Raw genomic sequence first — 56,498 nt, 5'->3', positions numbered from 1 at the left:
GAACGACAGGCCGTGGCGGAAGATTTCGGGGATCCAGTACTGGTCCTCTTCGCGGAAGACAACCCCGTTAGCAGCCAGGAGATCGAGATCCTCGCCCGAGAGGCCAACGATTTCAGGACTGAAAGGGATCTTCTTTTTCTCCGCACTCAGGCCGTCCAGCCGACTGAGGAGTTCTCCGACCTGCGGACTCTCAGCCCCGATCGCTGCGATCTTCTCGCGACTGCATCTGACCAGCGCGTTTCGCATGGCGGATGGCGTCAGCAGCCGATCCCACCACCGACTGTCATCCTTGGAGATGTCCGCCGACTCCGCGATGAAGATGACGATGTCACGCGCCTGAATCTGCCCGTTGAAATCCGAAAGCGCCGCGAGAAACCATCCATCCGACCTCGCCTCCCGGGAGCGAGGCGACCCCATCTTCTCCCCCCAAACAGGCATGAGCCGCCTGCTCAGATCCTTGTCTGTCGCCCTGGCCACCTCTTCGGATGACAGACGAGGGAGACTTCCGGAGCGCTGCGCTATCCATAGGGCGAGTCGCAGCGCCTCGGCAGGATTCCACTTGAGCTCGTACTCGCTGTACCGGGCAAGAAATTGGTTGTAGTTCTGCCGCACCGCCGCCTGAACGAGGTCCCGGCGCACAAAGATGACCAGACCGAGTGGGCGGCCCCTCAGGCTGCGCAGCCAGTCGAGACAGTCGACCATGAGAACCCGAAGCGCCTGTCGCTGTGCCTCATTACGGGCGAAATCCTGCAGCAGGTCCTCGAGACCGTCAATGAGGAAAATCCGCGAGTCGGCATGGGCGAATTCGGCCAGTTTCCGCTCCACATCGGCCGGCTCGGCGTCGATACCGATGGCTCGAGCCATACAGGTGAGCCAGACTCGCCGCCATTCCGAGTCGGAGAGCTGCGAACGCAGCGCCCGATCGATCAGATCGCGCAGTTCCAGTTGGCTCGCCGGCTCCGCCTCCGGGGAGATGCAGGCGTCGCGCTGAATCGTGCTTATCCGTTGATAAGTGTCGTCCTTCAGGTTCTTGGATATGAAGACCGGAGCCAGCAGGGCCTGCAGTGCAACGCCCGGGACGCCGACGTCGGCCGCGTAATCATGCCAGGTTCGCCGGAAGCACATCTGGATTTGGGTGAACGTCTTGCCGGATCCTTTGGCACCCGCCACCACACACAAGGGCGGCTCGGTCCGGTGCGAGGTCAGCAGGTTCCGGAGTGACTCCGTTGGCAGGAACGCCGTGTCGTCAGCGGTCTCGGCATATGCAAGCCGCCGGGCGAAGTCTCCGAGCCGTCCCCGGAGTGCGGCCAGATGCTCATCCGGGCCAAAAGGCGACATAGGTGGACCCGACTGCGGTATGAGTGCCGGCTCTTCTGATCGGCTCAGTTCGTCCGCAAGCGGGGCCAAGGTATGGTCGAGTCGCTGACGATGTACCAGATCGACGACGGCCTCCCATGACGAGGGAAGCGCCAGGAGACGATCCTGGAAAACGCTGAGTATCGGTTCCAGCGTGACGTCCCCGTCGACTACCCGGTCCTCGCCCTCCTGACTGCCGGGCTCAAGCGTCTTAGAGATCACATCACGCAGTATCGCTGCGGCTTGCAGAGCCAGTTCGCCGTGACCCTGCGGATGGAACTGGGTGATGACCGCCGCGCTCGCAGGATCCTCTGGGCGTGAGGGCGCCCTCCTGCCAAGTTCCTGAATAGTGCGGACGGTCCCGATTAGTGCTTGATTGCTGACTGTGGTCACGAAGATTCTCTGCACACGGGGGTCGAGGAGCACAGGAGCCGACAGCTCACTGCCACCGGCTCGCAAGTCGATCAAAACAGCCCGCGCGTCAAGTTGATGAGCGAGTTGGCCCAGGGACTCTGTCAGGTAGTAGATCGACCGCTCAGGAGTGAGCAGGTCGGTGGGCTGGATGCGCGGTGGGGCGATGTCCTGCGGCGCACGCCTGGTCGGCATGACGATCACGTTGTCGATCGCCTGATTCGGCAGATAGGCCGACCCGAGCGTTACCGCATCGTCGGGCCGCCCGTCCTCCGACGAGTGCAGAAGCGATAGGAAGTCTTCGTAGGCGAAGTCCACCCGACGGCCATGAGCTGTGAACATCCAGGTGATCCCGGGCGCTTCCAGATCGGCGTCGACCAGGAGCACGCGCTCGCCACGCTGGGCGATGGCCTCGGCGAGGGCGACTCCGTGCAGCGTACGCCCCACTCCGCCCTTGAATGAGTGCAGAGCAGCGATCCGCACATTGCCCGGAAAAGGACCGCCGGGTGGAGGCAGCGGTTGGCCGAGGGAACGGACTATCCGACGCTCCCGCCATCGCGGCTCTCGTCGTGGGAGGTCGGGCTCCCGGTGCCGCACCATGATCGGGAGCAGCCTGTTGGACAACCGCCCGGGGACATCGTCGAGCCGGAGCGCGGCGACCTCCTCGTCGCGCACGATCGAGCCCACGCCGAACTTCTCCCCCAGCCAGGAGAGTGCCTCTTCAGGCGATGCACTTGGGTCGACAGTCAGTTCCACTCCGTCCCAGAACGCGTCGCACTCGTGAAGCCAGCCGGGCCACTGGTTGCGAACAGCGAGGTTCACGAGATGCGCGTCGACGTCAACCCAGGTGTAGAGGCGTTCAGGGACTGATGTCTCGTCCGGCACGATCATGCCCTCAATTCTTGCCGACACCAGTCCAGTAACTCACGCAGCAAGGTAAGCGCCTCTTGCTGCTGATCCTTCCGCAGAGGGTGGCCGTATCGCCACGCCTGGTGCAAATCACTGAACGCGACCTGTCCGCGTGCGTTCTGACTCGCGCAGGGTTGCATCCGTTTGCATAGGGAGGGAGGAAGTCTCAGTTCCTTGGCCAGCCGGTGCAGATCGTGGTTCCTCAGGTGCTCAGGGAGCTGCGCAGTGGACCGCAAACCTAGGCGGTCCAGGATGGCCGCTTTCATGCCGCACTCTGCACCGTAGAAGGTGAGAAGAGCCGCTGGTGGACCGTCCTGTATCGACAGCGCGGCGTCTCTCTGGACAGAGAAGCTCACGCGTAGCTGGTTTCTGCCGACGTCTACTGGCACATCGTGATCCTAGTGCTACAGACAGTGTCCGGTAGATCTTTCGGCCGCGTTCCCTAGCGATCGCCTTCTATCTGCAAAAGGACGGCACTTGCCGGAGACGTCGCGTGCGCTCAGTCGCCCCTGGCCGATGCCAGAGGTCAGCCGAGCGCGGGGACCAGGCGGGCGAGGTCGGCCAGGCCGTCGGCGACGAGGTCGGCCCGGGCGGCCTCCGGCCGCTCGGAGTGCAGGTAGCCCCAGGGCCCCCGGCGCAGCAGGGCCGTCCGCATCCCGGCGCGCGCGGCCGGCAGGACGTCGTTGTCGAGGCGGTCGCCGACGTACAGGATCTCCCCGGGCTCATGGCCGCATACGGCCGCGACCTTGGCGAAGAACGCCGGGTCGGGCTTCTCCACCCCCCATCCCGCCGAGGTGTGGATCCCGTCCACGGGCAGGTCCATCGCGACCAGCGCGTCGTACGCCTGGGGCGGCTGGTTGCCGGCGACGACCAGGTCGTAGCCGGCCTCCCGCAGGGCCGCGAGGCCGGGCCGCACGTCCGGGTAGAGGTCGTCGGCGTCGAAGTTCTCGCGCAGCCCGCCGGGGTCCTCGCGCCGCCACGCCTCGATCTCGGCGTCGAGGTCGATCCCCGGCCTGATCAGCTCGAACGCCTCCCGGTGGCTCCGGTCGAGCGCCGCCATGCCGCCGAGCACCCCCATGAAGGTCAGGCGCGGCACGCCCAGCCGGTCGGCCCACCGGGACCAGATCCGGGTCTCGTCGATGAGCGTCTCCCCCACGTCGAACACGAGCGCCCGGACCATGACCGCCTCTCCCCTTCGTCCTGTTACGGCAGCCACTCTATGGGGTGCCGTAACATCGCCGAACGTGAGCGAGACTCGGTATGCCCTGAACGGCATGGTGTGCACGGTCGATCATCTAGCCTCGGCGGCGGGCGTCGCCATGCTCGACAGAGGCGGCAACGCGGTGGACGCGGCCATCGCCGCCAACGCCGTACTGGCGGTCACCGCCCCGCACATGTGCGGGCTCGGCGGCGACCTGTTCGCCCTCGTTCACGACGGGACCGTGAGCGCGCTCAACGCCTCCGGGCGGGCGGGCTCGGGCGCCGATCCCGCCCGGCTGCGGGCCGAGGGCGCCGACCGGATGCCCCACCTGTACGACATCCGCTCGGTCCCGGTGCCGGGCTGCGCCGACGGGTGGCTCGCGCTGCACGAGCGGTACGCCCGCCTGCCGCTCGCCGGCCTGCTGGCCCCCGCGATCCGTCTCGCGGCGGAGGGCTTCCCCGCCTCGCCGCTGCTCGCCCCGGGCGGGGAGTTCATCGGCTCGCTGCCCGGCGCCGGGGACTTCGCGGCCGCCCGCCGCGCCGGCGACGTGATCCGCAGGCCCGGCGTCGCCAGGGCCCTCACGTCGCTCGCCGAGGGCGGCCGGGCCGCGTTCTACCAGGGCGAGTTCGGCAGGGGCCTGCTGGAACTCGGCGGCGGCGAGTACACCGAAGAGGACCTGGCCCGGCCGAACGCCGACTGGGTGGAGCCGCTGAGCGTCGAGGTGTTCGGGCACCAAATCTGGACCGTTCCGCCGAACTCCCAGGGCTACCTGCTCCTGCTGGCTTTGGAGATCCTCGCCGGGTTCGGCCCGCCCGCCGACCCGGCCGACCCGCGCTGGGCCCACCTGCTGGTGGAGGCGGCCAGGGCGGCCGGGCACGACCGGCTCGACGTCCTCCACGAGACCGCCGTCGCGCCGCTCGGCACGGCCGCCGCCCGCCGCGCGCTGGTCGACCCCGACCGGCGCTCCCCCTTGCCCGACGCCCCCGCCGGGGCGGGCGACACGACCTACCTGTGCGTGGTCGACGGAGACGGCATGGGCGTCTCGCTCATCCAGTCGAACGCGTCGGGCTTCGGCAGCCTGCTCTTCGAGCCCGGCACCGGGATCAACCTGCACAACCGCGGCATCGGCTTCTCGCTCACGCCCGGCCACCCCGCGGAGTACGGCCCGGGCCGCCGGCCGCCCCACACGCTGTGCCCGGCGCTGGTCACCCGGCCGGACGGGACGCTGCGCACGGTCCTCGGCACGATGGGCGGCGACGCGCAGCCGCAGATCCTGCTGCAGCTGGTCACCCGCCTGCTCGCGCACGGCCAGACGCCCGGCGAGGCGATCGGCGCGCCGCGCTGGGCGCTCGGCAGCGGCACCGGCTTCGACACCTGGCGGTCCGTGCCGGTGGTCGAGGTCGAGGAGGGCGCGCCGTGGGCGGACGGACTGCGCGAGCGCGGGCACCCCGTCGAGACGGTGGAGTGGGGCTCCAACTTCGGACACGCCCACCTGATCGACCTGCTCCCGTCGGGCGTGCTCGCCGGGGCGGCCGATCCTCGCGCGCTGATCGGCGCCGCCCTCGGTCGCTGAGCCGCCGGCTACGACGTCCGGGCCGCCTCCTCGACCTGCTGCATGGCCTTGCGGATGCGCTTCTCGGAGACCGGGGTAGGGGTGCCGAGCTGCTGGGCGAAGAAGCTGACCCGCAGCTCCTCGATCATCCACCGGATGTCCCGCACGGCCTCGGCGTCCCGCTCGGCGGGCTTCAGCCGGTCGAGCAGGTCGCGGTACTCGTCCTCGACGTCGTGCACGCGGTGCATCCACTCGCGGTCGCGGCGCGGGTCGTCCGGCAGCTTGTCGAGCCGGCGTTCGACCGCCCGCAGGTAGCGGTGCACGTCCGGCAGCCGGTCGTGGCCCGTCTCGGTGACGAACCCGTCGTGCACCAGCCCGTCGAGCTGGTCGGCGATGTCGGCCTTGAGATCGGCCACGCCGCCGCCCAGCGTGCCCAGCCGGCCCTGCGCGGCGTGCCACGCCGCCAGGACGCGCTCCACGCGCGAGACGACCTCCTCGGTCGTCTCGAACAGCGAGGCGCGCACGTGGTCGCGCAGCCGCTCGAATCCGGCCTCGTCCCAGACGGGTCCGCCCACCTCCGCCATCAGCTTGTCGGCGGCGCACGCCGTGCAGTCGTCGAACAGCGCGGCGGCCCCGCCGTGCGGGCTGCGGCTGAGGGCGAGCTTCTGCGCCGTGGTCAGGGTCCGCAGGATGGCCTTGGCCGGGTTGACCACGTTGAGCAGCAGCAGCCTCCTGGTGCCCGCCCACATGGCCCGGTCGCGCTCGCGCTCGGTCTCGAACATCCGGACCGCGACGCTCGTGCCCTCGTCCACCAGGGCCGGGTAGGCCCGCAGCCTGCCCTGCTCGAACACCTTCGGCAGCGTGCCGATCGTCCAGCCGTGCAGGCCGTCGCGTTCGAGGTCGTCGGCGGCCTTCGACAGCGTGGCGCGCAGCTTCGGCGCGAGCCGCCGCTTGAGCGCCTCCAGGTCCTTGTCCTCGTCCACCGTGCGCTTGCGGTCGTCGATGACCCGGTAGGTGATCCGCAGATGGGCGGGGAGCTGGTCGAGGGCCCACGCGTCGCGCGGCACCTCGACCCCGGTCAGCGCCCGCAGCTCGCGCTCCAGCGCCTCGATGAGCGGCTCGCCGCCGGGCCGTACGCGTTCCAGCACGGCCTTGGCGTAGTTGGGGGCGGGCACGAAGTTGCGGCGCAGGTTCTTCGGCAGCGACCGGATGAGCGCGGTGACCAGGTCCTCGCGCAGGCCGGGGATCTGCCAGTCGAAGCCGGTCGGGTCGACCTGGTTGAGCACGGCGAGCGGGATGTGGACGGTCACGCCGTCGGCCTCGCCCGTCTCCACCGCGCCGGGCTCGAAGCGGTAGGTCAGCCGCATCCGCTGGCCGTTCTGCCGCCAGGCGTCTGGATAGTCCCTGGCGCTGACCCCGGCGCTGTCGTTGACGAGCATCTCCGGCGAGAACGTCAGCAGGTCGGGCGTCTCCCGCGACGCCTTCTTCCACCAGCTGTCGAAGTGCCTGCCCGAGACCACGTCGGCCGGGATCCGCTGGTCGTAGAAGTCGAACAGCGTCTCGTCGTCCACGAGGATGTCACGGCGTCGGGCCTTCTCCTCGAGCCGCTCGACCTCCTCGAGCAGCTTGCGGTTCTCGTGGAAGAACTTGTGGTGGGTGCGCCAGTCGCCGTCGACCAGCGCGTGCCGGATGAACAGCTCCCGGCTCAGCTCGGGGTCGATGCGGCCGTAGTTGACCTTCCGCTCGGTCACGATCGGCACGCCGTACAGCGTCACCTTCTCCAGCGCGACGACGGCGGCCTGGTCCTTCTCCCAGTGCGGCTCGCTGTAGGTGCGCTTGACCAGGTGCTGTGCGAGGGGCTCGATCCAGCCGGGCTCGATCTTGGCGTTGACACGCGCCCACAGCCGGGAGGTCTCCACCAGCTCGGCCGACATCACCCACTGCGGCTGCGCCTTGGCCAGGGCCGAGCCGGGGAAGATCGCGAAGCGGGCGTTGCGGGCGCCGATGTACTCCGTGATCGGCCTGCGGCCGTCCTGCCTGCGCTTCTCGACGACGTCCTTGACCCCGATGTGCGACAGCAGGCCGGCCAGCAGCGACTGGTGGATCCGCTGGGGGTCGGCCGGCACGCTGCCCGGCACGATGCCCAGGGTCTTGGCCACCTGGCGGAGCTGGCTGTCGATGTCCTGCCACTCGCGCACCCGCAGGTAGTTGAGGTATTCGGCCTTGCACAGCCGCCGGAACGCGCTCGACGACAGCTCCTTCTGCCTGTCGCGCAGGTGGTTCCAGAGGTTGAGGTAGGTGAGGAAGTCCGACTCCTTGTCGGCGAAGCGGCGGTGCTTCTCGTCGGCCGCCTGCTGCTTGTCGGCCGGCCGCTCGCGCGGGTCCTGGATCGACAGCGCGGCCGCGATGATCATCACTTCGCGGGCGCAGCCGTTCTTGTCGGCTTCCAGCACCATCCGGGCGAGGCGGGGGTCCACCGGGAGCTGGGCCAGCTTGCGCCCGAGCGGCGTGAGCTGCGTGCCCTTTCCGGTCTCCCGGCCCGCCTCCTTGTCCGCGAGGGCGCCGAGCTCCAGCAGCAGGTTGACGCCGTCCCTGATCTGACGGCTGTCCGGCGGCTCCACGAACGGGAACGCCGCGACGTCGCCCAGGCCCAGCGAGGTCATCTGCAGGATGACGCTCGCCAGGTTCGTACGGAGGATCTCGGGGTCGGTGAACTCCGGCCGGGAGAGGAAGTCCTCCTCCGAGTAGAGCCGGATGCACACGCCGTCCGACGTACGGCCGCAGCGGCCCTTGCGCTGGTTGGCCGACGCCTGGGAGACCGGTTCGATCGGCAGCCGCTGGACCTTCAGCCGGTGGCTGTAGCGGGAGATCCGCGCCGTGCCCGGATCGACCACGTACTTGATGCCCGGCACGGTCAGCGAGGTCTCGGCGACGTTGGTGGCCAGCACGATCCGCCGCCCCCGGTGGGGCTGGAAGACCCGGTGCTGCTCGGCGGCCGACAGCCGCGCGTACAGCGGCAGGACCTCCTCGGGACGGCCCTTGAGCGCGTCGGCGGTGTCGCGGATCTCCCGCTCGCCGCTGAGGAAGACCAGGATGTCGCCCGGCCCCTCGGCGCACAGCTCGTCCACCGCGTCGACGATGGCCTGGGTCTGGTCGTCGTCCTCGTCGACCGGGCGGTAGCGCACCTCCACGGGATAGGTGCGTCCGGACACCTCGATCACGGGCGCCGGCTCCCCGCCCGGGCGGGCGAAGTGCCGGGCGAACCGCTCGGGGTCGATGGTCGCGGAGGTGATGACCACCTTGAGGTCGGGCCGTTTGGGCAGGAGCTGCTTGAGATAGCCGAGGATGAAGTCGATGTTGAGGCTGCGCTCGTGCGCCTCGTCGATGATCAGCGTGTCGTACTGCAGCAGCAGCGGGTCGGTCTGCATCTCGGCGAGCAGGATGCCGTCGGTCATCAGCTTGACCAAGGTCCCGTCGCTGGAGTGGTCGGTGAAGCGGACCTTGTAGCCGACCGCCTCCCCCAGCTCGATCGACAGCTCCTCGGCGATGCGCTCGGCGACCGTGCGGGCGGCGATGCGGCGCGGCTGGGTGTGGCCGATGAGCCCGTGGACCCCCCGGCCGAGCTCCAGGCAGATCTTGGGGATCTGGGTGGTCTTCCCCGAGCCGGTCTCACCGGCCACGATGACGACCTGGTGGTCCCTGATGGCGGTGAGCAGGTCGTCCTTGTGCCGGCTGACCGGCAGCTCGGGCGGGTAGCTGAGGGCGGGGACGGCCGCGCGGCGCGCGGCCACGCGGCGTTCCGCGGCCTCCACGTCCCCCGCGATCTCCTGGACGACGGACTGGCGGGCGGCGCGGTCGCGGACCCGGCGCATGCCGTCGAGACGGCGGCGCAGCCTGCGCTGGTCGCGCAGCATCAGGTCGGGGAGGCGGGCCTGGAGATCGGCGAGCGTGTTCATTCCATGCTCAAGGATAGGCAACGCCCCCCGCCGATCTGCCAGCCGTTTTTCTGCGGCCCTTTCCGGGCGGTGTCAGCGGCGGCGCGGCGGCTGGTACTTGTACCCCACGTTGCGCACGGTCACGATCCGGCCCGCGTGCCGGCCCAGCTTGCGGCGCAGCCGCAGGATGTGCACGTCGACCGTGCGGCCGCCCTCGTCGTCGTACCGGTCCCAGACGGCCGCCATGAGCTGGCGGCGGTTGTAGACCCGGCCGGGGGCCGAGCTGAGGTAGTCGAGCAGCTCGAACTCCCGGAAGGTCAGCTCGATCTCCTCGCCGCCGGCCCGGGCCACCCGCGCGGCCCGGTCCAGGACCAGTTCCTCCTCACCGGGGGCCGCGCGTCTCGGCAGTGCGGCGGCCGGCGGCTCCGGCACGTCCGCCGGGACCCCGGCGGGCACCAGGTAGCCCACGATCATCAGCACGGCGCCGGTCTCCGGCACCGGCAGCACGCCGAGCACGGATCCCTGCCCGAGGTCGGGGGGCTCATGGCCCTGCTCGCGCCTGCGCTCCACAAAGTCGATCACGTTCTGGTGGGACATGCCCCTCTCCTTGCCTCGTGGCGTACCGGACGGTGGTGACCGCGGTCGTCAACAGGCGGCGGCGCAGACGCGCAGCAGGTCGATGTGCCGGCGCTGGGTCAACCTCCCCGAGGAATCCATGGGATCATCATGGCAGCGATATTACCCGCTGTCCAGGTAGGAATAAGGGACTTCTATCGCCCGGGAGACCTCAGGGCCTGCGCGCGGCCCCGGCGGCGGCCATCGCCGCGCCGATGATCCCGGCCTCGTTCCGCAGCACGGCGGGCACCACCGGGGTGTCCCCGAGGTCGATGTACGGCAGGAACCTGTCGGCCTTCTTGCTCACGCCCCCGCCGATGACGATCAGGGTGGGCGACAGCAGGTCGCGCATGTGCCCGAGGTACTCCTCGACGCGCCGGGCCCACTTGTCCCAGCCCAGGTCCTCCTCCTCGCGCACCCGGTCGGAGGCGCGGTGCTCGGCCTCCTTGCCGCGGATCTCGATGTGGCCGAACTCGGTATTGGGCACCAGCGCCCCGTCCACGAAGAGCGCGCTGCCGATGCCGGTGCCGAAGGTCAGCATGAGCACGACCCCATGCCGGTCCCGGCCCGCGCCGAAGGTCATCTCGGCGACGCCGGCCGCGTCCGCGTCGTTGAGCACGACCGCCTGCTCGCCGAACAGCTCGGCGCCCTTCACGCCGATCCACGACTTGTCCACGTTTGCCGCCGTCCTGACGACCCCGTCGAGGACCACTCCGGGGAAGGTGACGCCCATCGGGCCGGTCCAGGAGAAGTGCTCCGCGATCTCGCGTACGGCCTGGGCGACGGCCCCCGGCGCGGCGGGCCGCGGCGTCGGGATGCGCAGGCGCTCCCGGGTGAGCACGCCGGCGGCCGTGTCCACCGTGGCGCCCTTGATCCCGGAACCGCCGATGTCGATGCCCAGAACTTCCATGACTTCCCTCCTGGTCCGGCTGGACGGCTACCCGGCCGCCCTCGCCTCATGCGCGGTCGCGAGTATGGCATGGCGTCGTGGGGTCGGCCGGGTTACGGGAGGACAGGCCGGGTACGCCCCGAATCGGGGCAAATCACCACAAGGGGGACACGCATGATCAGCACACTCCACAAAATGGGACTGCGCTCCAACGTGATGTACGGCGCCGCTTTGGGGTCGATCGGCATGTCGATCGCCTCGTGGATCATCTCGAACAAATACGAGGCGGCCGGCATCGAACGCGCCGACCGCTGGGCGCTGTTCGTCGGCGAGTGGGCGCCGACCTTCTTCGCGATCGGGATCGCCCTGCGCATGGAGGAGATGGCCGAGGAGAAGGGGCGGGAGACCCCCGAGTGGCAGGAGCAGAGCAGCGACATCCGCCGCCCCACCCGCGCCGGCGTGTAGCGGGACGGGCAAGGGCTTCCACGAGCGGCCCGGAGGGACCGGCCGGCCCCTCCGGGCCGCTCCGTGACCGCCCCCGGGCAGTGTCAGGCCGCGGCCTTCAGGTGTCCGTGCGCCCATTCCTCGAAGGTCGTGAGCGGGATGCCGAGGGCCCGCGCGTACTCGGGGCGGGCGGGCTGACCGACCGTGTCGATGAATTCGTGTGAAGTGACGCCGGCTTCCGGCATCCCCGCGGCGACCGCCTCCTCCATCGTCATGTCCGGTGCGGTCAGCTCGGCGCCCAGAGCCTTGGAGAGGACCCCCGCGATCTCCCTCAGCGTCCGGTAGTCACTGGCCAGTTCCAGCTCGACCCCGTGGAACCGCTCCGGCGCGGCGATGGCCGCGGCGGCCGCCGCGCCGATGTCGTCGACCGCGACGAGGGAGAGCCGGGTGCCGGGCTTCAGCACGGTCACGATGCCCCCTTCGACGCCGCGAGGGAGCAGGTACGCCATGGACGGGAGGAAGTTCTCCATGAAGAAACCCGGCTTGATGATCGTCCAGTGCGTGAAGCCCGCCTCACGCACCCGGTCCTGAATGCCGGCCTTGGCGGCGTAGTAGGGCTCCATCTGCGCCCAGCGGCCTTCGGCCCAGCCGGGGGCCTCGGTGTGTCGATCCGCGCCGGAGACGGACGTGTGCACGAACTGCGGCACGCCCGCGGCCAGCGCGCCTTCGATCAGGTTGACGGCCTGGGCCAGCTCGCGTTCGAAGTCGAGGGCGTCTCCCTTCAGCTGAGGCATCTGCACCGAGAAGACGGCCCGGGCCCCTCGCGCGGCCCCGATCAACGAGTCGCGGTCGTCGAGGTCGCCGGTGACCAGTTCGGCGCCGAGCGCTTCGACCGCCCTCGCCCGCTCGGTCGCCGGGTCACGGACCAGCGCCCGGACGGGAACACCGTTCGCGAGCAGGGCACGGGCGGTGGCCCCGCCCTGCCGTCCGGTGGCGCCGGCGACCAGTACGGGTGTGGAATCGGTGGGCATGAGGCCCCTCCTGTGGTGTGGGTCAACTAAACGGCGGACCCCGCCGTTTATGCTTCGGTAAGATACGGCGGGCCCCGCCACTTAGCAACCGATGAGGTGACACCATGCCCGTCCAGCGTGCGGACGCCCGGCGCAACTACGCGCGCCTGCTCGCCGTGGCGAAGGAGGCGATCGCCGCGGAGGGCCCCGACGCGTCCCTGGAGCAGATCGCCCGCACCGCGGGCGTCGGATCCGCCACCGTGCGCCGGCACTTTCCCAACCGCCACGCGCTGCTCGAGGCGGTCTTCCGCGAACGGGTCGAGGCTCTGTGCGCCCATGCCCGCGAGCTGACCGGCCGGGCCGACACCCGGGCCGCGCTGCTGGAATGGCTGAGCGCCGTCCTCGCGGACGCGGCGACCATACGAGGGCTGACCACCGCGCTGACCCGAGAACACGCGGCCGGCCCCGACACGGCGCACGAGCACTGCTGCTCGGCGCAGCTCACCGAGGCGGGCGACCCACTGGTGCGCCGCGCCGCGGGCGACGGCGCGCTTGCACCGGGCGTGACCATCGGCGACCTGCTCGCCCTGATCACCGGCATCGCCCTGGCCACGGAACACCACCCGGACCCCGCCGCCGACGCACAGCGGCTCCTCGTCCTGTCCATCGCGGGAGTCAGCCCCCACCAGGGGTGACGGGACTCGGCGCGCCGGTGCTCGGTTAGGCTCGGCGCGCGTGACCCCCGATCCCGCCACCGTCGCGCGCTGGCTGCGCACGCGGCCCGCCCGCGCGGCCGGCACCCGCGTCCTGGCCGTCGAGGGGCGCTCGGGTGCGGGCAAGTCGACGCTGGCCGCCGCCGTCGCCAGGGCGCTCACCGCGCCGGTCGTCCGCATGGACGACCTGTACGACGGCTGGGACGGCCTGCAGGCCGGGGTGGACGCCCTGCTGGAGTGGGTGCTGCGCCCTCTGGGCCGCGGGGACCGGGCACGCTGGCGGCGCTACGACTGGACGCGGGGCCGGTACGCGGAATGGCACGAGGTCCCCGAGGCGGACGCCGTCGTGGTCGAGGGCGTCGGCTGCGGCGCCCGCGAGGCGGGGCCGTACCTCAGCGGGCTGGTGTGGCTGGAGGCCGGTGAGGAGGTCCGCAGGACGCGGGCCCTCGCCCGCGACGGCGAGCTGTACGCGCCCCACTGGCGGCGCTGGGCCGGGCAGGAGGAGCGGTACTACGCCCGCCACGACGTGCGCTCCCGGGCCGACCTCGTCATCGTCACCGGCTGAGCCGCGTCACGCCGGCCGGACCCCGCAGGCCGGACTTTGCCGGCCGGACCCCGCGGGGCGGACCTCGCAGGGCGGCCGGGGCGCGTCAGGAGCGGATCCGCACGCCGACCTCGTCGAGGCGCGTCAGCAGGTCGGCGGGGTCGGCGTACACGCGGAAGGCGCCGGTGCGCTCCAGCTCGTCCCTGCCGTAGCCGCCGGACAGCAGCCCGACGCCCAGCGCGCCGGCGCGCCGCGCGGCCAGCAGGTCCCACACGCTGTCGCCGACGACCATGGTGAACCTCGGCTCGACGTCCAGCAGTGCGGCGCCCGCGAGGAACAGGTCCGGGTCGGGTTTGGCCCGGCGGACCTGGTCGCGGTCGACGAGCGGCACGTCGGGCGGCAGCCCGAGCATGTCCAGCGCGTGCCGGGCGGTGTCGGCCCGGCTGCTGGTCGCGATCGCCCAGCGGATGTCGTTGTCCGACAGCCGCTTCAGCAGCTCGGTCGCGCCCGGCAGCGGGCGCACCGAGTCGATCTGCTCCAGATACGCCTCGGCGTGCGCCTGCTGCAGGTCCTCGATCTGCTCGTCGCTCAGGGAGACGCCGGTCTCCCGCAGCAACGCGTTGACGAGCAGCCCGCCGCTCATGCCGATCCTGCGGTGGATGCGCCACACCGACAGGTCGATGCCGACCCCGCGAAGAGCGGTGCGCCAGGCGATGACGTGCTGGTAGACGCTATCGATCAAGGTGCCGTCGAGATCGAAGAGGAAGGCCGGGCCGGGCGGCTCCGGGTAGTCGAATCGTGCGTTCATCCTGGGCGTTCTCACCGGCCGGCGCCCGCCGAAACACGTCCGGCCGGGCTCATCCGGCCGGCCCCCGCCGAAGCCGTCCGGCCGCCGCTCAGCCCAGGCCGGCGCGGTACTCCTCGTCGGTCACCGGCCCGTGCCAATGGGTCTTGCCGCTCGCCGTGACGGCGATGTGCACCAGCGTGTCGTCGTCGACGGCGCCGTGCCAGTGCTTCTCGCCCGGCTGCACGTGGACCCAGTCGCCCGGCCCGATGGGCGTGCCCTTGGTCTCGCCCCAGCGCGTCACCACCCCGCGCCCCGACAGCACGTACAGCGCCTGCTCCCCGTCGTGGGTGTGCCAGCCGGAGCGGGCCTGCGGGTCGTAGGAGAACCGCTGGGCGCGCAGGCCGTCCGGCTCCAGCGCCGGCAGCGCCTCCGCCTCCCACACGCCGTCGGTGAACCTGTCCGGTCCCGGCCGGGTGGCCTTCATCTCTCCTTCGCGTACGAACCTCATCGCGCACTCCCTTCGCCGCGGGCCGGTCGCGTCATGCCGGCGCCGCCCGCACCCATCTACGATCGCCGCCGAGGAAGCCCTCCATCGTGAGCCCGGCCTCGCGCAGCAACTCCTCGAACCGGTCGTCCGTGCGGCGCCTGCTGACGAACGTGTGCGTCCATCGCCGGTCCCCCAGGACGTACTCCATCGTCGCGGAGAGCAGATCCGGCTCGGGCCGGCTCACGTCCGTCATCCGGACCACCCGTCCGTCGCCGCGCGTCTCCGAGGGCCCCACCGTGTCGTACCACTCGGGCGGCTGGCGCTGGAGGATCACGCGCCCGCCCGGGGCGACGTGGCGGCGGCAGGTCCGCAGGAACGCCCGGCACAGATCGTCGTCGGCGGTGTCGATCACGTACGACATCAGCAGGACCACGTCGAACGTCCGGGGCAGGGACAGGTCCTGGATGCGGGACAGGACCGTCTCCGCGCCCTGGATGTGCGCGAGCATCTCGGGCGACTCGTCCACGGCGACCACCTCGTGGCCGAGCGCGAGGAGGGCGTGGGTGATCCGGCCCGCCCCCGCGCCGAGTTCGAGGATCGCCGCGCCCTCCGGGATCGCGGCGTGGACGATCTCGGGTTCGCCTCCGGGCGCGAGCGTCGCGTAGTAGTCGACCGCGCACCCGTCCGGAGTGATCGGGCCGGGACCGGTGCCTCGATAGAGCTCTTCGGGTAGCACGATCACCATCCTGCATCACGGGCCGGACAGTGGCCCCGTCGTGGCGATTTGTCCGATTTATACCGGGTATTTCTTTCCTGACGAGTCCTGCCGGACGGAGGTGACAGGCATGAGCGTTCCGATGCGACGGGAGTCCAGAGGTCTGGTTCCCGACCTGTTCGACCTGCTGGAGGCGCCGATGGCCGCGCTCCGGCCGATGGCCGGGCAGCAGATGCGGCTCGAGGACTACGTGAAGGACGGCCGGTATGTGCTGCGCGCCGAACTACCCGGAATCGACCCGGACAAGGACGTGGAGATCAGTGTCTCGAACGGCGTGCTGACCATCCACGCCGAGCGCCGCCACGAGGAGCGGCAGGCGCACCGCACCGAGTTCCGGTACGGAGCCTTCACCCGGTCGATCGTGCTGCCGCCGAACGTGGACGAGAACGACGTGAAGGCCACCTATGACAAGGGGATCCTCGAGGTGAGCGTGCGGCTCGCCGAGGAGCGGGAGGAGCGCAGGCGAATCCCGATCGAGAAGCCGGGAGCCGGGCAGCAGCAGAGCTGATAGCGGAGCTGAAGCGGTCCACGCCGGGCCCGTCCGTGCCGCGCGGACGGGCCTGGGCGCGCTCGGCCCAGGTCACCGCTCGCTCGGCCCAGGTCACTCGCTCGGCGCAGGCTGCCTCGGCTCGGGCCCGGTCGCTCGGCTCAGGCCGCCGACGGGGACCGTACGACGGCGACCGGGCACTCGGCGTGGTTCAGCACTCCCCGACTGACCGAGCCGAGCATCGCCGAGCCCACCGCGCCTCTGCCGTGGGAGCCGACCACGAGCAGGCCGGCACCGCGCGACGCCTGGACGAGCGCGTCGACCGGATGCCCGTAGGCGAGTTCCTCGCGCACCGGCACCTCGGGATACCGCTTCCGCGGGTCCGCCAGCTTCTCCCGCGTGACGCGCCGGTGGGCCTCGCGCACCTCCTCCACGTCGTAGGTGATCTCGGGCGCGAGCGGATGGGCGGGCAGGTGCCAGGCGTGCACGGTCCGCAGCGCGTCGCCGTGTGCCCTGGCCTGCTCGAAGGCGTACGCCAGGGCGGGCTCGCATTCGGGCGAGTCGTCCACGCCCACCGCGATCTCCCCCCTCCCGCCGCTCCACCCGGGCCGTACGACGACGACCGGGCAGGGGGCGTGCCCGGCGACGTTGGTGCTGACCGACCCGAGGACGATGCCGGCGAAGCCGCCCAGTCCCCTGCTGCCGAGCACGATCTCGACGGCTTCCTTGGCCTTGTCCCGCAGGACGCGGGAGGGAACGCCCTCGATGATCTCCGTACTGATCTTCACGTCCGGCTGCCGCTCGCGGGCCACGGCCTCCGCGGCGGACAGCGCCCGCTCGGCGTGCGCGGTGAGCGGGTCGCCGCCCGAGGTGGGGAGCTTCGGGATGCCGTACGCCCAGTGGTCCACGACCGAGACGAAGCGCAGCGGGCAGCCGCGGCGGGCGGCGTCGTCCGCGGCCCACCGCACGGCGGCCGTCGCGGCGGGCGAACCGTCGGTGCCGACGATGATCGGGCCGGACATGGACGCTCCTTCCTCCCTCTCTTGGCCGTGCGACCTGGAGCCTCCTCCATGTGACCACCGGCGGCCGCGGCCCTCCAGGGTCGTAGGTCCTCAGCCCGGGGCCGGTGCCGGGGCCGTGCGACCGGGAGGGATGCTGGAGTCCTGGAGGTGGTCCGACATGGAATCGAAGCGCTGGACCGTCGAGATCTTCGTGAACGAGGACGACAACGACGACGTCACCACCGCGACCGCCGTGCTCTACACGCCCGCGGGACGACGCCATGAGAGCGTCGGCCGAGCTCGCCGCAACCCGGCCGACCGGCCCGTGCCCGAGATCGGCGACGAACTGGCGGCCGGACGGGCCCTCGCCGACCTGGGGGCGAAGCTCATCGGGGACGGCGCGGAGGACGTGGCCCAGCTCGCCGGCCCCGCCTACGAGTCGTACTGAGACCTCGGCCCGCTCTCCGGCGGCCTGTGCGTGCATGCCGAAGGCCGCGGCGCCGGGGACGGGCCCGGTGGCGGAGCCGGTGCCCGGGGGCTCCGGCCGAGCCCCCGGGAGTCCGCGCCCCACGCCCTCGTGCGGCGGGCGTCCTCAGCCCACGGGCGTTTTCGGTTCACGGGCTTGTCAGTCCGCCGGGTCGGCCGGGTCCTCGCCGAGGAGCCCCGCGGCCCGCATCTCCTCCCGCAGCCAGGCCATGGCCGCCTGCTCTCCTCCGGCCGGGCCGGTCCCGCCCGCCGGCGTGCCGTTGGCCGTACGGGGACCCGCCGGGACGTCGCCGGCCGCGCCGCCGGGTGTGCGGCCTCCGCCGGGCCCGGTGGCGTACGGCCGGGCGGTGCCCGCGCCCCCTCGCTTGCCCCGTGTCCCGCCGGGCGCCCCGCCCTGGCCGGTCGCCGTGGCGCGCCCGCGCGGGCCGCCTCTGACGAGACCGCCGGGCACCGGCCCGTTGGCCGTCGTGCCCGCGCCGTACGCCGCCTGCGTGGCCATGCCCGGCTGTGATCCCATGCCGGACTGCGATCCCGGGCCCGCCTGGCCGCCCTGGCCCGTCTGCCCGGACTCGCCGCCCGGCTCCCAGGCTCCCGGCACGAGCAGTCCCGCGCCGGTCATCTCTTCGGTGAGCTGCCCGAGCAGCGTGTCGGCCTCGACCGGCTCGGGCGTGAGCTGCGCGAGCGCGGGCGCGAGAGCGCGCAGCGCGTTCGGCATCCCCGCCCCGGTGCGGTGGAGGTCGCCGAAGTTCAGCGGGACGCAACTCGACCTGATGATGTGGAAGAGGTGATCGACCCGCCGGGCGTCCCGCCCGCTGAAGGGGCCCCGGAAGTCGCCGTGGTGGGCGAGCACCAGGGCCGCGAGGCCGGCGACGTGCGGCGCTGCCATGGAGGTGCCGTCCAGGGCGGCGTACCCGTCCGGGGGCACGGCCGACAGGACGGCCACGCCCGGGGCGCACACGTCGATCTCGGGGCCGTGGCAGGTGAAGCGCGGCGAGAAGTAGCCGTCGCCGGTCATCGGCCCGCGGATCTCGGCCTCGTGGGCGGTGCCGGGCGGGAACGCGTCGGCCTTGCCGACGGCCGCGACCGTCAGGACGCCGGGCAGGACGCCGGGGAAGCCGACCGGTCCCCCGTCGTTGCCGGCGGCCACCACGCACGCCACCCCCGCCTCGCGCGCCTGCTCGATCTTCGCGGCGACGAGCGGGGAGTGGTGCCTGCTCGCCAGGCTCAGGTTGACGACGTCGATCCGCTGCTCGATGCAGTAGTCGAGCGCCTCGATGAGGTCGCTGAACCGCCCGCCCGGGAAGATCTTGCAGGCGTGCACCTCGGCCTCGACCGCGAAGCCGACGACGCCCCGGCCGTCGTCGGCGCCCGAGACGACGGCCGCGCAGTGGGAGCCGTGGTAGGCGGCGTCGACGGACCAGCCGTCCGGCTCGCCGCCGACGAGGTCGACGCCGGCGCGGACGCGGTCACGCAGGTCGGGGTGCCGTACGTCGGCCCCGGAGTCGATGATGGCGATCCTGACCCCCGCGCCGCGCAGCGTGGGCGGCAGGCGGTCGAGGTTCATCGCCTGCTGGCCCCAGCCGAAGACCTGCTTGCCGGGGAAACCGCTGAAGGTCTCCGACAGGCGTATCGGCTCGATCAGGTTGTCCCGGGTCGTGGACAGGGCGGGGCGGTCGATGTGGACGCTCCAGTAGCCGGAGCGCGGCCGGACCGTCACCCCGGTGATCGACTCCGGAGTCTCCCCCACCATCGTGACCACGGCGCGGCCGTCGGCCCCCGTGGACGTCTGGGCGGGCCAGCCGTGCCCGGTCACCAGGACGCTCGCGCCGGGCAGCGGCGTGCCGTCCGCGTCCCTGACCAGGAAGGCGAACGTGCTCACCACACCCGGCGGCACCACCGCCGGAGCGGGCCGCCGCCTGCGCGGCGGCTGCGGCACGTCGCTGTAGGTGAGCAGCCGGTCGCGCTCGAAGTAGAGCTGCGGATACTGCCGCCGCAGCGCCTCGGCGTGCTCGGCGGTCATCTCCGCCACGACCACAGCGGGAAACCCGGGCGCCTGAGCCCCCGGGTTCCCCGCCGTCCCCCGCAGGCGGCGCAGCACGCGCACCTCGGGGTCGTCCTCCAGCAGCCTGCGCACCGTGTCGCCGTCGAGAGCCGGCACGGCTGCTCCCGGCGCCGCCGGATGCGGCTGGGGCAGCGCGGCCACCATGTAGCGCCGCGGCCGGGGCTCCACCGGCTGCGGCGCCTGGCGGGACGCCTGCCGCCCCCGCGGGGACGCCGGGCGCGGCTCCTCGCTTCCGTCCTTGGGCTTGTCGTTACTGGTCACAAACGTCTCCGACTCTCCCCAGCTCAGGCTGGTGTGGCCGGCCGCGCCGCGTACGGCGCGGCGGGCGGTTCAGGCTCTGTCATCACATTTCGCCGGTCTCGGGACGGCGGGGGCCCGGACCGGCCGCCGACCGGTCCGGGCCACCGAGGTGATCACGTCACAGCAGTGGAACCGTGGGCCGCCCGGGGGCGACGGCGCCGAGCGCGAACTGGATCTGCGCCAGGCACGCGTCGTACCGCCCGGCCCGGTACAGCTGTACCGCCTGCACCAGCAGCGGGATGATCCCCGCGACCTGGGGCGCCTGCGGGAGTGACGCCTGCAGCCAGCCGTACAGCCGCTGGAGCGTCACGGCGCAGTGCGCCTGCAGCGGCGCGACCGGCGCCGGATGCCCCGTCGCGACTCCCACGGCCGGGGGCGTCACCGGACCCATCCCGGGACCCATCGACTCCACGGTGTTCCTCCGATCAGAGTGCGGCACCGGCCGGCACCGGGACCTGCTGAGCGGCCTGCTGGTGCAGCTGGCCGTAGCCCTGGCCGTAGCCCTGGCCGTACGGCTGGCCGTAGGCCTGGCCGTAGACCTGCGACAGCGGCTGCATGGTCAGCGGGACCTGCTGCCCGTACGCGCCGTGGATGGACGGGGCGCCGAACTGAAGGGCCTGCTGGCCGGGGTGCTGCGCGTAGGCCTGGGCGGCGTACGGCTGGCCGTAGACCTGCGGGATCTGCTGGGCCTGGGCCTGGATGGCCTGCAGGGCCTGCAGAACCTGCGGCGGAAGCATCTGCTGCTGAACCTGCTGCTGGATCTGCTCCCGGACCTGGTGCTGGTAGAGCACGCCCTCCAGCATCTGGCGGGCCGCGGGAGCGCCGTAACGCACGCTGTAGCGCGCGACCTTGGTCCAGAAGGTCACCGGGCTCACCAGGTGCTCCTGCGGGAGGATGTGCTCCTCCTGCTGGATCATCGCCAGCGGCGACAGCTGCTGCTGCATCGCCGGGATCTGCTGACCGAGCTGCTGCAGGGGCGAGATCTGGTGCTGAGCGCCGTACCCCAGCGTGGTCGCCATGGACGTGGGGTTCATAGCTGTGAACGTCATATTCACTCCTTCGGAGCCAGTAGGTCCGGCCCATCGCCGATGTGATTACATCGCGTGACAGATCAGTCGCACAACGTTATAGGCGTAATGAGTGGATAAGGCCGACTTGGCACTCGGGCGCGGTGACGCGACGGACCGCGCCGGTCATACTCCGGCGTGGAGGTGCCGGCATATGTCCGGCCGCACTCCCCGTCCCGGCCCCGTCCTGGGCTCTGGAGTGCCGGGCCGTAGTGGTGCACCCGAAGTGGCATGATCACCTACGTGACAGCCGACGACTTTGGGGAATGACGTGATAGGGCTGAAATGGGCCGCGGTGGCCCTGGCTGCGCTGCTGCCCGCACTGGCGTCCCCGCCGGCGCACGCGGCGCGGGCCACGACCTCGTACCGCGTCTGGCACTGGAACATCGCGGGCAACGCCATGCACCACGGTTCCACCACAGACGGGCTCGTGGCCGCGGCCGTCCAGTCGATCCAGGACAACCGCGCCGTCTTCGCCTCGCTGAACGAGGTGTGCGCGCAGCAGTTCACCGCCATGATCACCCAGCTGCGCGCGGTGGACTGGCCGGTGGACCCGGCCGACTTCGCCCGGTTCGAGACCACCATCCCCGGCCGGTCGGGCGGCCCGTGCGGCGGCAAGGACTACGGCATCGCGCTGTTCAGCAAGCAGCCGCTCGGGCCGGCCGACCGGTTCACCCTGCCCTACGACGGGAACGAGCCGCGCCATCTCCTGTGCGCACCGCTGAAGAGCCCGCCGCGGCTGCGGTTCTGCACCGTCCACGCCACCTTCGTCGACGCCTACCGGGCGACGCAGCTCAAGGCGATCTTCGGCCACGTCGACGGCTACCGCGCCGACGGCGACCAGGTGATCCTCGCGGGTGACTTCAACGTGGGCCCGGACTGGGCGCGGATGGACCCGTACTACTCCGCCCAGGTGAACACCCCCGACAATCGCAACAACACCGGCCACTACCGAGAGGTGGACGACGCCGACCCCGTCTACTGCACCGGGTACGGCGAGACGACGGAGGAGGGGGCCAACGGCGGCGGCCCGTGCGGCACCGGAGGGAAGATCGACATGATCTTCAGCCACGAGGACGACTACGTGGCCTCCGCCTCGACCGGCGACGCGCGGTCCTCCCCGCACAGTTGCGGCGGCACGTCCTGCTCCGACCACCGGATTCTGGTCGGGCTCCTCACCCTCGGCTCCTGAGCGCCGCGTTCCCGCCCGCACTGTCGGCGTCGTACGTCGTCGCCGTGCACCGACCGAGTCCTACGACACGCCGCTCCGGCGTCTTCGCGGCGAGCACGTGCCGGCGCCGCCCGGCGAGCCGCACAGCGGGCAGCCCACCGCCGCCTTCGCTACCGACACGTCTCTTTGCCTTGACAATTTTGTTTGTCGGAGCCATCCTTGAGGCATGAAGGACGTGGCGGTGATCGAGGACCCGGCGGCGGCGGAGGCCTCCCTGGATCCGATGCGGGCGCGGTTGCTCGCCGAGCTGACGGAGCCCAACTCGGCGACCATGCTGGCGGCCAAGGTGGGGCTGCCGAGGCAGAAGGTGAACTACCACCTCAAGACCCTGGAGCGGCACGGCCTCGTGGAGCTGGTCGAGGAGCGCCGCAAGGGCAATGTCAACGAGCGCGTCATGCGGGCGACGGCGGCTTCGTTCGTGATCTCTCCCGCCGCGCTGGCGTCGGTAGCGCCCGATCCGTCGCGCTCGCCCGACCGGCTGTCGGCGCGGTGGCTGCTGGCGCTCGCCGCCCAGCTCGTACGCGACGTGGGCACGCTGATCGTCGGAGCGTCCCAGGCACGCAAGAAGCTCGCGACGTTCGCCATCGACGGCCGGGTGCGCTTCGCCTCGGCCGCCGACCGGGCCGCGTTCGCCGAGGAGTTGTCGGCCGCCGTGGCCGCGCTCGTGAGCAAGTACCACGACGATTCGGCCGAAGGCGGGCGCGATCACCGCCTGGTCGTCGCCGTCCATCCCGCCGTCCCCCGGACGGCCGACACCGAGGAGCGCTGAGGCGTGCCCCACGAGTTCGAACTGCGCAAGGAAATCGAGCTGGACGCGACCCCCGAGCAGGTCTGGGAGGCGATCGCCACCGGCCCGGGGGTGGACTCCTGGTTCATGGGACGCACCGAGATCGAGCCCGTCGAGGGCGGCCGCGGCCGGTTCACCATGTTCGGCAACACCGAAGGCACCACCGTCACCGCGTACGAGCCGGGCAAGCGGTTCGCGTACCGCGGCGACGAGAACCCCGACGGCACGTTCATGGCGTTCGAGTACCTCATCGAGGGACGCGACCACGGCAGCACGGTCCTGCGCCTGGTCCAGCACGGCTTCCTCGGCGACGACTGGGAAACCGAGTTCGAGGCGATGGGCGTCGGCTGGGACATGTACCTGCACAAGCTCGCGCAGTACCTCACCCACTTCCGCGGACGCCCGGCCACGGTCGTGTCCGCCGTACGCCCCCAGGCGGCCGAGACCGAGCCGGCCTGGGCGGCGATCAAGGACGCGCTGGGGCTGCCGACCACGGTCCGGCTGGGCGACCCCGTACGCCTCGCGGTGGACGGGCTGGCGCCGGAGGACGGGGTGGTCGACTACGCCGGCTTCCCGACCTTCCTCGGCGTGCGGACCGCCGACGGGCTCTACCGGTTCATCCACTCCGGTCCGAAGCGGGGGAACGTCGTGGTCCTCGGGCACCACGTCTTCGCCGAGGACGCCGACCAGGAGCAGGTCGAGGCCGCCTGGCGGTCCTGGCTCTCCCGGCTCTTCCCCTGAGCCTCCTCGCAAGAACGCACGTCCGAACTCCTGACCACGAAGGGCATGACGATGACGAACACCCCCGACCTCGAATACACCATCACCCGCGTCCTGGACGCTCCCCGCGAGACCGTCTTCGCGGCGTGGACCGAGCCGGAGCGCTTCAGCCAGTGGTTCGGCCCGCACGGCTTCACCACCCCGGTCTCGCTGATCACCATGGACCTGCGTCCCGGCGGCGAGTGGAGCGCGTGCCTCGTCTCGCCGGACGGCGCGAAGGCCCCCCTCGGCGGGGTCTACCGGGAGATCGCAGGGCCGGAGCGGCTGGTGTTCACCACCGGCGACCCGGACAACCAGGAGGGCGCCGTGGCCTCGGTCGCGACCGTCACGCTCACCGACCTCGGGGACCGCACGGAGATGACTTTCACGCAGGAGGGCTACAACACCGACGCGGCGCACGCCGAGGCCGCGAAGGCGGGCTGGCTCCAGTTCTTCGACCGGCTCGCCGAGCACCTCGCCTGATATCTCCCCCGGCCGTACGCCGCGCTCCCTCAGGGGGCGCGGCGTACGGCTCCGGCATGCCCGCGGCCGTCACACCGCCCCGCGTGAAGCAGCGGCCGCACCCGGAAGCCTTCGTCAGGCCCAGATGGCGCAGGGGACGCCGTCGGAGAAGACCTCGGGAGGATCGGGCAGGGGCCGGGCCTCCCCGGACGCCACCCGCAGGGCCGTCCAGGCGGCGGCGCCCGCGTCGAGCACGTCGTCGACCCCCGCCGCCGCCCCGGCCGGGCCGAGGTCGCCCGCGAGCACGACGCCCGCCGCCGCCAGCAGTCCTCGCCGCCGTTCGGCGCCCGCCCACGTCGTCTTCGGATGCGGCAGGGGCGCCCCGGCGAGCCGGGCGAAGCTCAGCTCGGGGTGGACCTCCACGACGCGCCTGCCCGCCTCCCGCACCCAGCCCTCGACCTCCAGCAGCTTCTCCTTCAGCCCGAACGCCTGACGGGAGACGCCCTCGCCGGTCAGGCGGCGGTTGACGGCCACGGCCGAGGCGTAGTCGTCCGCCTCGAGCGCGGCGCGCGCCGGGGTCATGAACACCGACCGCCACCGGGGGCCGAGCTCCGCGCGCGTCAGGACGTCGGCGAGACGGCGGCCCCGGCCCGGAGGGCCGCCGGGGGCACCGTCGGGCAGTCCGATCGGCATGTCCACCGCCACGACGGCGACCTCGCCGTCCGCGTCCGCCAGGGCGACCAGGTCCGCGACGCGAGGCGCGAAGTAGGCGCGGGCCGCGCCTCCGTCCCCGGGGCCGGCGGGCGGGACCACCCCGATCCAGCCCGCCCTGCACGCGTCGACGCCGAGCACACGAGCATCGTTCATGAGGCCATGCTCAGCCCTGGCGGGGAACGACGTGGCCGAAGCGGAACAGGTTCGCCGGGTCGTAGACCTCGCGCAGCTTCGCCAGCCGCCGCAGCGTCTCCTCCGGCCAGGCCCGGGAGATCTGCCCGGGAGCCAGGGCGCCGCCCTGGAAGTTGATCAGCGCGCCGCCCGTCGACCAGGGCGCGAGGGCCTCGATCACGGCCCGTACGGCCGCGGGGACGGCCGTGTCCATCAGCTCGGGCACCGGCGCGCCGACGGCCAGCAGCGTGAAGGCGCCGTCGCGCCCGCCCACGGCGTTGGGCTCCTTGGGCTGACGGGCGAGCGCCCCGCCGAGCTGACGGAGCTCGACCACGGCCAGCGGAACCCGCGCGGCCGGACCGGCGACCGCGAGCAGCGCCTCCACGGTCTCGGCCGTCAGCTCGCGCAGCAGCGCGCCCCGCTCCGCGACCGGCATGGGCTGGGTCGGGTCCTGGTGGATGGAGTCGATCGCCGCGTACGGCAGGGGCCCGACGGCGTCGAGCACCGGCTCGGCGACGGCCCGCATGGGGGCCAGCAGCGCCTCGGCCTCCTGCCCCTCGCCCACGTGGGCGACCCGCAGGTGGACGACGAACCTGCCGCTGAGCTGCGGCGGCAGCTCGGGCAGCGGGGGCAGGCGCAGCAGCGCGACCGAGGTGGTGGTGGTCTCCGGCAGCGTGCCCGCCCAGGTCCGGTAGGCGTGCAGGACCCGCCCGGCGTCCTCGGCGGCGTAGAACAGGCCGCCGCCGTACAGGCCGGTGAGCGGCAGCAGGTCCACGGTGATCGAGGTGACGACGCCGAACCCGGCCTTGCCGCCGCGCAGCGCCCAGAACAGGTCGGGCTCGCGGACCGCGTCGGCGGCGCGGACCACGCCGTCCCCGGTGACGACGGTGAGCTCCCGCACGTGGTCGGCCGCGAACCCGAAGGTCCGCGCGATCGGCCCGATGCCGCCGCCGAGCGTGAAGCCGACCACGCCGACACCGGTGGCCGAGCCGCACAGCGGGGCCAGGCCGTACGGCGCCGCGGCGGCGACGACCTCGCCCCACGTGCAGCCGGCCGCGATCGTGGCGGTGCGGGCGGAGGGGTCCACCACGACCTCCCGCATCGCACGGGTGCTGATCAGGACCGCGCCGTCGGCCGCCTGCACGGCGCCGTGGCCGGTCGACTGCACGGCCACGGGCAGCCCGTGCGCGGCGGCGAGCCGTACGGCCGCGGCCACATCGCCGGCGTCCCGCGCCGCGACGATCACGGCGGGCCGGTGGCGCACGGCGAGGTTGAACCCGGCGGACTCCTCCTCGAACCCGTCCTGTCCCTCGACCAGGACCCGGCCGGCGACCTGTCCCCGCAGCGCGTCTTCGATGGTGCTGTGCATGTCCGTCCTCCGGATGTCGTCGTCTGTGCGGGGACAGTTGTCGCAGCCGGGTCTTGGTGTTCTCTTGCGCCCGCCGGGCCGGAGTCCGGCGGAGCGTTGGGAAGGGTCCTAGAGACGTCCTAGGAGTGTCCAAGACAGCCCGCGCACGCTGGGGCGATGTCGTCGCCGTCGAACAAGCGCCGGCCGCGGTACGCCGCGTCGCCGGGAACACTGCTGCTGCGCGAGGTCCCGGCGCACCCGGGCGCGCCGGGAGCCCGGATCATCGGGCCGTCGCTGGAAAAGGTCCTGCGCGAGGCGCCGGCCTCCCGGTGCCGCCTCTACGTGCTGACCGACCTCGCCCATCCGGCCGCCGCCGCTCCGCTCGCCGCCGCGCTGCTGGAGACCGGGGCGCCCCGGCACGTTCCGCGGCCGGCCCTCCTGCACGCGCTCGCCGTGGCCGTGCCGTATCGCGGCCGGGGGCTGGGCCGCCGCCTGCTCGACGACCTGCTGATGGAGCTGCGCGCGGACGGGGTCCGGGCCGTGCGGTTCCTCCCCGGGCCGGGGGACGACGGCCTGCGCGCCCTGCTGGAGAGCGCCGGGTTCAGCACAGGTTCCAGCGCTGGTTTCAGCGCCGGTTCCAGGGACGCGACGGACCGCGGTTTCCCTCACGAGAACGAGCGGACATCTGGGTATGATGAGCCAGATATCCGGCCCTGGGCCACCTGGCTCTCTCGGGAGTTGTGATGCGCACGAGCATCGGCGGCGCGCGAATACCGGCGCCGCGCCCGGGCCTGGACGGCCGGCAGGGCTCCGTCCTGGACTTCCGCCTCCTCGGCACACTGGAGGTCGCCGACGGCACGGGGACGATCCTCGATCTCGGGCCCCGCAAGCAGCGGGCCGTGCTGACGCTGCTGTTGCTGAACGCGCCTCATGTCGTGCCGCTCGACCAGCTCATCGACCGGCTGTGGCGGGACGAGCCGCCCTCCAGCGCCACGGGAACGCTCCAGGCGTACATCTCGCATCTGCGCAGGACGCTCGAACCGCGGCGCAGCCCGCGCTCCCCGGCCCGGGTGCTGCGTACGCGGGAGCCCGGCTACCTGCTCGACATCGAGCCTGACCAGGTCGACGCCGAGCGGTTCTGCGGGGCGGCCGAGGCCGCGCACGCCGCGCTGGCCGCGGGCCGTGCCGAGGAGGCCGAGCGGATCCTGGGCCCGGCGCTGGCGCTGTGGCGGGGCGAGCCGCTGGCCGACCTGGCGGACGAGCCGTTCGCCCGGTCCACCGTCGCCCGGCTGAGCGAGACCCGCCTGCACGCGCTGACCGTACGCGCCGAGGCGTGGCTCGCGCTCGGACGGGCGGCCGAGGTGACGGTCGAGGTGGAGCGCCTGCTGGACCAGGACCCCTACCGCGAGGGCCTGTGGGCGCTGCTCATGCGGGCCCTCTACCGGGAGCGCAGGCAGGCCGAGGCGCTGGCCGCCTACCAGCGTTGCCGCACGCTGCTCGGCGACGAACTCGGCCTCGACCCGAGTCCCGAACTGCGGCGGCTGGAGCAGGCCATCCTCGTCCAGGACGAGACCCTGGCGGGGGCGTGGGCTCCCGTGGTCGCCGTACCGGCGGAGGCGGCGGCAAGCGGGCGCAAAGGCGGCGGGGCGGGCACGGGCGCAGGCGAGCGGGGTGGCGCAGCCGGCGAGAACACCGGGGACGAGAACACCAGGGCCGGGAACGCCGGGGACGAGAACGCCGGGGACGCGGCCGTCCCGGGACTCGTGGGGCGGGAGCCCCACCTGCGCCGGATCGCCGAGCGGCTCGACGACCTGCGCCGGGGCGTGGGCGGGGTGTTCCTGGTGAGCGGGGAGTCCGGCATCGGCAAGACCCGCCTCGCGGAGGCCGCCGCGAGCATGGCGGCCGAGCGTGGCGCCGCGGTCGCCTGGAGCAGGTGCGTCGAGGGCAGCGGCGCCCCGGCGTTCTGGCCCTGGATCCAGGCGCTCGACGCCCTGGGCACGGACCGGGCTCCGAAAACGGCCCATGCTCCGGCGACGGCCCCTGCCGCGGCGGCGGACAGCGCTCCGGCGACCGGCGAGGCCGCCGAGACCGGGAACGCTGCGGAGGCCGGGGAGGCGGGCGGCGAGCTCGCCGGCCTCGCCCACCGCCTCTCGGACGGCGACCGCACGGACACTGCCGACCCCGACACCGCCCGCTTCCTGCTGCACGACAGCGTGGCGCGGGCGCTCGCACAACGGGCCTGCGCCGCCCCGGTGCTGGTCGTGGTGGAGGACCTGCACTGGGCGGACGCCGCCTCGCTGAAGCTGCTCACCTTCCTCGGCGCTGACCTGCATCGCGTCCCGCTGCTGGTGCTGGCCACCGTACGGACTGAGCCGGCGGTGGACAGGCAGGCGCTGACCGAGGCGCTCGGCGAGCTGACCCGCCAGCGCGGCACCGAACGGATGACCGTCGCTCCGCTCACTCGGGAGCAGATCGCCGACTACCTGCGCGAGGCGGGCTGGACCGGCCCCGGGCCGGAGCTCGCCTCCGCACTGCACGACAGGACCGGCGGCAACCCGTTCTTCCTGGGCGAGCTGCTGCGCCTGCTGACCAGCACTCATCCCGAGGGCCGGGTGGGCGTGGCGGACGTGCTCGCCCTGGCGGTGCCCGACGGCGTGCGCGACGTGATCAACCAGCGGGTGTCGCGGCTGCCGGAGGACTCCCAGACCCTGCTGCGGGCCGCCGCCGTGATCGGCAGGGACGTGGACGCCGACGTGCTGGAGACCGCGACCGGGGTCGGCGGCGCCCGGGTGATGATGCTGCTCGAACCGGCCGTCGCCACCGGACTGCTGGTCGAGGTGGACGGCGGCTGGGACTACCGCTTCTCCCACGCGCTCGTGCAGGAGGCGCTGTACTCCGGGCTCAGCCGCAGGCAGCGGGCCCAGCTCCACGGGCGGGTGGGCGAGGCCGTCGAGACCCTGCGGTGGGGTGAGGCCGCCTCGCGCCTGCCCGCGCTGGCCCACCACTTCGGGCTGGCCGCCCGGGTCGGTTACGCGGACAAGGCCGTCTCCTACGCCGTGGAGGCGGCCGGGCAGGCGGCGGCCCGGCTCGCCTACGACGAGGCCGTCCTCTACTGGGAGCAGGCCCTCGACGCCTGCGGCCCCGGGCCCGCGGCCACCCGCTGCGCCCTGCTGATCGGCCTCGGCAAGGCCCGGCGGGTGACCGGCGACGTGGAGGGGGCGCGGAGCGCGCTGGACGAGGCCGTGACGCTCGCGACCGGCATCGGCGACGACGCCGCCGTCATCGAGGCGGCCACCGTCTTCGGCGGCGTCACGCTGTGGAACTGGCGCTCGTACGGCGTGGTGGACCAGCGCATGGTGACCGTGCTGGAGGACCAGCTCTCCCGGCTCGGCCCTGACGCCGTGCGCACCCGCGCGGAGCTGCTCGGCACGCTCGGCGTCGAGCTGTACTACGGCGACCGGCGCGAGGAGGGCCGCAGCCACGCCCTGGAGGCCGTGGAACTGGCCCGGCGCACCGGCGACGCCCTGCTGCTGGCCCGCACGCTGAACAACTTCGTCATCGCCGCCTGGACACCCGAGCACGAGGAGGAGCGCTACCGGGCGGCCGAGGAGATGCTGAGCCTCCCCGGCCTGCCCAGGGCCACCGAGATCATCGCCCGTCTGCACCGCATGCCCAAGTTCATGAAGGCGGGGCTGCTCGCCGACTACGACGCGGAGCTGGCCCGCTGCCTGCGGCTCACCGCCGAAGTGCGGATGCCGGAGATCGAGACCCAGGTCGCGTACGCCGCGGCTGGGCGGGCGATGCTGGCGGGCGACTGGGCGGAGATGGACCGGCAGGCGGTCATCGGCACCGGCAGTTACCGGCGCACCAGTCTGTGGGGGCCGGACGTCCTCAAGCTCATCTACGCGTTCTTCGCCGACTGGTGCCGGGAACGACCCAGCCCGCTGCTTGCGGAGCTGGTCGAGGCCGCATCCGAGGAGTCGAACCTGATCGCGCGGCCCACGGCCGTCCTCGCCGCGCTGGCGGCGGGCGACCACGAGCTGGCCCATCGCCTGATCGACCGCTGGGGCGCCGTGCGGCCACGCGACTGGACGTGGCAGTTCGTCGCCTGGCAGTGGGCCCTGGTCGCCGCCGAACTCGGCCGGCCCGACCCGCACGAGCTGCTCGGCGAGCTGCGGCCGATCGCCGGCGAGCTCATCACCATGGGCACGGGCTGCCTGTCGTGGGGCACGCTCCACGACGTGGTCGCCCGGCTCCTGCACCGGGTCGGCGACGTTCCGGCCGCCCTGGCGCACGCGGAGGCAGGGCGGGACGCCCACCGGCGGCTCGGCCTGCCCCATCTCGGGAGCCGCAGCGAGGCCCTCCTGCGCGACATCCGTGCGGCCGCCGGGGACGCCGGCCGCACCGGCGGCGCTCCGGCCTGACGCGCGGTGCGCCGGCAGGCGGGTCTTCCGACATCGGGGCAGGTGCGGGGCGTTCGCAACTGCGCCCCGCCCGCTCTTGTCGAGATGCTGCGGCGGATTTTCCGCGGCATCGTGGGTGCCATGAGCCAGCGACAGGCCGCCCCCGGGCACGGCCACGGCCACGGCCACGGCCACGGACATGAGCACGGACATGGGCACGGGCACGGCCATGGGCATGAGCAGGGTGCGGCGACGCTCCGGGCGCGCATGGCGCATCTGCCGCGCCCGCACTCGCACGAGGCCGCCGACAAGATCGACCCGGTGATGGAGTCGTCCGCCAGGGGGATGCGCGCGTTGTGGGTGTCGCTGGCCGGTCTCGGCGCGACCACCCTGGTCCAGGCGGCGGTGGTGGCCCTGTCGGGGTCGGTGGCGCTGCTCGGCGACACCCTGCACAACGCGGCCGACGCCCTGACCGCCGTGCCGCTCGGGATCGCCTTCCTGCTCGGCCGCCGTCCGCCCACCCGCCGTTACACCTACGGCTACGGACGGGCGGAGGATCTGGCCGGTGTGGTCATCGTCGCGACGATCGCCGCGTCCTCGATCGCCGCGGCGTACGCCGCGATCGGGCGGCTCCTGGAGCCGCGAGAGGTCTCCCACCTGGGGGCCGTCGCGGCGGCGGCACTCGTGGGCTTCGCCGGCAACGAGCTGGTCGCCCGCCACCGCATCCGCGTCGGGCGTGAGATCGGCTCGGCCGCCCTCGTCGCCGACGGCATGCACGCCCGCGCCGACGGCTTCACCTCACTGGCCGTGCTGGCCGGAGCCGGAGGGGCGGCTCTGGGCTGGACCTGGGCCGACCCCGTCGTCGGCCTGCTCATCACGGTGGCGATCCTGATGGTGCTGCGGCAGGCGGCACGGGAGGTGTACCGGCGGCTGATGGACGCCGTCGACCCCGCTCTCGTGGACCGCGCCGAGGCGACCCTGCGGGGCACCCCCGGCGTTCTCGGCCTGGGTCAGGTGCGGCTGCGCTGGATCGGCCACCGGCTGCGGGCCGAGTGCGAGGTCGTCGTCGACCCGGCGGCGACGGTGGTGGAGGCCCACCGGGTCGCGGCCGAGGCCGAGCACAACCTCATCCACGCCATCCCCCGGCTGACGGCCGCCGTCGTGCACGCCGACCCGCTACCCCACGACGGCGTGGACCACCACTCCGTGCTCGACGGCCACCGGCACGACCATCCTCCGGCCGGCCGGCCTTCGGACGGCCTCGCCCGCCATCGCCCCGGTTGATCCCCCCAGGAGACCCGCCGCGTCCGCGAACCGCAGGCGTTCGAGAACGCGGCCCGTTCGTAGGCACTGCGTTCCGGTACGTGCCGTTCAGGGGCGGAACTCCCGCAGCGCGGTGAGCGCGTGCCACAGCGCCGCGAGCGGCTCGCCGGGCGGCGGCAGGGCGGCGTGCGGCGGCGGTCACGACCTGCGCGGAGACCGGGCCGAGCGCGGCCGACCTGGACGCGAAATACCCCGTCCAGAAGCCCCTGAGCCCCGCTGCGGCGTACGGCTCCCGCCGCGTGGGCTGGAGCCGCATGGACACCGTGAGGATCGGAGTGAAGAACGTCAGGCGGGCCGCACCGAGGCCGGGTCGAGCCAGCCGAACGGCGTCAGCCCGGGTGGTGCGATCCTGCGCGAATAGCCGGCCTCGTACCGGTAGAACCACAGGGGGATCGCCGGCATGTCCCGGACCAGCATCGCCTCGGCCTTCCGGTAAAGCTTGATCGCCCTGGCTCTCGACACCTCCCGGTCGGCCGTACGCAGCAGCGCGTCGAACCGCGGGTTGCGGTACAGCCCGAAGTTGGACCCGTCGCCGGAGGCAAACGTGCCGAGCGCGTTCTGGATGTGGGGAAAGTCGAGCTGCCAGCCCATCCGGAACATTCCCTTGAGGGTCCCCTTGTAGGTCGCCCGCTGGAACTCGTCGAACGTCTTCACCGTCCGGGGGACGACCGTCACCTCGCCCTTGAAGACCTTGCCGACGCTCGCCGTGATCGCCTTGACCCACTCCTCGTACCCGACGCCGTCGGCGTTGTAGTAGAGCGGGATGCTCGCCGGTGTGCGGAAACCCTTCGCCTTCGCCCGGGCGAGGTACTTGCGCGCGAGGGCCGGGTCGTAACGGCAGAACGTGCCGCAGGCGCCGGATTTCGCGCCCTCTGCCGTCGGCGGGACGAACGCGTCGGCCGGGGTCCGGCTGCCGTGGAAGACATCCCGGGCGATCGCCTCGCGGTCGATCGCCATCGACAGCGCCCTGCGGAGGTCGGCGTTCGTGCCCAGCCGGAGCGGGATGCCGATCTCCTGGACGACGCCGATCACCGGGTTGATCACCCGGCCGTCCAGGTCCTCGGCCGCACGGAGCGCCGCGGTGGCCGGCATCGGGGAGATGAAGTCGAGACGGCCGCCGAGCAGGTCCGCGTAGGCCGTGTTGTCGTCCCGGTACGTCCGGTAGGTGATCTCCTCGACCCGCGCCTTCATCCGGCCTGGATAGCCGTCGAACCGCTTCAGCACGCTCGTGCCGCCTGGCGCCCAGGTGACCGCCCGGAACGGCCCGTTGCCGACCGGCTTGCGCCGGAACGACGCGGGGCTCTTCAGCGCGGAGTCGGGCAGCGGCGAGAAGGCGACGTGGCCCAGCTTCTGGATGAACGGTCCGAACGGCCGCTCCAGCTCGATAGTGAACGTGTGGTCGTCCACGACCCTGAGCCCGGACATCACGCGGGAGCCGAACCCCTTGATGCCCTCGAACAGGACGGCGTTGCCGGACATGCCCCCCGCGGCCTGGTTCCAGGCGTCCACGAAGTTGTGCGCCTTCACCTCGGTGCCGTCGTGGAACCTCCAGCCCTCACGCAACCTGACCGTGAACCGGCGGTTGTCCTTGGTACTGATCGACCGCGCCATCGCGTACGTCGCCCGCGAAGTGCGGGGGTCGTACTCGACGAGGCCGGTGAACAGGGCATCGAGCACATCGCCGCCACAGAAGCCGGCCTCCCCGAGGGTCAGCGGACCGTACGGCGGGCAGGTGGACACGGTGACGCCGGCGCCGGACTCGGCCCGGGCCGGCGCGGGGACCGCCAGCAGGCAGCAGACGAGGGGAAGGACCGCCGCGGCGGAGCGGGAGAGCACCTGTTTTCAACCTCCGGACCCGAAGAGGTGATCATCCTAGTGGGCCCGGCGCGGGGCGAGTCCGGACTTTCCTGACCGAGGTCAGAACCAGCCGCGGTGCCGGGCCATCGCGGCGAGGCCGTCGCGCAGCGCCTGCTCCACCCTCCCGGGGTGATCGCCGTACCCCACGCGGAAGCGGTTGTAGACGTCGTGGCTGGAGGTGAGGAAGCCGCCCCGCTTGTCGGCCTCCAGGATCACGTCCATCGAGTGCGGTCCCGCGATGAAGGTCAGCTCCAGCTCGTTGAAGTGGCGCCGCCATTCCGGGCCCGCGTGATACTCGATCTCCTGGTAGAACGGCATGGTCGAGCCCCGGAGCGTGCCGCGCTCCAGGTCGGCCCGCTTGAAGTGGAAGCCCATGCGGACGAGCGCCCCCAGCAGGTGGTCCTGCGCGGGCAGCGGGTTGACGTGCAGCGGGTCGAGATCGCCCTTGTCGAGGGCGCCCGCGAGCGCCAGCTCGGTGGCCACGCCGAGCCGCATGCCGGGCAGCGGGCGCCCGCCGACCGCGCTGACCGGTGTCTCCCACGGCACCGGGATCGCGAACGGCAGCGCGCGGGCCTCCCCGGCGCGCAGGTCGAACGGCCCGGAGACCGGCGCCCGCTGGAAGGTGTAGGTCGCGTGGTGTTCCTGGTCCCCGCGCTCGACCTCCACCACGGCGGTGAAGTCGACGGTGATCCCGTCCACCCTGTGGTCGGACGACCCGCCCCTGAAGCGGACCTCGCCGTACAGGGTCTCCCCCGGGCGCACGTGCGGGTCGCGCAGCACCGTGTCGACCTCGACGCCGGCCCCGAGCGCGGCCATCAGCTTGCGGAACACCGATCACTCCCTTGGTCGCGGGTCGTTCACCGCTGCCAACGACCCGCCCCCGCCGCCCGGTTCCCCGCACAAAGGTGTCCATTCCGGCCGTCACCGTTCGTCGTACGGACATGATGGGATACCGGCCCGAGGAGGACGCAATGAAGTACGTGCTGCTGATCTGCGGCGACGAGTCGGCGGCGGAGCACGCCGACGACGGGTGCGGCGGATGGTCGGAGAAGATGGCGGAGCGCGGCGTGCTGCGGGGAGGCGCCGGGCTGCGCCCGCCGAGCGACGCCACGACGCTGCGGGTGCGTGAGGGCGAGGTGCTGCTGTCGGACGGGCCGTTCGCCGAGACCAAGGAGCAACTCGGCGGGTTCTGCCTGATCGAGTGCGCCGACCTGGACGAGGCCATCGAGATCGCCGCCGCCCATCCCGCCGCGGCGTACGGCACGATCGAGATCCGGCCGCTCATCGACCTGTGACGCCGCCGGTCGAGGCCGCCGTCGACCGGGCCTTCAGGGAGGAGTGGGGGCAGGTCGTGGCCACCCTCATCCGCTGGACCGGCGACTGGGACCTGGCCGAGGAGTGCGCGCAGGACGCCTTCGCGCTGGCCCTGCGCACCTGGCGGCGCGACGGCGTGCCGCGCAGGCCCGGGGCGTGGCTGACCACCGCCGCGCGCAACCGGGCCGTGGACGTGCTGCGCCGCGAGGCCACCGGCGCCGCGAAACTACGGGAGGTGGCGGGCGTGCTCAGGACGGACGACGACGAGACCGGCGACGAGCCGGACGTGCCGGACGACCGGTTGCGGCTGATCTTCACCTGCTGCCATCCGGCGCTCGCGCTGGAGGCCAGGGTGGCGCTGACCCTGCGCACCCTCGCCGGGCTCAGCACGACCGAGATCGCGCGGGCGTTCCTGGTGGGCGAGCAGGCGATGGCCAAGCGGCTGGCCCGGGCCAAGCAGAAGATCAGGCACGCGGGCATCCCCTACCGGGTGCCGCCCGCCCACCTGCTGCCCGAGCGCCTCCCGGCGGTGCTCGCCGTGCTGTATCTGCTGTTCAACGAGGGCTACTCGGCGACGGCCGGCGCCGCGCTCGTACGGCACGACCTCGCGGCCGAGGCGATCCGCCTGGCCCGGGTGCTGGTGCGGCTGATGCCGGACGAGCCGGAGGCGGCGGGCCTGCTCGTGCTGATGCTGCTGCACCACGCCCGCCGCGCCGCCCGCCTGGACGAGGCCGGCGACCTGGTGGTGCTGGAGGACCAGGACCGCGGCCGGTGGGACGCCGGCCCGATCGCCGAGGGCGTGGCCCTGCTGGACGGCACGCTGCGGCGGGGACGGCCGGGCCCCTACCAGGTGCAGGCCGCGATCGCCGCCTGTCACGCCACCGCGGCCCGCCCGGAGGACACCGACTGGGCGCAGATCGCCGTGCTGTACGCGCTGCTCGCCCGGCTGGCCCCCTCGCCCGTCGTGGAGCTGAACCGCGCCGTGGCGGTCGGCATGGCGCACGGCCCGGCCGCGGGCCTGGCGCTGGTCGACGCCCTGCGGGAGACGGGCGCCCTGACCGGCTACCACCTGCTGCCCGCCGCCCGCGCCGACCTGCTGCGCCGCCTGGGCCGTACGGCCGAGGCCGCCGACGCCTACCGGGAGGCGGCCGGCCTTGCCGCCACCGACGCCGAGCGCCGGTACCTCACCCGCCGCCTCGCCGCGCTCGGCTGAGGGCGCCGGCGTCAGGTTCGGTAGCAGTCCGCCAGAGCGGTGAACGCGGCCTTCGGCTCCCAGGGCATGCCGGGATAGGCCGTGCCCGAACGGCCCTCCAGCACCTTCACCACGCCGCAACTGGCCATGTCGAGGTCCTCACGGGGATCGTCCCGGTAGGGCAGGTCGTATCGGGCGAAGGTGTACCAGAAGGCGGCGTCCACTCCCTCGTCGTCAAGGATCCCCAGCACCTCGCGCAGGTAGGCCGCCTGCTCGTGCTCGTCGCGGACGTGCTCGCCGGTCAGGCCGGCCGCCGCGCCGTCCGCGCCCCACTCGACGATCGAGTCGCCGCGCTCGCCCAGGTCGGCGGCGCCGTGGTGGGTGACGCACCCGAACTCGGTGATCGCCACCGGCTTTCCCTGTGCTCTTCCCTGTGCGACGAAGGCGCGGATGTTGTCCCGATACCCGGCCGCGGTGGCGGCCGACCGGTAGCCGGCGTCGGTGGCGATGATGTCGAAGGGTGTCCAGTCCACCTGTTCGAACGGGATCGAGCAGTAGCCGATCCGGCCGCCGAACCGCTCGCGGGCGACCGCGACCGCCTCGCGGAGGAAGGCGTTGACCCGGCCGGGCAGCAGGGGGAGCACCTCCCGCAGGGTCTCCGGCCGGGCCAGCAGGGGGATCCGGTCCCCGAACGTCGCGCCGGGCAGGAACCCGTCGGTGAACAGGCTCACCTCCGAGCCGGTGGCCAGCACGACCTCCGCGCCCTCGCGGCGCAGCCGCTCGCCGTGCTCGGCGCAGTCGGCGATCACGGCGAGCAACTCGGCCGTGGTGATGTCGCAGGTGAAGGGGCACAGCCACACGTCCAGGCCGGCCTCGGCCGCGAGGGTGGCCGCGGCCTTGAGCCGTTCGGGGTCGCCGCCCGTGATCCGTACGGCGGTGCAGTGCAGGTCCTCACGGATGACGCGCATCTCCCGTTCGACCACGTCGAGGTCGAACGGCTCCCGGGTGCTGCGCCCGGCGGCGCGGGCGGCCGCGTCCGCGAAGCCGGTGTCGAAGTTGATGCCCTTGCCGTTCATTTCCCGTTGCTCCCTTTCGGACGGTTCAGAGATCCCCGCGGGCCCCGGGCGGCGCGGGCGGCACGGACGCCGCAGGCGGCGCGGTGGAGAAGACACAGGCCAGGGTGCGGCGCAGGACGGCGGCGAAGGACTCGGTGGTGCCGGATTCGAGCCAGTGCCGTCCCGCTACCCGGACGGCGCCGGTGACCGCGGCGGCCATGACGGCGGGGTACACGTCGCGTGCGAGGTCGGTGCCGGTGCGCGCCGCGATCGCCTCGGCGAGCGGCCCCTCCGCCATGCTGAACGCCTTGAGCGCCTCACCCTCCAGCTCGGGCGTCATCATGATCATTCGTAGGCCCGCCTTGTCGGGCTCGGGGTCGGTGTAGAGCCCGATCACGGCCGCGGTGACGGCCTGGTCCAGTGGTTCGCCGGCGGGCCGGGAGCGCAGCGCCTGGCCGGCGCGCCTGGACTGGTCGGCCTGGAAGGCGCAGATCGCCTCCTCCCTGCTGGAGAAGTAGTTGTTGTAGGTGCGGGGCGAGACGCCCGCCGCCGTGGCGATGTCGTGGACCCGGACGAGGGCGAGCCCGTGGGGACCCCGCTCGATGGCCAGGCGCAGCGCGGCCTGGCCGATCGCCTCCCGGGTGGCCTGCTTGGTGCGGGCCCGCAGGTCCATCGCGTCGTCGTTCACGCGGCGACCCTACGGGATCTTGCGTGTCGCACACAAAATGCGTGACACGCAACCAGTGCGCACGTACGAGGAGTGTCCATCCGGGCGGCGCCCGTTCGTCGGCAGGGCGTACGGATCGAACGACCGGAAGGGCGACGAACGAATGGACACCGACATCCGGCGGCAGATCGCGGCCGAACGCCGCGAACTGGCGGACCTGCTGAGCGAGCTGCCACCGCCGTCCTGGGACGCGCCGTCGCTGTGCGCGGGATGGCGGGTGCGGGAGGTGGTGGCCCACATGACGATGCCCTACCGGCACTCCGGCCTGAGCGTGCTGGCCGGCCTCGTCAGGGCCCGCGGAAACTTCGACCGGCTGGCCGACCGGCTCGCCCGCCGGGACGCGGCGGCGCTCGGCCCGCGGGAGCTGACCGCGTGCCTGCGGGACAACGCCGAGCATCCCTGGCGGCCTCCGGGCGGCGGCTACGCGGGCGCGCTGTCGCACGACGTGATCCACGGCATGGACATCACCGTGGCGCTCGGGATCGACCGGCGGGTGCCCGGCGACCGCCTGCGCGTCCTGCTCGACAACGCGCTGTCCCCACGGAGCCGCAGGTATTTCGGCGTCGACCTGGACGGCGTCGAACTACGCGCCGACGACGTCGATTGGTCGCTCGGAACGGGCACCCCGTTGTCCGGCGCCGCGCAGGACCTGGTGCTGGTCCTGTGCGGCCGCCGGCTGCCCGAGGGGCGGCTGCGCGGCGAGCCCGCCGCCCGCTTCACCCACTTCATCCACTGAACGCGCCACTTCGGCCGTTGATCGCACCGATGGAGAGGTCTGTCGCTTTCGAGCCTCGAGAGCGTTAATGTGCTCGGGATCACAGACCTCTCCGGCCGGGGCGAGGAGGCTCCCGGAGAGGGCTTCTCCGCGCTGCACATCCCTGGAGGCCCGCTCGATGTCGTCCCACCCCGCTTCCGGCTCCGGCGCCGTCGACCCCGACCCGCTGATCAAGAAGCACCGCACCGCCGACGCCACGCTCACCCTGACCGCGAACGGCACGCCCCTCGCCGGCCAGGAGGTGGTCGTCGCGCAGCGCCGGCACAAGTTCCTGTTCGGCTGCATCGGGTTCGACTTCATCCCGCTGGCCAACGGCGAGACCGCGAAGGACACCGGTGAGCAGCGGTCGCTCGGCGAGGCCCCGGCGGCCGGGTCCCAGCAGGTCGCAGACCTGTGGTTCGACCTGTTCAACTTCGCCACGCTCCCCTTCTACTGGGGCCAGTTCGAGCCGGTCCGGGGCCGGCCGGACACCGAGCGGCTGCTCACCACGGCGCGGTGGTTCGCCGATCGGGGCGTCCCGGTCAAAGGGCACCCGCTCGCCTGGCACACCGAGACCGCCGACTGGCTCAAGGACCTGTCGAACGCCGAGATCGCCAAGGCCCAGGTGGACCGGATCCGGCGCGACATGACCGACTTCGCCGGCGTCATCGACATGTGGGACGTCATCAACGAGGTCGTGATCATGCCGATCTTCGACAAGTACGACAACGGCATCACCCGGATCTGCCGGGAGATGGGCCGGATCCCGATGGTCCGGATGGTCTTCGACGCGGCCCGCGAGGCCAACCCCCACGCCACGCTGCTGCTCAACGACTTCGACATGTCCGCGGCGTACGAGTGCCTGATCGAGGGGGTGCTGGAGGCGGGCATCAAAATCGACGTGCTCGGCCTGCAGAGCCACATGCACCAGGGCTACTGGGGCGAGGAGAAGACGCTCGCCACGATCGACCGCTTCGCGCGCTACGGCCTGCCCATCCACTTCACCGAGACGACGATCGTCTCCGGCCACATCATGCCGGAGGAGATCGTCGACCTGAACGACTACCAGATCCCCGAGTGGCCGACCACGCCCGAGGGCGAGGCCCGCCAGGCCGACGAGGTCGTGCGTCACTACAAGACCCTGCTGTCCCATCCCGCCGTGGAGGCCATGACCTACTGGGGCCTGTCGGACGGCGGCTGGCTCGGCGCGCCGGGGGGCTTCGTCCGCGCCGACGGCACCCCCAAGCCGTCGTACGAGGCGCTGCGCTCGCTCGTCAAGGGCGAGTGGTGGCTGCCGCCCACGACGATGGTCACCGACGCGGACGGCCGCGTCCGGTTCGACGGCTTCCTCGGCGAGTACGAGATCACCGCCGGCGGCCGGACGGTCACGTTCACGCTGGACGAGCCCGGAGACGCCGAGGTGGCCGTGTCCCTCTGACGCAGCCGCCACCGCGGCCGCGAGAATTTCCGAGATTTCTCCGGAAGGATGTCGAGGATCGGGATGCCGGCTTCTACCCAGGGGTGAGCGCGCCCACGAGGGGCGGGCGGCAGGAGGAGCGAGACATGAAATACATGCTGCTGATGCAGTTCGGCCCGCAGAGCGGCATCCTCCCGATGGACACCTGGTCGCCGGAGGACATCAAGGCGCACATCGAGTTCATGCACGACGTGAACCGCGAGCTCGTCGAGGCCGGCGAGTTCGTGGACGCCCAGGGGCTGGCGATGCCGGACCAGGCGCGGATCGTGCGGGCCGGGCAGGGCGGCGTCCCCGTCGTCACCGACGGCCCGTTCCCGGAGACCAAGGAGTTCCTGGTCGGCTACTGGATCGTCGACTGCGAGGGGCCGGAGCGTGCGTACGCGCTGGCGGCCCGCGTCTCGGCCGCGCCCGGCCTGAACGGCGAGCCGCTCGACATGCCGATCGAGGTGCGCCAGGTGATGGCGGCCCCGCCGCAGGAGCTGTGAGCGCTCCCCACCCGCACGTCGACGACCTGCTGCGCCCGCTGGCGCCGCAGGTCGTCGGCGTGCTCACCCGCAGGTTCGGCGACTTCGACGCGGCCGAGGACGCGGTCCAGGAGGCCCTGCTCGACGCCCTCGCCCAGTGGCCCGCCGAGGGCGTGCCGCACAACCCGAAGGGCTGGCTGGTCCAGGTCGCGCACCGGCGGATGATCGAGCAGGTGCGGGGGGAGCAGGCACGCCGCCGTCGCGAGGAACTGGTGGCCGCCCGCGCTCCCGCCGACCACCGGACCTCCCCTGCGGCCGACCTGGCGCACGAGGCGGACGGGGACGACACGCTCGTCATGCTGTTCCTGAGCTGTCATCCCGCGCTCACGCCGGCGTCCGCCATCGCCCTGACGTTGCGCGCCGTCGGCGGGCTGACCACGGCCGAGATCGGCAAGGCCTTCATGGTGCCCGAAGCCACGATGGCGCAGCGCATCAGCCGGGCGAAGCAGCGCATCAGGGCGTCGGGGGTGCCGTTCCGCATGCCGGAGCAGGAGGAGCGCGCCGCGCGGCTCGCCTCCGTGCTGCACGTGCTCTATCTCATCTTCAACGAGGGCTACGCCGCCAGCGGCGGCCTCGGCCTGCACCGCGTCGAGCTGTCCCGCGAGGCGATCCGGCTGGCCAGGACGCTGCACCGCCTGCTGCGGGGGTCCCCGCACGGCGACTGCGAGGCGGCCGGACTGCTCGCGCTGATGCTGCTGACCGACGCCCGCCGGCCCGCCAGGACCGGACCGGGCGGCGTCCCCGTCCCGCTGGCGGAGCAGGACCGCGGGCTGTGGGACCGCGAGGCGATCGCCGAGGGCACGGCGCTGCTCACGGCCGCCCTGCGCCGGGGCGCCGCCGGGCCCTACCAGATCCAGGCGGCGATCGCCGCGGTGCACGACGAGGCGGCGACGGCCGAGGAGACCGACTGGCCGCAGATCCTCGCGTTGTACGGCCTGCTGGAGCGCATGTCGCCCAACCCCATGGTCTCCCTCAACCGCGCCGTCGCCGCCGCCATGGTGCACGGTCCGGCCGCCGGGCTGGCGCTGCTGGAACCGCTGGCCGGCGGCCCGCTGGCGGGGCACCACCGCCTGCACGCGGCGCGCGCACACCTGCTGGAGATGGCCGGCGACCTCACCGCGGCCGTCGAGGACTACCGCGCGGCGGCGGGCCTCACGGCCAGCCTGCCCGAGCGCGGCTACCTGGCCGCCCGCGCCGCCCGTCTCGGCGTCTCCGGGGCCGGGACGCCGGGCGGGCGGGGCCGTTCTCCACGGACATGACGGCCGTCTCAGCACGTGGATCGCGGCGGCGCGCCGGCGCCCGCACCCGTGAGGATGGCGTCATGGTCGACCTCTCCCTTTACCTGGCGTTCGTCGTCGCGGCGGCGGCCCTGTGCGTCGCTCCGGGACCCGACATGATGTTCATCGTCGCCATGGGCGGACGCGGCGGCCCGGCCACGGGCGTGCTGGCCGCCGTGGGAGTGGCCTGCGGCGCCCTGGTGCACGCCCTGGCCGCGATGTCCGGACTGTCGGCGCTGTTCGCGCACCTGCCGGTGCTCTACCACGTGCTGCGGTGGGCGGGCGCCGCCTATCTCGTGTATCTCGCGGTCAAGGCGTTCCGTGACCGCGGCACCGACGGCGCGGGCGAGGTGCCCCTGACCGGACCGGATCCGCGCCGTCTGCGCGCCTTCTGGCAGGGCATGGTGACGAACCTGCTCAATCCCAAGGTCATCCTCTTCAACATCGCGTTCCTGCCGCAGTTCGTGAACCCGAGCCTGGGCCATGTCGCCGTCCAGTTCCTGATCCTCGGGCTGACCCTGGTGCTGCTCGGCCTCGGCGTCGACGCCACGGTGGGCGCCCTCGCGGGACGGCTCGCGGCGCTGCTGCGGCGCAGCCGCCGGTTCGCCCGCGGCCTGGACATCGTCAGCGGCTCCGTCTTCGCCGCCCTGGCCGTCCGGCTGGTGACCGCTCCGGAGTAGCGCACGAGAACGGGCAGGAGTCGCGGTCCCGCGCTGGACGACGGCTATACGCGCGTATAGTCTGCTGTTCGTAGGAACAGTCTGCTGCACGCGTGGAAAGGACGACGGTGGCGACACCTCCCGGACCGGATCCCGAAGACCTCACGGCGCGCGCCCGCATCAGAGACGCCGCGCTGCGGCACTTCGGCGAGGACGGCTTCGAGAAGGCGACGATCCGGGGCATCGCGAGGACCGCGGGCGTGTCCCCTGGGCTGGTCCGCCACCACTTCGGCTCCAAGCAGGCGCTGCGTGAGGCCTGCGACGAGCACCTCATGAAGATGATCCGGCGCCTGAACGACCAGGTCCGGGCCGACACGACGCTCAGCGACGTGAGCTACGTGGGCGCCGCCCGCGCGGCGATGGCGCCCTACCAGCTCTATCTGGCGCGCAGCCTGGCCGACGGATCGGCCGCGTCGATCTTCGACGAGATGACGCGGATCTGCGAGGAGTGGATCGCGGGCGCCGACCCCGGACGCCCCGATCCCCCGGACGTCCCGGCGAGGATCAGAGCGGCCGTGTTCACGGCCATGGCGCTGGGCATCCCGGTCCTCGCCCCGCACATCTCCCGCGCCATGGGAGTGGACATGTTCAGCCCCGAGGGGGACCTGCTGCTCTCCCGGGCACTGGTCGACCTCTACTCGCATCCCCTCATGACTCCGGAGGACGCCGCCCGCGCCCGGGCAGGCCTCGACCGGCTCGCGGGCGCGCGGCCCCCCGGCCGCAGAACCGAGGAGAATTCCCCATGACAGAAGCCATCTCCGTGGCCGGGCTGGTCAAGACGTTCGGACCGACCAAGGCCCTCGACGGCCTCGACCTCGTCGTGCGCACCGGCGAGGTCCACGGCTTCCTCGGGCCCAACGGCGCGGGCAAGAGCACCACCATCCGCATCCTGCTCGGCATGATGCGCGCGGACGCCGGCATCGCCCGCCTGCTCGGCGGCGACCCGTGGGCCGACGCGACCGCACTGCATCGCCGCCTGGCGTACGTGCCCGGGGACGTCGTCCTGTGGCCCGGCCTGTCCGGGGGCGAGGTGATCGACTTGCTCGGCAGGATGCGGGGCGGGCTGAACGAGCGGCGCCGCGCCGAGCTGCTCGAGCGCTTCGACCTCGATCCCCGCAAGAAGGGGCGCGCCTACTCAAAGGGCAACCGGCAGAAGGTGGCGCTGGTCGCGGCCTTCGCCTCCGACGTCGAACTGCTGCTCCTCGACGAGCCGACCTCGGGCCTCGACCCGCTGATGGAGGAGGCGTTCCGCGAGGCCGTGCGGGAGGAGCAGCGCCGCGGCGACCGTACGGTGCTGCTGTCCAGCCACATCCTGTCCGAGGTCGAGGCGCTGTGCGACCGGGTCACGATCATCCGCGACGGCCGCACCGTGGAGACCGGCACGCTCGCCGAGCTGCGCCACCTGACCCGCACCACGATCGAGGCCGAGCTGGCCGGCCCCGCGGACGGGCTGGCCGCGATGCCCGGCGTGCACGACCTGATCGTGCAGGACGGACGGGTGCGCTTCGACATCGACGCCGCCGCGCTCGACCCGGCGCTGCGTCACCTCACCGCGGCGGGCGTGCGCAGCCTCGTCAGCCGCCCGCCCACGCTCGAGGAGCTGTTCCTGCGGCACTACTCTTCCGCGCCTGCTCCGCACGACTCTTCCGCGCCTGCTCCGCACGACTCTTCGACGCCCGCTCCGCACGACTCTTCGACGCCCGCTCCGCACGACCCTTCCACGCCTGCCGCGCAGGACGCACCGGAGGCGACCCGATGACGGCGCTCACCGGAACCTGGGGGCTGGTCCGGCTGATCCTGCGCCGCGACCGTGTCCTGGCCCCGCTGTGGGTGCTGCCCCTCGGCCTCGTCCCGATCTCGTACGTGGCCTCCATCGACGGGTTGTTCCCCAGCGCCGCGGCGCGGCAGGGATACGCGGACCTGAGCGCGCACAACGCCGGCTTCGTCGCGCTGTACGGCAGCCTGCACGGCTCCAGCCTCGGCGAGCTGGTCGCCTGGCGGGGCGGGTTCATCCCCGTCATGGCGGGGCTGTTCTGCATCCTCACCGTCATCCGGCACACCCGGGCCGAGGAGGACAGCGGCCGCCGCGAGCTGCTCGGCTCGGCCGTCGTCGGCCGCCACGCGCCCCTGGCGGCGGCGTTGGTGTCGGTCTTCGTCGCCGGCCTGGTCCTCTGCGCCGTCCTCGCCCTCGGGATGATCGGGCAGGGCCTTCCGGCCGCCGGCTCGTGGGCCTTCGGCGCCGAGCTCGCCGTCACCGGCTGGGTGTTCGCCGCGGTCGCGGCGGTGGCCGCGCAGCTGACCGCCGGCGCGGGCGGCGCGCGCGGGATCGCGATCGGCGTCCTCGCCGCCGCCTACGTCCTGCGGATCGTCGGCGACGTCGGCGCCCTGGACGACGGCACGCCGTCGTGGGCCGGTCGACTGTCCCCACTGGAGTGGGTGACGTGGATCCGCCCGTACGGTGCGGACGCCTGGTGGCCGGTCGCCCTCACCGCCGGGGTGGCCGTCGCGCTGGCCCTGGGGGCCGCCGCGCTCTCGGCGCGCCGCGACCTCGGCGCCGGCCTGCTGCCGCCCCGGCTCGGCCGCCCGGCGGCGGGCCCCGCCCTGCGCTCGCCCCTGGCGCTGGCCTGGCGGCTGCACCGGGGACTGCTGGCCGGCTGGGCCGCCGGGTTCGCCGTACTGGGCGTCGTGCTCGGCTACCTCGCGGCGAGCGTCGCCGACCTCGCGCGGGACGCGCCGCAGATGGCCGACGTGTTCGCCCGCCTCGGCGGCGCGGCCGGGCTCGTCGACGACTACCTCGCCGCCACCGTGAACCTGTTCGGCCTGATCGCCTCCGCGTACGCCGTGCAGGCCACCCTCAGGGCGCGGGCCGAGGAGACCGGCGGGCGGGCCGAGGCGGTGCTGGGCACCGCGGTCGGGCGGCTGCGCTGGCTGGGCGGCCATCTCGCCTTCTCCCTGCTCGGCCCGGCCGTCATCCTCGCCGCCGCCGGGCTCGCGATGGGGCTGGCCCACGGGCTGAACACCGGTGAGCCCGCCCGGCAGACGTCCCGGCTGCTGGCCGCCGCGATGGTCCAGCTTCCCGCCGTCTGGGTGCTCGCCGGGGTCACGGTCGCGCTGTACGGCCTGCTCCCCCGGCTCACCGCACTCGGCTGGGGCGCACCGGTGTTCTGCCTGCTGATCGGGCTCGTGGGGGCCGCGATCGGGCTGGACCAGTGGGTGCTGGACGTCTCCCCGTTCACGCATGTCCCCCGCCTGCCCGCGGACCGCTTCGGCGTCGCGCCGCTGGTGTCGCTGTCGGCGGTCGCCGCGGCGCTGACCGCCGCCGGCCTCGCCGCCTTCCGCCGCAGGGACCTGCCCGTCCCCTGACGTCCCGCCTACGGTCCGCTCTCCCCGTCGTCACGGACGGCGGGGAGACGCTCCCGGCGAGAGGCGGCGCGCGAGGAACTCGAGCGCCGCGACGACCTCGGCGACCTGCGCCGGGTCGTCGGTGCCCAGAGCCGCCGCGAGGGGCCCCGCGACATCGGCCGCCCGCACGGCCGCGACGCGTGCGGAATGCCCGGGCGCCTGCCTGATCACGACCCGGCGGCGGTCGGCCGGATCGGGGGCCGTCACGACCGCCCCGGCCTCCTTCAGCCGGGCGACGGCTCCTGACACCGCGCTCTGCGGCAACCCCGTGCGGGCCGCGATCTCCCCGACCGAGGTCTCGGGATGGGCGCGCAGGTCGGCGACGACCACCAGCACCGTCCGGACACTGGCGGCCTGCGTCGTTCTCGACGGGGTGATGTCCCCGACCGGCATGGCCTCTTCGCCGATCTTCATGAGAGTCCTGCCGAGCAGGAAGAGGTCGACTCCGTTCACCGCTCCAGAATACATCAGACTTGATGCATCAGATTTGATGGGTTATCGTCCCGATCACCTGATCGAGAGGACGACCCCATGAACGGCATGCTCCGCACGAACGGCGCCACCATCTACCACGAGGTGCACGGCACCGGGCCCGTGCTCCTCATCTCGCAGAGCGGGGAGGGCGACGCGGACCGCACCGCCGACCTGGTCCGTCACCTCGCCGCCGACCACACCGTCATCACCTACGATCGACGCGGCCTGTCCCGCAGCGGTCTCGACGACCCCGCCGGCGGCGCGACCATGGCCGACCACGTCGACGACGTCCACCGGCTGCTCGCCGCCGTGACCAACCGGCCGGCGCACATGCTCGGATGCAGCTTCGGCGCGGCCATCGGGCTGCACCTGGCCGTCGAGCATCCGGAACAGCTCGGCACCCTGATCGCGCACGAGCCGGTCACTCCCGATCTCCTGCCCGCCGCCGAACGCGTCCGGCACGTGCGGGAGCTGGAGGAACTGCAGCACCTCTACCGTGAGCGCGGCCTCGCCGAGGCGTTCGTCAAGATCGCCGAAACGCTCGGCATCGACCCCGTCGCCCAGGACACCGAGCCCGGACTGACCCCGCATCCGTTGAACGACCGGCGGCGGGCCGGCTTCGACTTCTTCATCCGCAACGACTTCACCGCGGTCGCCCGCGACACGCTGGACGTCGCCGCGCTCAGGGACAGCCCGGTCCGCGTGATCCCGGCCGTCGGCCGCACCACGCCCCGGCACGTCTTCGACTATCGGTGCGCGCAGGAGCTCGCCGTACTCCTCGGCGTCGAGGCGCGGGAGTTTCCCGGCGGGCACAACGGCAGCACGACCCACCCCCGCGGCTATGCCGCGCGCATCCGCGACCTCGTCGCCGAATGAACGACGAAACGCGCTCGCGGTAATTCCGCCGGCCTCCATATGGCCACTGCCCCGGAGAAGCCGCCCCTTTCTGGATATGCCTTTCCCGCCGGGCCGCCGGAAACATGAGAGGCGACGGCCACCCGAGAGGATAGGAACAGAACAATGGCGAAAATCTTCGGCAGGCTCGGCGTGTCCACGCTCGCCCTCGCGGCGGCGGCCGCCATCGCGCCGGCCGCCCCCGCCGCCGCCGCCGGCCCCGACTTCGAACTCGAGGTCACCTGGCGCTCGTTCTCCTTCATCGAACGCAGCAGCTGCGACCCGACCGGCCCGATCATCGGCGGCGGCCGTATCGGGCCTCACCCCATGCCCGAGTGCGGAGCCTGGGAACGCATGGTGCCGGACGGCTTATTCGAAGAACAACAACACGGTCAAGATCCGCGGGAAATTCGGCGACACCGTCAAGCTGAACATCCACGCCCAGACCACGGACGGCCAGGAAGGCTGTCTGATGCACGACCAGTACACGTGGACCGAGGCACGAGTCGATCTGTACAAATCGTGGAACCCACGCATCGGGATAATCGGGGTCCGGTACGAGGGCCACCCCACCGATCTCTGCACGGCCGGTTTCCAGATGGTGGCGAGACGGCTCTAGCCGCCACGGCAGGCGGGCCGGCGCCCGAGGTGTCCGGTGATGGGCGCTCTTGACGTGAAACGACGCCACGCCCTAGGTTGCTGCCGCGATCGACACTTTCGTCGATATGCCGAAAGTATCAACGGATTCGGAGTCGCCGCGTGAAGGTCCTCTACATCGGCGGCACCGGAACGATCAGCTCGGCCTGCGTGGCCGAGTCGGTGCGCCGGGGCCTTGACGTCCACGTGCTCAACCGGGGTCACACCGCCTGGCGCCGTCCCCTGCCCGAGGGGGTCACGTCGCTCACCGCCGACGTGCGGGACCGCGACGCGCTGCGCCGGACGCTGGCCGGCAGGACGTACGACTGCGTCGTCGACTTCCTCGGCTACACGGCCGAGGACGCCGCCGCGGCGGTGGACCTGCTGGACGGCCGCACCGCCCAGTACGTCTACATCAGCAGCGCCTCCGTCTATCACAAGCCGGTGCGGCGGGTGCCGTTCACGGAATCGACCACCCGGCGCAATCCCTACCTCGCGTACGCACGAGACAAGATCGCGGCAGAGGACGTCCTGCGCCGTGCCTACGAGGAGCGCGACTTCCCCGTCACGATCGTGCGCCCCTCGCACACCTACGACGACGCGCATCCGCCGCTGCCCGGCGACTGGACGGCATGGGACCGGGTCGCCCGCGGCGACGAGATCGTGGTGCCCGGCGACGGCACCAGCCTGTGGACCCTGACGCACGCGGACGACTTCGCCGTCGGCCTCGTCGGTCTGATAGGCACCTGGCAGGCGCTCGGCGAGGACTTCCACATCACCTCCGACGAGGCGCTGACCTGGAACGAGATCTACGAGGTCGTCGGGCGGACGGCCGCGGCACCGGCCAGACTCCTCCACCTGCCCGCGGAATTCCTGCCGCTCGTCGCGCCCGACTGGTTCTGGTCCGACCTCATCGTCGGCGACCTGCAGCACACCGCCGTGTTCGACACCACCAAGATCAGGCGGTTCGTCCCGTCGTTCCGGCCGGTCGTCACCTGGCCGGAAGGGGCCAGGCGGCTGCACGCCTGGCGGTCCGCCCATCCGGAGCAGACCCGGCCCGACGCCGCGACCGACGCGGTGCTGGCCCGGCTGGCCGAAGGACACCGGCTCGCCTCGGCGGCCGTGGCCCGGCCGGCGCCCGGCGAGGGCGACGGCTTGTGACGGAAGGACGCCCCTGATGCCCCTCGATCCCCCCGGCGACCTGCCGGTCCCGGACCCGGCGCTGCGCCGGCCGTTCGGGCGTACCGGCCTGACGGTGACGCCGATCTGCGTCGGGACCAGTCCCCTGGCGAGCATGCCGGGACTGTACGGCTACGAGGTCGGCGAGCAGCGCGCGCGGGCCACAGTGGACGCCGTGTTCGACGGGCCGTTCAACTTCCTCGACACCTCGAACAACTACGGCGGCGGCAGCGCGGAACGGCGCATCGGCGCCGTGGTCCGCCACCGCGGCGGCGTCCCCGCCGGGTTCGTCCTGGCCACCAAGGTCGACGCGGACCCGCACACCGGCGACTTCTCCGGCGAGCGCGTACGCCGTTCTGCCGAGGAGAGCCTGGAGCGGCTCGGCGTCGGCCACGTGCCGCTGCTGTACCTGCACGATCCCGAATTCCACATCACGTTCGAGGAGGCCATGGGCCCGGGCGGGGCGGTGGAGGCGCTGGTCGCGCTGCGGGACGCCGGCGTCGCCGGCCATATCGGCATCGCGGGTGGCCCGGTCGGCCTGTTGCGCAGGTATGTCGCCACCGGCGTGTTCGACGCCGTGATCAGCCACAACCGCTGGACGCTGGTGAACCGCGAGGCCGGCCCGCTGCTCGACGAGGCCCGCGATCGCGGCGTCGCCTTCGTCAACGGCGCGCCGTACGGTGGCGGGATGCTGGTCAAGGGACCCGACGCCCAGCCCCGCTATGCCTATCGGGACACCGGCGAGTCCGTCCGGGACGCGGTCCGCGCCATGCGGCGGGCCTGCGACGCGCACGGTGTGCCGCTCGCCGCCGCCGCGCTGCAGTTCTCGCTGCGCGACCCCAGGGTGGCGTCCACCATCGTCGGCATCTCGGAACCCGAGCGGATCGAGGAGACGCTGCGCCTCGCCACCACCCCGATCCCGCCGGGTCTGTGGGACGAACTCGACCGGCACCTGCCCTCCCCCGCCGTCTCGCTGGACTGATCGTCCGCCCGGTTTCCCGGCTGTCGTCGCCGTGGCGGGCCGCGCACTCGGCCGCCACCCGGCACCGGAGCGCTGTCGCGGGCCGTCACACCCGGACCGGCGGCCGCGGACGCGGCCGGGGAGTGCGCTCACACGAGACCGGCGTCGCGCACCTTCATCGCCACCTGGACGCGGTTGTCGGTGCCGAGCTTGGCGAAGATCCTGGTGACGTTCGCCTTCACGGTGGCCACGCTCATGTGGAGACGCTCGGCGATCTCGGCGTTCGACCTGCCGTGCGCCACCTCGACCGCGACCTCCAGCTCGCGCCCGGTGAGCCTGCCCAGCTCCTCCCGCGCCCGCGGGAGAGCCGGTCCGGACCCGCCGGTCGCCGCGACGATCACCTGGCGGGCGACGCTCGGCGACAGCACCGGCTCGCCCTTCGCCACGGCACGGACCGCCTCGATCATCCGCGGCGGCGGGGTGTCCTTCAGCAGGAAGCCGTCGGCGCCGAGCCGCAGGGCCCGCAGCACCATGTCGTCGGCGTCGAACGTGGTGAGCACGAGGATCCGCGGCGGGCTGGACTGGGCTCGCAGCAGTTCGGTGGTCGTCAGCCCGTCCTGGTGGGGCATCCGGATGTCCAGCAGCACCACGTCGGGGCGCAGGCCGCGGATCACGTCCATGGCGCGCAGCCCGTCTTCGGCCTCGCCGACGATGTCGAAGTCGGGTTCGCCGCCGAGGATGAGACGCAGCCCGGTCCGCACCATCGCGTCGTCATCCACTATCACCAGCCGGGTCACGATCCGCAGCCTCCCATGGCAATCGGACATCAAGAATGAATCGCCCGTCCTGGAGCGTATGGCTGAGGGTCCCGCCGGCCATCCTCGTCCGCTCCGCCAGGCCCACCAGGCCGAGCCTGCCACCGGGGCCGGGGGCCGCGCCGGGGCGGGCGGGGTTCGTCACCCGGATCCGCAGGCCCTCCCCCGGCCGTCCGCCGAGTTCGGCGGTGACCCCGGCACCCGGCGCGTGCTTGCGCGCGTTGGTCAGCGCCTCCTGCACGATCCGGTAGGCGTGCCGGCCCGTCTGCGCGGGCAGCGACTCCCGGCCGTCGATGCTGTCGTCCACCTCGACCCGCTGGCCGGCGGCGCGGACCTCGCCGAACAGCGCGTCCAGATGGGTCAGATCGGGCTGCGGCGCCTCCACGGCGCCGTCGTCGCGGAGCGTGCGCAGCACCGAGCGCAACTCGTTGAGCGACTGGTGCGCGTTCTCCTGGATGGCGAGCGCGGTCTCGCGTGTCTGCTCCGGGCCGAGGTCGGTCCGGTAGGCCAGGCCGCCGGCCAGCATCGCCAGCAGGGAGATCCGGTGCGCGAGCACGTCGTGCATCTCCTGGGCGATCTTGACCCGTTCCGCCAGCCGCGCCTGGTCGATCCGCTGCCGCTGCTCGCGCTCGGCGGCCCGCGCCCGCTCCCGCAGGGACAGCTCAAGGTCGCGGCGTCCGCGCAGGTAGAGGCCGAACACGGTCAGCCCGCCGAGAATCGTCAGCCCCGACACCGAGGAGACCACAGTCGCCTGGTCGATTCCGCCCAGGGCCCCGCCGGCCAGCAGGCACGCCGCGGACACGACCGCGACGGGGACGATCCTGCTCCATCGCCGATGCGTCACCAGGGACACGTACGCGACCTGGGCGGGACCGGTCGCCGTGGACGAGAACGTCGTCAGCAGGGTGGTCGCCAGCGCGATCTGCCACGGCCACCGGCGCCGCCACCGCATCAGGACCAGCCCGATCAGGCCGAGCGTCGTGTCGATCAGCACCTGCGGGAGCCGGTCGCCGTCGTGCAGGACGAGCCAGGCCAGCACCGTGCCGTGGAAGAGCATCGGCACCACGGCGCACAGGTAACGCAGCGCGACGCCCTGCCTGTCCAGCGGTGGCTGGTAGTCCGGTCGGCCGTGCACAGCCCCACAGCTTAGGGACCGCGTCGGACAGGATTTAGCGACCTGGGTCGACCTGTGGACGACCGAGGTATCGCCGGCGGGCGAAAGGCCGGGCCCCGCGTCGGGCCGCGCGGGACCCCGGTCCGATGCGGCGGCGTCCGCCCTCGCGGTGGACTGGACGGCGTGATCGAGTTCAACCACGTCAGCAAGACCTACGGGAAGGTGAAGGCGCTCGACGACGTGACCTTCACCGTCGGCGCCGGAAGCGTCACCGGCTTCCTCGGGCCCAACGGCGCCGGGAAGTCGACGGCTCTGCGCATCCTGGTGGGGCTCTGCCGTCCCTCCTCAGGTTCGGCGACCGTCCTCGGCCGGCCGTACGCCGAGATGGCCTGCCCGGCCCTGCGGGTCGGCACCCTGATCGACGCCGGGGCCCGGCACCCGGGCCGCACCGGCAGGGAGGTCCTCACGCTCGGCGCGATGACCCTCGGACTGCCGCGGACCCGGGTCGGCGAGGTGCTCGACCTGGTGGGGCTGACCGAAGGGGAGAGCCGACGGAGGATCGGCGGCTACTCACTCGGGATGCGGCAGCGGCTCGGCATCGCGCACGCCCTGCTCGGTGATCCCGAGGTGCTCGTCCTGGACGAGCCCGCCAACGGTCTCGACCCTCAGGGCATCCACTGGATGCGCCGCCTGCTGCGCGACCTCGCCGGCGCCGGATGCGCCGTGCTGCTCAGCTCACACCTGCTGCACGAGGTGGAACAGGCGGCGGACCGCATCGTGATGATCGGCCGTGGACGCGTGCTCGCCCAGGGCACGGTCGACGAGCTGAGCCGGGGCCGCGGCCTCGAGGAAACCTTCCTCGAACTGACCGCGGGCACGGACCGGAGCCCGGGCGCCGGCACGTCCCGGGGCATCGACGCGGGCCGGGGTGCCGTATGACCCGCGCCGGGCGCCACCTGGACGACATCGCGAGGGCCGCATCGAGCCCCGTTACGGCCCCCATCACGAAGGACGACGCCATGACCGCAGACACTCCGATCCCGTTCCGCAGGCTGCTCGTCGTCGAAGCCCGCAAACTCGTCGACACCCGCAGCGGCACGGTCATCTCGCTGATCATGGTGGGGCTGGTGGTCGCGTCCGTCGTCGCGCGCGGCGCCGTCGTCGGGCCGAAGCTGCAGACCCTGGCGGGCACGGCGGGGATCGCCCTCGGCACCCTGCTCCCGGTGCTCGGCATCCTCACGGTGACCGGCGAGTGGGCACATCGCACGGCGCTGGCCACCTTCGTGCTCGAACCGCGCCGACATCGCGTCCTCTCCGCCAAATGCCTGCCGCCACTGCTCGCGGCGGTGGCGCTCTCACTGTTCGCCATGCTGGTCGCGGTGCCGGCCACGGCCGTCGTGTCCGAGGTCCGGAACACGCCCGCCGTCTGGGAGCTCCGGCCTGTCTGGCTGCTCGGCTGGACCGGGACGAACGTCCTGGTGGCCGCAGCGGGCCTCGCCCTCGGCGCGCTGTTCCTCAACGCGCCCGCCGCGATCGTGGTCAACCTCTCGACTCCGGTCCTGTGGGCCGTCGTCGGCAGACTCGGCTCCGTCGGCGCGACCCTCGCGGAGTGGCTCGACCTCAACACCACCGTCACCCCCCTGATGAGCGGCCACATGACCTGGAGCGAGGGAGCCCGGCTCACGGTGGCGGCCGCCTTCTGGATCGTCCTTCCCATGGCCGCCGGCCTGGTCCGCGTGCTCCGCAAGGAGGTGACCTGACCGGCACCGTCCTGAGCTAAAGCCGGTCGAGGAGCACGGCGATGCGATCGGCCTCGGCGGCCAGGAGGCGCTCCGGCACCGGTTCGAAGAGCTCGACGACCGGACGCCCCTCCTTGGCCTCCCAGACGCCCTTCACCCGGCCCTGATGGACGACCACGGGCGAGATCCACCCGGCTGCCCGGCTCACCTTCGGCCGTACGGCCTTGGGCAGGAGCGGCTCCAGGTCGCGCGGCGCGCTCAGGATGAACTGGTCGAAGCCGGGCAGCAGATGCACGTCCTCCGACGGCGGGCAGGCGAGCAGGTCGTCGAGAAGCTCGGCAGGCAGCACGGCGGGCATGCCCTCCACCTCGACCTGCGCGAGCTCGCCCTCCAGCTCGCCGAACCAGCCGCGCAGGACGGCCTTCGGCGTGACGCCGCGAAACAGCCAGGCGTCGAACATCCGGGGGGTGGCCGGGCCGTGGGCGCCGAGGAACGCGCGGAGCACGCGCACTCCCCCTTCCTCCGGCGACAGCGCCTCCCCTCGGCCGCCGGGCAGCCAGTCGGCTGGCGTGGTGAAGGTGACCCTGCGGTCACGCGGCGGGCCGTAGCACAGCTCGCCCAGGAAGCTCAGCGGCTTGAGCAGCGCGCCCCAGCCGGATGTGAGGGCCTGTCTCAGGTGGGCGTCCCCGGTCACCTCGATGACCGCCTCGACCAGCTCCTCGCGGGTCAGCACCCGGCCGGACAACGCGCGCGGGACGGCGTCCACGACGGCCTCGATCTCCCGCGCGGACACCCCGTGGCCGCGCTGCCAGGAGGCCTTCTCCCAGAACCGGAGCGCCCCGAGGGCCGCCCGGTAGGCGGGGAACTCGTCGGCCGGGAGGAGATGGAGCGTGCTGCGCATCGTCCAGGTCTTGACCAGCGTGCGGTCACGCCACAGGGCGTCCTCGATCTCTCCCGGACGCGGATTCTCGTGCCGCACGGCCACGGCCAGCGCCGCCGACGAGGCGACCTGCGCCTGCACCCCGCACAGCCGCCGCGCGATCGCCACCGCGTCGCCGCCGCGCGCGGGCTCGACGAACTGCCGTCTCAGCCTCCAGGCCAGCACCTGCGCCCACGTCGTCTCAGCAGCCACGCCACACTTCTACACCCCGGGTACGACAAAGCCCGATCCCGGGGACCGCCCGGCACCGAGCCGCAGTGGCCTGTGCCCGGCTTCGGCGACCGCGCGACGGTCGATGCCTGACCGGTGGGGGTCAGCCGAGCCGGCGCAGGAGGTGGTCGCGGGCGGCGCGGTCGCCGGGGCCGCCCCGCTCCGCGAGGCGTTCCGCGACGTATCGGCGGTGGGCCTCGTCCACGTTCCCGCCGTACTTGAACTTGCCGTCGACCTTCTGGACGGCCAGCCGGAGACCGCGGATGCCCGGCAGTCGCCGGTGATGCTCGGCGGGGTCGGCGAGATCGTGGTCCAGGCGGGCGAGCTGGGCACGCAGGATGCCGAGCTTCCCGTCGGGCTCGTCCACGATCTCCGCGTGACATACCAGCTGGACGGCCGCGTAGTACGTCGTGGGGACGCCGAGCCGGGGATCCTCATCGGTGCCGGGCAGCGCCTTCCACGCCCCCTCGACGTACGCCCAGTCGCCGGTCACGGCCATGACCACGGCGGGGTTCTCCTCGATCGCCGGCCAGACGGGGTTTGGCCGGGCGAGGTGCAGCAGGATCGTGGACTCGTCGGCGAGGAGGAACTGCGTCGGCACGACCACCGGCACGTCGCGGTCGCGTCCGGACGCGATGAGATGCCCGAACTCGTTCGCGCGGACGAAGGCCAGCGCCTCCTCGTCCGTGGCGGCGTCCCAGGGATGGATCAGCACACCCTCACTGTACGCACCGGCGGTCGGGGCGAATCCGAGGGACGGGGCAGGGTGGCGCCGGTCCGGGAGCCCTCCGCGTCTCGCCACCAAGCCGAGTCTGACGGACGGCGGCGTCCTGGGCGATCGCCGGCCGGCCAAAAGCCCGCCGCCGCAGGACCGGCCCGCGAACCTCCTGCCGGGCGCAGAACCGGCCCGCGAACCTCCTGCCGGGCGCAGGACCCGCCGGGGGACCAACAGGCGGCGCCCGGGGGGGGCCCGCCCGCGCCCACCCCCCCCCCCGACCGGGGGGCCAGG

At 72.7% G+C, this 56,498-nt stretch carries 52 protein-coding genes (1 of these 52 running past the window's edge); 28 read left to right on the top strand and 24 right to left on the bottom strand.

Going from position 1 to position 56,498, the window contains the following annotated elements; all coding sequences use genetic code 11:
- Positions 1–2,658, bottom strand: partial view of an AAA family ATPase gene (locus ABZ860_RS20055; RefSeq protein ID WP_357222158.1) — the 5' portion only. It extends 69 nt beyond the left edge of the window; 2,658 of the gene's 2,727 nt are visible here — the first part of the coding sequence; the start codon lies at positions 2,656–2,658; its stop codon lies beyond the left edge, outside the window.
- Positions 2,659–3,202: 544 nt separating this feature from the next.
- The gene (locus tag ABZ860_RS20050; RefSeq protein WP_357222156.1) at positions 3,203–3,856 is read right to left on the bottom strand and encodes an HAD family hydrolase; all 654 of its coding nucleotides are present in this window, start codon (positions 3,854–3,856) and stop codon (positions 3,203–3,205) included.
- A gap of 64 nt (positions 3,857–3,920) precedes the next feature.
- On the opposite strand from ABZ860_RS20050, the gene ABZ860_RS20045 reads away from it, so the two are divergent.
- A complete protein-coding gene (locus ABZ860_RS20045) occupies positions 3,921–5,450 on the top strand; it encodes a gamma-glutamyltransferase (RefSeq protein WP_357222155.1) in 1,530 nt (509 codons plus the stop codon).
- Positions 5,451–5,458: 8 nt separating this feature from the next.
- Here the strand turns inward: ABZ860_RS20045 and hrpA are convergent, their stop codons facing one another.
- From hrpA to ppgK, 3 genes are all read right to left on the bottom strand, one after another.
- Entirely contained in the window at positions 5,459–9,385 is a 3,927-nt protein-coding gene (hrpA, locus tag ABZ860_RS20040; RefSeq protein WP_357222153.1) for an ATP-dependent RNA helicase HrpA, read from the bottom strand.
- Positions 9,386–9,457: 72 nt separating this feature from the next.
- Positions 9,458–9,961 carry a winged helix-turn-helix domain-containing protein gene (locus tag ABZ860_RS20035; protein ID WP_357222151.1) on the bottom strand — a complete coding sequence of 168 codons (504 nt, stop codon included), beginning with the start codon at positions 9,959–9,961 and terminating at the stop codon, positions 9,458–9,460.
- Between the two features lie 190 nt (positions 9,962–10,151).
- Complete coding sequence (gene ppgK, locus ABZ860_RS20030) at positions 10,152–10,889, bottom strand: polyphosphate--glucose phosphotransferase (RefSeq protein ID WP_357222149.1); 738 nt, start codon at positions 10,887–10,889, stop codon at positions 10,152–10,154.
- Positions 10,890–11,063: 174 nt separating this feature from the next.
- Between ppgK and ABZ860_RS20025 the strand changes: the two genes are divergently transcribed.
- Positions 11,064–11,333 carry a hypothetical protein gene (locus tag ABZ860_RS20025; RefSeq protein WP_357222147.1) on the top strand — a complete coding sequence of 90 codons (270 nt, stop codon included), beginning with the start codon at positions 11,064–11,066 and terminating at the stop codon, positions 11,331–11,333.
- An 83-nt stretch (positions 11,334–11,416) separates the two neighbouring features.
- Here the strand turns inward: ABZ860_RS20025 and ABZ860_RS20020 are convergent, their stop codons facing one another.
- Positions 11,417–12,343: an NmrA/HSCARG family protein gene (locus tag ABZ860_RS20020; protein WP_357222145.1), complete on the bottom strand. Its 927-nt coding sequence runs from the start codon at positions 12,341–12,343 to the stop codon at positions 11,417–11,419.
- 104 nt (positions 12,344–12,447) lie between these two features.
- On the opposite strand from ABZ860_RS20020, the gene ABZ860_RS20015 reads away from it, so the two are divergent.
- Together ABZ860_RS20015 and ABZ860_RS20010 are read left to right on the top strand one after the other, a co-directional pair.
- Positions 12,448–13,017, top strand: coding sequence for a TetR/AcrR family transcriptional regulator (locus ABZ860_RS20015; RefSeq protein ID WP_357222143.1), 570 nt, complete (start codon positions 12,448–12,450; stop codon positions 13,015–13,017).
- A 40-nt stretch (positions 13,018–13,057) separates the two neighbouring features.
- Complete coding sequence (locus ABZ860_RS20010) at positions 13,058–13,600, top strand: hypothetical protein (RefSeq protein WP_357222141.1); 543 nt, start codon at positions 13,058–13,060, stop codon at positions 13,598–13,600.
- Positions 13,601–13,685: 85 nt separating this feature from the next.
- On the opposite strand, the gene ABZ860_RS20005 is transcribed toward ABZ860_RS20010, so the two are convergent.
- The 3 genes from ABZ860_RS20005 to ABZ860_RS19995 form a co-directional block, all read right to left on the bottom strand.
- The gene (locus ABZ860_RS20005; protein ID WP_357222139.1) at positions 13,686–14,387 is read right to left on the bottom strand and encodes an HAD family hydrolase; all 702 of its coding nucleotides are present in this window, start codon (positions 14,385–14,387) and stop codon (positions 13,686–13,688) included.
- A gap of 88 nt (positions 14,388–14,475) precedes the next feature.
- Entirely contained in the window at positions 14,476–14,874 is a 399-nt protein-coding gene (locus ABZ860_RS20000; RefSeq protein ID WP_357222137.1) for a cupin domain-containing protein, read from the bottom strand.
- Between the two features lie 31 nt (positions 14,875–14,905).
- Positions 14,906–15,589 carry a class I SAM-dependent methyltransferase gene (locus tag ABZ860_RS19995; protein ID WP_357222135.1) on the bottom strand — a complete coding sequence of 228 codons (684 nt, stop codon included), beginning with the start codon at positions 15,587–15,589 and terminating at the stop codon, positions 14,906–14,908.
- A gap of 109 nt (positions 15,590–15,698) precedes the next feature.
- On the opposite strand from ABZ860_RS19995, the gene ABZ860_RS19990 reads away from it, so the two are divergent.
- A complete protein-coding gene (locus tag ABZ860_RS19990) occupies positions 15,699–16,136 on the top strand; it encodes an Hsp20/alpha crystallin family protein (protein ID WP_357222133.1) in 438 nt (145 codons plus the stop codon).
- Between the two features lie 140 nt (positions 16,137–16,276).
- Here the strand turns inward: ABZ860_RS19990 and ABZ860_RS19985 are convergent, their stop codons facing one another.
- The gene (locus ABZ860_RS19985) at positions 16,277–17,137 is read right to left on the bottom strand and encodes a universal stress protein (RefSeq protein ID WP_357222131.1); all 861 of its coding nucleotides are present in this window, start codon (positions 17,135–17,137) and stop codon (positions 16,277–16,279) included.
- A 157-nt stretch (positions 17,138–17,294) separates the two neighbouring features.
- On the opposite strand from ABZ860_RS19985, the gene ABZ860_RS19980 reads away from it, so the two are divergent.
- Entirely contained in the window at positions 17,295–17,564 is a 270-nt protein-coding gene (locus ABZ860_RS19980) for a DUF1876 domain-containing protein (RefSeq protein ID WP_142645627.1), read from the top strand.
- Positions 17,565–17,741: 177 nt separating this feature from the next.
- Here the strand turns inward: ABZ860_RS19980 and ABZ860_RS19975 are convergent, their stop codons facing one another.
- The 3 genes from ABZ860_RS19975 to ABZ860_RS19965 form a co-directional block, all read right to left on the bottom strand.
- Entirely contained in the window at positions 17,742–19,925 is a 2,184-nt protein-coding gene (locus ABZ860_RS19975; RefSeq protein ID WP_357222129.1) for a S8 family serine peptidase, read from the bottom strand.
- A gap of 157 nt (positions 19,926–20,082) precedes the next feature.
- A complete protein-coding gene (locus ABZ860_RS19970) occupies positions 20,083–20,367 on the bottom strand; it encodes a hypothetical protein (RefSeq protein ID WP_357222128.1) in 285 nt (94 codons plus the stop codon).
- A 22-nt stretch (positions 20,368–20,389) separates the two neighbouring features.
- Positions 20,390–21,013, bottom strand: a complete 624-nt coding sequence (locus ABZ860_RS19965; RefSeq protein WP_357222126.1) for a hypothetical protein — start codon at positions 21,011–21,013, stop codon at positions 20,390–20,392.
- Between the two features lie 313 nt (positions 21,014–21,326).
- On the opposite strand from ABZ860_RS19965, the gene ABZ860_RS19960 reads away from it, so the two are divergent.
- From ABZ860_RS19960 to ABZ860_RS19945, 4 genes are all read left to right on the top strand, one after another.
- On the top strand, positions 21,327–22,223 hold the full coding sequence (locus tag ABZ860_RS19960; protein ID WP_357222124.1) for an endonuclease/exonuclease/phosphatase family protein: 897 nt from the start codon (positions 21,327–21,329) through the stop codon (positions 22,221–22,223).
- A 205-nt stretch (positions 22,224–22,428) separates the two neighbouring features.
- On the top strand, positions 22,429–23,031 hold the full coding sequence (locus ABZ860_RS19955) for a helix-turn-helix domain-containing protein (RefSeq protein ID WP_357222122.1): 603 nt from the start codon (positions 22,429–22,431) through the stop codon (positions 23,029–23,031).
- 3 nt (positions 23,032–23,034) lie between these two features.
- Complete coding sequence (locus tag ABZ860_RS19950; protein ID WP_357222120.1) at positions 23,035–23,790, top strand: SRPBCC domain-containing protein; 756 nt, start codon at positions 23,035–23,037, stop codon at positions 23,788–23,790.
- Between the two features lie 45 nt (positions 23,791–23,835).
- Positions 23,836–24,291 (top strand): SRPBCC domain-containing protein, encoded by a 456-nt coding sequence (locus ABZ860_RS19945; protein WP_357222118.1) that lies wholly within the window; start codon positions 23,836–23,838, stop codon positions 24,289–24,291.
- 114 nt (positions 24,292–24,405) lie between these two features.
- Here ABZ860_RS19945 and ABZ860_RS19940 read toward each other — a convergent pair whose 3' ends face one another.
- Both ABZ860_RS19940 and ABZ860_RS19935 read right to left on the bottom strand, forming a co-directional pair.
- Positions 24,406–25,137, bottom strand: a complete 732-nt coding sequence (locus ABZ860_RS19940; RefSeq protein WP_357222116.1) for a DUF429 domain-containing protein — start codon at positions 25,135–25,137, stop codon at positions 24,406–24,408.
- A gap of 10 nt (positions 25,138–25,147) precedes the next feature.
- The gene (locus tag ABZ860_RS19935) at positions 25,148–26,524 is read right to left on the bottom strand and encodes an FAD-binding oxidoreductase (protein WP_357222114.1); all 1,377 of its coding nucleotides are present in this window, start codon (positions 26,522–26,524) and stop codon (positions 25,148–25,150) included.
- A gap of 156 nt (positions 26,525–26,680) precedes the next feature.
- Here ABZ860_RS19935 and ABZ860_RS19930 point away from each other — a divergent pair, with 156 nt between their 5' ends.
- The 3 genes from ABZ860_RS19930 (at position 26,681) to ABZ860_RS19920 (ending at position 32,190) form a co-directional block, all read left to right on the top strand.
- Positions 26,681–27,247 (top strand): GNAT family N-acetyltransferase, encoded by a 567-nt coding sequence (locus tag ABZ860_RS19930; RefSeq protein ID WP_357222112.1) that lies wholly within the window; start codon positions 26,681–26,683, stop codon positions 27,245–27,247.
- Positions 27,247–30,927: a BTAD domain-containing putative transcriptional regulator gene (locus ABZ860_RS19925; protein WP_357222110.1), complete on the top strand. Its 3,681-nt coding sequence runs from the start codon at positions 27,247–27,249 to the stop codon at positions 30,925–30,927. The genes ABZ860_RS19930 and ABZ860_RS19925 overlap by 1 nt, the downstream gene beginning before the upstream one ends.
- A 120-nt stretch (positions 30,928–31,047) precedes the next feature.
- Positions 31,048–32,190 (top strand): cation diffusion facilitator family transporter, encoded by a 1,143-nt coding sequence (locus ABZ860_RS19920; RefSeq protein WP_357222108.1) that lies wholly within the window; start codon positions 31,048–31,050, stop codon positions 32,188–32,190.
- 324 nt (positions 32,191–32,514) lie between these two features.
- Here ABZ860_RS19920 and ABZ860_RS19915 read toward each other — a convergent pair whose 3' ends face one another.
- Both ABZ860_RS19915 and ABZ860_RS19910 read right to left on the bottom strand, forming a co-directional pair.
- Complete coding sequence (locus ABZ860_RS19915; RefSeq protein ID WP_357222106.1) at positions 32,515–34,065, bottom strand: ABC transporter substrate-binding protein; 1,551 nt, start codon at positions 34,063–34,065, stop codon at positions 32,515–32,517.
- An 81-nt stretch (positions 34,066–34,146) separates the two neighbouring features.
- Positions 34,147–34,917: a sporulation protein gene (locus tag ABZ860_RS19910; protein WP_357222104.1), complete on the bottom strand. Its 771-nt coding sequence runs from the start codon at positions 34,915–34,917 to the stop codon at positions 34,147–34,149.
- A gap of 140 nt (positions 34,918–35,057) precedes the next feature.
- Here ABZ860_RS19910 and ABZ860_RS19905 point away from each other — a divergent pair, with 140 nt between their 5' ends.
- Positions 35,058–35,381: a YciI family protein gene (locus tag ABZ860_RS19905; RefSeq protein WP_183536061.1), complete on the top strand. Its 324-nt coding sequence runs from the start codon at positions 35,058–35,060 to the stop codon at positions 35,379–35,381.
- Positions 35,378–36,613, top strand: coding sequence for an RNA polymerase sigma factor (locus tag ABZ860_RS19900; RefSeq protein ID WP_357222102.1), 1,236 nt, complete (start codon positions 35,378–35,380; stop codon positions 36,611–36,613). The genes ABZ860_RS19905 and ABZ860_RS19900 overlap by 4 nt, the downstream gene beginning before the upstream one ends.
- Positions 36,614–36,624: 11 nt before the next feature.
- Here ABZ860_RS19900 and ABZ860_RS19895 read toward each other — a convergent pair whose 3' ends face one another.
- Together ABZ860_RS19895 and ABZ860_RS19890 are read right to left on the bottom strand one after the other, a co-directional pair.
- A complete protein-coding gene (locus tag ABZ860_RS19895) occupies positions 36,625–37,668 on the bottom strand; it encodes a hypothetical protein (RefSeq protein ID WP_357222100.1) in 1,044 nt (347 codons plus the stop codon).
- A 25-nt stretch (positions 37,669–37,693) separates the two neighbouring features.
- Positions 37,694–38,335, bottom strand: a complete 642-nt coding sequence (locus ABZ860_RS19890; RefSeq protein WP_357222098.1) for a TetR family transcriptional regulator — start codon at positions 38,333–38,335, stop codon at positions 37,694–37,696.
- A gap of 142 nt (positions 38,336–38,477) precedes the next feature.
- Between ABZ860_RS19890 and ABZ860_RS19885 the strand changes: the two genes are divergently transcribed.
- The 8 genes from ABZ860_RS19885 to ABZ860_RS19850 all read left to right on the top strand — a co-directional run bounded on the left by ABZ860_RS19885 (position 38,478) and on the right by ABZ860_RS19850 (position 46,488).
- A complete protein-coding gene (locus ABZ860_RS19885; protein WP_357222096.1) occupies positions 38,478–39,110 on the top strand; it encodes a maleylpyruvate isomerase family mycothiol-dependent enzyme in 633 nt (210 codons plus the stop codon).
- A 157-nt stretch (positions 39,111–39,267) separates the two neighbouring features.
- Positions 39,268–40,566, top strand: a complete 1,299-nt coding sequence (locus tag ABZ860_RS19880) for an endo-1,4-beta-xylanase (RefSeq protein ID WP_357222094.1) — start codon at positions 39,268–39,270, stop codon at positions 40,564–40,566.
- Between the two features lie 125 nt (positions 40,567–40,691).
- The gene (locus ABZ860_RS19875; protein WP_357222093.1) at positions 40,692–41,090 is read left to right on the top strand and encodes a YciI family protein; all 399 of its coding nucleotides are present in this window, start codon (positions 40,692–40,694) and stop codon (positions 41,088–41,090) included.
- Positions 41,087–42,388 carry a sigma-70 family RNA polymerase sigma factor gene (locus ABZ860_RS19870; RefSeq protein ID WP_357222091.1) on the top strand — a complete coding sequence of 434 codons (1,302 nt, stop codon included), beginning with the start codon at positions 41,087–41,089 and terminating at the stop codon, positions 42,386–42,388. The genes ABZ860_RS19875 and ABZ860_RS19870 overlap by 4 nt, the downstream gene beginning before the upstream one ends.
- Before the next feature lie 62 nt (positions 42,389–42,450).
- A complete protein-coding gene (locus ABZ860_RS19865; RefSeq protein WP_357222089.1) occupies positions 42,451–43,086 on the top strand; it encodes a LysE family translocator in 636 nt (211 codons plus the stop codon).
- A 107-nt stretch (positions 43,087–43,193) separates the two neighbouring features.
- A complete protein-coding gene (locus ABZ860_RS19860; protein ID WP_357222087.1) occupies positions 43,194–43,871 on the top strand; it encodes a TetR/AcrR family transcriptional regulator in 678 nt (225 codons plus the stop codon).
- A complete protein-coding gene (locus ABZ860_RS19855) occupies positions 43,868–44,884 on the top strand; it encodes an ATP-binding cassette domain-containing protein (protein WP_357222085.1) in 1,017 nt (338 codons plus the stop codon). Before ABZ860_RS19860 ends, ABZ860_RS19855 begins: the two co-directional genes overlap by 4 nt.
- Positions 44,881–46,488, top strand: coding sequence for an ABC transporter permease (locus tag ABZ860_RS19850; protein WP_357222083.1), 1,608 nt, complete (start codon positions 44,881–44,883; stop codon positions 46,486–46,488). Before ABZ860_RS19855 ends, ABZ860_RS19850 begins: the two co-directional genes overlap by 4 nt.
- Positions 46,489–46,518: 30 nt before the next feature.
- Here the strand turns inward: ABZ860_RS19850 and ABZ860_RS19845 are convergent, their stop codons facing one another.
- Positions 46,519–46,980 carry a helix-turn-helix domain-containing protein gene (locus ABZ860_RS19845; RefSeq protein ID WP_357222081.1) on the bottom strand — a complete coding sequence of 154 codons (462 nt, stop codon included), beginning with the start codon at positions 46,978–46,980 and terminating at the stop codon, positions 46,519–46,521.
- Positions 46,981–47,058: 78 nt separating this feature from the next.
- On the opposite strand from ABZ860_RS19845, the gene ABZ860_RS19840 reads away from it, so the two are divergent.
- The 3 genes from ABZ860_RS19840 to ABZ860_RS19830 all read left to right on the top strand — a co-directional run bounded on the left by ABZ860_RS19840 (position 47,059) and on the right by ABZ860_RS19830 (position 50,692).
- Positions 47,059–47,877, top strand: a complete 819-nt coding sequence (locus ABZ860_RS19840; protein ID WP_357222079.1) for an alpha/beta hydrolase — start codon at positions 47,059–47,061, stop codon at positions 47,875–47,877.
- Between the two features lie 777 nt (positions 47,878–48,654).
- Positions 48,655–49,692 (top strand): NAD-dependent epimerase/dehydratase family protein, encoded by a 1,038-nt coding sequence (locus tag ABZ860_RS19835; RefSeq protein ID WP_357222077.1) that lies wholly within the window; start codon positions 48,655–48,657, stop codon positions 49,690–49,692.
- Between the two features lie 16 nt (positions 49,693–49,708).
- On the top strand, positions 49,709–50,692 hold the full coding sequence (locus ABZ860_RS19830) for an aldo/keto reductase (RefSeq protein WP_357222075.1): 984 nt from the start codon (positions 49,709–49,711) through the stop codon (positions 50,690–50,692).
- 128 nt (positions 50,693–50,820) lie between these two features.
- On the opposite strand, the gene ABZ860_RS19825 is transcribed toward ABZ860_RS19830, so the two are convergent.
- Together ABZ860_RS19825 and ABZ860_RS19820 are read right to left on the bottom strand one after the other, a co-directional pair.
- Complete coding sequence (locus ABZ860_RS19825; RefSeq protein WP_357222073.1) at positions 50,821–51,468, bottom strand: response regulator transcription factor; 648 nt, start codon at positions 51,466–51,468, stop codon at positions 50,821–50,823.
- On the bottom strand, positions 51,443–52,621 hold the full coding sequence (locus tag ABZ860_RS19820) for a histidine kinase (RefSeq protein WP_357222071.1): 1,179 nt from the start codon (positions 52,619–52,621) through the stop codon (positions 51,443–51,445). Before ABZ860_RS19820 ends, ABZ860_RS19825 begins: the two co-directional genes overlap by 26 nt.
- Before the next feature lie 162 nt (positions 52,622–52,783).
- On the opposite strand from ABZ860_RS19820, the gene ABZ860_RS19815 reads away from it, so the two are divergent.
- Positions 52,784–53,539 (top strand): ATP-binding cassette domain-containing protein, encoded by a 756-nt coding sequence (locus tag ABZ860_RS19815; protein WP_357222069.1) that lies wholly within the window; start codon positions 52,784–52,786, stop codon positions 53,537–53,539.
- An 80-nt stretch (positions 53,540–53,619) separates the two neighbouring features.
- The gene (locus ABZ860_RS19810) at positions 53,620–54,360 is read left to right on the top strand and encodes an ABC transporter permease (RefSeq protein ID WP_357222067.1); all 741 of its coding nucleotides are present in this window, start codon (positions 53,620–53,622) and stop codon (positions 54,358–54,360) included.
- Between the two features lie 16 nt (positions 54,361–54,376).
- Here the strand turns inward: ABZ860_RS19810 and ABZ860_RS19805 are convergent, their stop codons facing one another.
- Together ABZ860_RS19805 and ABZ860_RS19800 are read right to left on the bottom strand one after the other, a co-directional pair.
- Positions 54,377–55,471, bottom strand: a complete 1,095-nt coding sequence (locus ABZ860_RS19805) for a winged helix DNA-binding domain-containing protein (protein WP_357222065.1) — start codon at positions 55,469–55,471, stop codon at positions 54,377–54,379.
- A gap of 121 nt (positions 55,472–55,592) precedes the next feature.
- Entirely contained in the window at positions 55,593–56,204 is a 612-nt protein-coding gene (locus ABZ860_RS19800) for an FMN-binding negative transcriptional regulator (RefSeq protein ID WP_357222063.1), read from the bottom strand.
- Positions 56,205–56,498: the final 294 nt, after the last annotated feature.

The sequence above is a fragment of the Microbispora sp. NPDC046973 genome (genome assembly GCF_040644495.1).
Taxonomy (GTDB): Bacteria; Actinomycetota; Actinomycetes; order Streptosporangiales; family Streptosporangiaceae; genus Microbispora.
This window is presented reverse-complemented; position numbering and strand designations above follow the sequence as displayed.

Bases quoted from the DNA above. Each gene is read 5' to 3' on its own strand.
- ABZ860_RS20050 (WP_357222156.1), bottom strand. From the start codon at position 3,856: ATGGTCCGGGCGCTCGTGTTCGACGTGGGGGAGACGCTCATCGACGAG.
- hrpA (WP_357222153.1), bottom strand. From the start codon at position 9,385: ATGAACACGCTCGCCGATCTCCAGGCCCGCCTCCCCGACCTGATGCTG.
- ABZ860_RS20035 (WP_357222151.1), bottom strand. From the start codon at position 9,961: ATGTCCCACCAGAACGTGATCGACTTTGTGGAGCGCAGGCGCGAGCAG.
- ppgK (WP_357222149.1), bottom strand. From the start codon at position 10,889: ATGGAAGTTCTGGGCATCGACATCGGCGGTTCCGGGATCAAGGGCGCC.
- ABZ860_RS20025 (WP_357222147.1), top strand. From the start codon at position 11,064: ATGGGACTGCGCTCCAACGTGATGTACGGCGCCGCTTTGGGGTCGATC.
- ABZ860_RS20020 (WP_357222145.1), bottom strand. From the start codon at position 12,343: ATGCCCACCGATTCCACACCCGTACTGGTCGCCGGCGCCACCGGACGG.
- ABZ860_RS20015 (WP_357222143.1), top strand. From the start codon at position 12,448: ATGCCCGTCCAGCGTGCGGACGCCCGGCGCAACTACGCGCGCCTGCTC.
- ABZ860_RS20005 (WP_357222139.1), bottom strand. From the start codon at position 14,387: ATGAACGCACGATTCGACTACCCGGAGCCGCCCGGCCCGGCCTTCCTC.
- ABZ860_RS20000 (WP_357222137.1), bottom strand. From the start codon at position 14,874: ATGAGGTTCGTACGCGAAGGAGAGATGAAGGCCACCCGGCCGGGACCG.
- ABZ860_RS19990 (WP_357222133.1), top strand. From the start codon at position 15,699: ATGAGCGTTCCGATGCGACGGGAGTCCAGAGGTCTGGTTCCCGACCTG.
- ABZ860_RS19985 (WP_357222131.1), bottom strand. From the start codon at position 17,137: ATGTCCGGCCCGATCATCGTCGGCACCGACGGTTCGCCCGCCGCGACG.
- ABZ860_RS19980 (WP_142645627.1), top strand. From the start codon at position 17,295: ATGGAATCGAAGCGCTGGACCGTCGAGATCTTCGTGAACGAGGACGAC.
- ABZ860_RS19970 (WP_357222128.1), bottom strand. From the start codon at position 20,367: ATGGGTCCCGGGATGGGTCCGGTGACGCCCCCGGCCGTGGGAGTCGCG.
- ABZ860_RS19965 (WP_357222126.1), bottom strand. From the start codon at position 21,013: ATGACGTTCACAGCTATGAACCCCACGTCCATGGCGACCACGCTGGGG.
- ABZ860_RS19955 (WP_357222122.1), top strand. From the start codon at position 22,429: ATGAAGGACGTGGCGGTGATCGAGGACCCGGCGGCGGCGGAGGCCTCC.
- ABZ860_RS19945 (WP_357222118.1), top strand. From the start codon at position 23,836: ATGACGATGACGAACACCCCCGACCTCGAATACACCATCACCCGCGTC.
- ABZ860_RS19940 (WP_357222116.1), bottom strand. From the start codon at position 25,137: ATGAACGATGCTCGTGTGCTCGGCGTCGACGCGTGCAGGGCGGGCTGG.
- ABZ860_RS19935 (WP_357222114.1), bottom strand. From the start codon at position 26,524: ATGCACAGCACCATCGAAGACGCGCTGCGGGGACAGGTCGCCGGCCGG.
- ABZ860_RS19930 (WP_357222112.1), top strand. From the start codon at position 26,681: ATGTCGTCGCCGTCGAACAAGCGCCGGCCGCGGTACGCCGCGTCGCCG.
- ABZ860_RS19925 (WP_357222110.1), top strand. From the start codon at position 27,247: ATGCGCACGAGCATCGGCGGCGCGCGAATACCGGCGCCGCGCCCGGGC.
- ABZ860_RS19920 (WP_357222108.1), top strand. From the start codon at position 31,048: ATGAGCCAGCGACAGGCCGCCCCCGGGCACGGCCACGGCCACGGCCAC.
- ABZ860_RS19905 (WP_183536061.1), top strand. From the start codon at position 35,058: ATGAAGTACGTGCTGCTGATCTGCGGCGACGAGTCGGCGGCGGAGCAC.
- ABZ860_RS19895 (WP_357222100.1), bottom strand. From the start codon at position 37,668: ATGAACGGCAAGGGCATCAACTTCGACACCGGCTTCGCGGACGCGGCC.
- ABZ860_RS19885 (WP_357222096.1), top strand. From the start codon at position 38,478: ATGGACACCGACATCCGGCGGCAGATCGCGGCCGAACGCCGCGAACTG.
- ABZ860_RS19880 (WP_357222094.1), top strand. From the start codon at position 39,268: ATGTCGTCCCACCCCGCTTCCGGCTCCGGCGCCGTCGACCCCGACCCG.
- ABZ860_RS19875 (WP_357222093.1), top strand. From the start codon at position 40,692: ATGAAATACATGCTGCTGATGCAGTTCGGCCCGCAGAGCGGCATCCTC.
- ABZ860_RS19865 (WP_357222089.1), top strand. From the start codon at position 42,451: ATGGTCGACCTCTCCCTTTACCTGGCGTTCGTCGTCGCGGCGGCGGCC.
- ABZ860_RS19855 (WP_357222085.1), top strand. From the start codon at position 43,868: ATGACAGAAGCCATCTCCGTGGCCGGGCTGGTCAAGACGTTCGGACCG.
- ABZ860_RS19850 (WP_357222083.1), top strand. From the start codon at position 44,881: ATGACGGCGCTCACCGGAACCTGGGGGCTGGTCCGGCTGATCCTGCGC.
- ABZ860_RS19840 (WP_357222079.1), top strand. From the start codon at position 47,059: ATGAACGGCATGCTCCGCACGAACGGCGCCACCATCTACCACGAGGTG.
- ABZ860_RS19830 (WP_357222075.1), top strand. From the start codon at position 49,709: ATGCCCCTCGATCCCCCCGGCGACCTGCCGGTCCCGGACCCGGCGCTG.
- ABZ860_RS19810 (WP_357222067.1), top strand. From the start codon at position 53,620: ATGACCGCAGACACTCCGATCCCGTTCCGCAGGCTGCTCGTCGTCGAA.